36 protein-coding genes, 5 pseudogenes and 1 CRISPR repeat array (2 of these 42 only partly in view) are annotated in these 57,671 nt (G+C 34.5%); of the genes and pseudogenes, 7 read left to right on the plus strand and 34 right to left on the minus strand.

Annotated features, from left to right (window positions below; all coding sequences use genetic code 11):
• Nucleotides 1-171: the final stretch of an AraC family transcriptional regulator gene (locus G6O70_RS12295; RefSeq protein WP_233419188.1), read on the plus strand. 795 nt of this gene lie to the left of the window's left edge; only the last 171 of its 966 coding nucleotides appear in the window; its start codon lies off the left edge, out of view; the stop codon is at nucleotides 169-171.
• A 128-nt stretch (nucleotides 172-299) separates the two neighbouring features.
• On the opposite strand, the pseudogene G6O70_RS11620 reads toward G6O70_RS12295, so the two are convergent.
• From G6O70_RS11620 to adhE, 4 genes and pseudogenes are all read right to left on the minus strand, one after another.
• Nucleotides 300-1,319 (minus strand): annotated as a pseudogene (locus tag G6O70_RS11620) (glycosyltransferase family 2 protein).
• Nucleotides 1,320-1,334: 15 nt separating this feature from the next.
• Nucleotides 1,335-2,711: a mannosyltransferase YkcB-related protein gene (locus G6O70_RS12480; RefSeq protein WP_309137217.1), complete on the minus strand. Its 1,377-nt coding sequence runs from the start codon at nucleotides 2,709-2,711 to the stop codon at nucleotides 1,335-1,337.
• A gap of 105 nt (nucleotides 2,712-2,816) precedes the next feature.
• Nucleotides 2,817-3,506 carry a glycosyltransferase family 39 protein gene (locus G6O70_RS12485; RefSeq protein WP_309137218.1) on the minus strand — a complete coding sequence of 230 codons (690 nt, stop codon included), beginning with the start codon at nucleotides 3,504-3,506 and terminating at the stop codon, nucleotides 2,817-2,819.
• A 299-nt stretch (nucleotides 3,507-3,805) separates the two neighbouring features.
• Complete coding sequence (gene adhE, locus G6O70_RS11630) at nucleotides 3,806-6,496, minus strand: bifunctional acetaldehyde-CoA/alcohol dehydrogenase (RefSeq protein ID WP_057870217.1); 2,691 nt, start codon at nucleotides 6,494-6,496, stop codon at nucleotides 3,806-3,808.
• Between the two features lie 255 nt (nucleotides 6,497-6,751).
• On the opposite strand from adhE, the gene G6O70_RS11635 reads away from it, so the two are divergent.
• Complete coding sequence (locus G6O70_RS11635; protein ID WP_057870216.1) at nucleotides 6,752-7,972, plus strand: acetate/propionate family kinase; 1,221 nt, start codon at nucleotides 6,752-6,754, stop codon at nucleotides 7,970-7,972.
• Between the two features lie 507 nt (nucleotides 7,973-8,479).
• On the opposite strand, the gene G6O70_RS11640 is transcribed toward G6O70_RS11635, so the two are convergent.
• The 4 genes from G6O70_RS11640 to G6O70_RS11655 all read right to left on the minus strand — a co-directional run bounded on the left by G6O70_RS11640 (nucleotide 8,480) and on the right by G6O70_RS11655 (nucleotide 10,554).
• On the minus strand, nucleotides 8,480-9,106 hold the full coding sequence (locus tag G6O70_RS11640; RefSeq protein ID WP_057870219.1) for a DapH/DapD/GlmU-related protein: 627 nt from the start codon (nucleotides 9,104-9,106) through the stop codon (nucleotides 8,480-8,482).
• A 160-nt stretch (nucleotides 9,107-9,266) separates the two neighbouring features.
• Nucleotides 9,267-9,506: a hypothetical protein gene (locus G6O70_RS11645; RefSeq protein WP_057870215.1), complete on the minus strand. Its 240-nt coding sequence runs from the start codon at nucleotides 9,504-9,506 to the stop codon at nucleotides 9,267-9,269.
• Between the two features lie 51 nt (nucleotides 9,507-9,557).
• Entirely contained in the window at nucleotides 9,558-10,178 is a 621-nt protein-coding gene (locus tag G6O70_RS11650; RefSeq protein WP_057870214.1) for a response regulator transcription factor, read from the minus strand.
• Entirely contained in the window at nucleotides 10,171-10,554 is a 384-nt protein-coding gene (locus G6O70_RS11655; protein WP_057870213.1) for a sensor histidine kinase, read from the minus strand. The genes G6O70_RS11650 and G6O70_RS11655 overlap by 8 nt, the downstream gene beginning before the upstream one ends.
• 171 nt (nucleotides 10,555-10,725) lie before the next feature.
• On the opposite strand from G6O70_RS11655, the gene G6O70_RS11660 reads away from it, so the two are divergent.
• Nucleotides 10,726-12,030 (plus strand): IS1380 family transposase, encoded by a 1,305-nt coding sequence (locus G6O70_RS11660; protein WP_057870478.1) that lies wholly within the window; start codon nucleotides 10,726-10,728, stop codon nucleotides 12,028-12,030.
• 172 nt (nucleotides 12,031-12,202) lie between these two features.
• Here G6O70_RS11660 and G6O70_RS11665 read toward each other — a convergent pair whose 3' ends face one another.
• The 5 genes and pseudogenes from G6O70_RS11665 to G6O70_RS12465 all read right to left on the minus strand — a co-directional run bounded on the left by G6O70_RS11665 (nucleotide 12,203) and on the right by G6O70_RS12465 (nucleotide 17,500).
• A complete protein-coding gene (locus tag G6O70_RS11665) occupies nucleotides 12,203-13,051 on the minus strand; it encodes a histidine kinase (protein WP_258236141.1) in 849 nt (282 codons plus the stop codon).
• 57 nt (nucleotides 13,052-13,108) lie between these two features.
• Entirely contained in the window at nucleotides 13,109-15,223 is a 2,115-nt protein-coding gene (locus tag G6O70_RS11670; protein WP_057870427.1) for an MMPL family transporter, read from the minus strand.
• Nucleotides 15,224-15,562: 339 nt separating this feature from the next.
• Complete coding sequence (locus G6O70_RS12300; RefSeq protein ID WP_258236142.1) at nucleotides 15,563-15,697, minus strand: hypothetical protein; 135 nt, start codon at nucleotides 15,695-15,697, stop codon at nucleotides 15,563-15,565.
• 282 nt (nucleotides 15,698-15,979) lie between these two features.
• Complete coding sequence (locus tag G6O70_RS11675) at nucleotides 15,980-16,783, minus strand: YitT family protein (RefSeq protein WP_083481962.1); 804 nt, start codon at nucleotides 16,781-16,783, stop codon at nucleotides 15,980-15,982.
• Between the two features lie 70 nt (nucleotides 16,784-16,853).
• Nucleotides 16,854-17,500, minus strand: a pseudogene (locus G6O70_RS12465) (M24 family metallopeptidase).
• 124 nt (nucleotides 17,501-17,624) lie between these two features.
• Here G6O70_RS12465 and G6O70_RS11685 point away from each other — a divergent pair.
• Nucleotides 17,625-18,007: pseudogene (locus G6O70_RS11685) on the plus strand (transposase); the annotation flags it as partial.
• Between the two features lie 94 nt (nucleotides 18,008-18,101).
• On the opposite strand, the pseudogene G6O70_RS11690 reads toward G6O70_RS11685, so the two are convergent.
• Nucleotides 18,102-19,652, minus strand: a pseudogene (locus tag G6O70_RS11690) (IS1182 family transposase); the annotation flags it as partial.
• A 152-nt stretch (nucleotides 19,653-19,804) separates the two neighbouring features.
• On the opposite strand from G6O70_RS11690, the pseudogene G6O70_RS11695 reads away from it, so the two are divergent.
• A pseudogene (locus tag G6O70_RS11695) lies at nucleotides 19,805-20,512 on the plus strand (IS3-like element IS1163 family transposase); the annotation flags it as partial.
• Between the two features lie 32 nt (nucleotides 20,513-20,544).
• A CRISPR array of direct repeats spans nucleotides 20,545-22,300; the repeat unit is 36 nt; unit sequence GTTTTACTGATAGGAAAATGTTGAGAGTACAAAAAC.
• A gap of 70 nt (nucleotides 22,301-22,370) precedes the next feature.
• On the opposite strand, the gene csn2-St reads toward G6O70_RS11695, so the two are convergent.
• The 4 genes from csn2-St to cas9 form a co-directional block, all read right to left on the minus strand.
• Nucleotides 22,371-23,402 (minus strand): CRISPR-associated protein Csn2-St, encoded by a 1,032-nt coding sequence (gene csn2-St, locus G6O70_RS11700; protein ID WP_057869833.1) that lies wholly within the window; start codon nucleotides 23,400-23,402, stop codon nucleotides 22,371-22,373.
• Nucleotides 23,399-23,719: a CRISPR-associated endonuclease Cas2 gene (cas2, locus tag G6O70_RS11705; protein ID WP_223389409.1), complete on the minus strand. Its 321-nt coding sequence runs from the start codon at nucleotides 23,717-23,719 to the stop codon at nucleotides 23,399-23,401. The genes csn2-St and cas2 overlap by 4 nt, the downstream gene beginning before the upstream one ends.
• Complete coding sequence (gene cas1, locus G6O70_RS11710) at nucleotides 23,709-24,596, minus strand: type II CRISPR-associated endonuclease Cas1 (protein WP_233419159.1); 888 nt, start codon at nucleotides 24,594-24,596, stop codon at nucleotides 23,709-23,711. Before cas1 ends, cas2 begins: the two co-directional genes overlap by 11 nt.
• A gap of 231 nt (nucleotides 24,597-24,827) precedes the next feature.
• Complete coding sequence (cas9, locus tag G6O70_RS11715) at nucleotides 24,828-28,340, minus strand: type II CRISPR RNA-guided endonuclease Cas9 (protein WP_057869835.1); 3,513 nt, start codon at nucleotides 28,338-28,340, stop codon at nucleotides 24,828-24,830.
• 299 nt (nucleotides 28,341-28,639) lie between these two features.
• On the opposite strand from cas9, the gene G6O70_RS11720 reads away from it, so the two are divergent.
• Nucleotides 28,640-31,420: a cation-translocating P-type ATPase gene (locus tag G6O70_RS11720; protein WP_057869836.1), complete on the plus strand. Its 2,781-nt coding sequence runs from the start codon at nucleotides 28,640-28,642 to the stop codon at nucleotides 31,418-31,420.
• A gap of 123 nt (nucleotides 31,421-31,543) precedes the next feature.
• Here the strand turns inward: G6O70_RS11720 and G6O70_RS11725 are convergent, their stop codons facing one another.
• From G6O70_RS11725 to G6O70_RS11800, 16 genes are all read right to left on the minus strand, one after another.
• Nucleotides 31,544-33,436, minus strand: coding sequence for a methyl-accepting chemotaxis protein (locus G6O70_RS11725; RefSeq protein WP_309137227.1), 1,893 nt, complete (start codon nucleotides 33,434-33,436; stop codon nucleotides 31,544-31,546).
• Nucleotides 33,400-33,624: a hypothetical protein gene (locus tag G6O70_RS11730; protein WP_057869838.1), complete on the minus strand. Its 225-nt coding sequence runs from the start codon at nucleotides 33,622-33,624 to the stop codon at nucleotides 33,400-33,402. The genes G6O70_RS11725 and G6O70_RS11730 overlap by 37 nt, the downstream gene beginning before the upstream one ends.
• Before the next feature lie 379 nt (nucleotides 33,625-34,003).
• Nucleotides 34,004-35,461, minus strand: a complete 1,458-nt coding sequence (locus G6O70_RS11735) for a glycoside hydrolase family 1 protein (RefSeq protein WP_057869839.1) — start codon at nucleotides 35,459-35,461, stop codon at nucleotides 34,004-34,006.
• Between the two features lie 27 nt (nucleotides 35,462-35,488).
• Nucleotides 35,489-37,303 (minus strand): beta-glucoside-specific PTS transporter subunit IIABC, encoded by a 1,815-nt coding sequence (locus G6O70_RS11740; RefSeq protein ID WP_057869840.1) that lies wholly within the window; start codon nucleotides 37,301-37,303, stop codon nucleotides 35,489-35,491.
• 102 nt (nucleotides 37,304-37,405) lie between these two features.
• Nucleotides 37,406-38,278: a BglG family transcription antiterminator LicT gene (gene licT, locus G6O70_RS11745; RefSeq protein WP_057869841.1), complete on the minus strand. Its 873-nt coding sequence runs from the start codon at nucleotides 38,276-38,278 to the stop codon at nucleotides 37,406-37,408.
• A 179-nt stretch (nucleotides 38,279-38,457) separates the two neighbouring features.
• Nucleotides 38,458-39,090 (minus strand): superoxide dismutase, encoded by a 633-nt coding sequence (locus tag G6O70_RS11750; RefSeq protein WP_057869842.1) that lies wholly within the window; start codon nucleotides 39,088-39,090, stop codon nucleotides 38,458-38,460.
• A 295-nt stretch (nucleotides 39,091-39,385) separates the two neighbouring features.
• A complete protein-coding gene (locus G6O70_RS11755) occupies nucleotides 39,386-40,756 on the minus strand; it encodes an NAD-dependent succinate-semialdehyde dehydrogenase (protein WP_057869843.1) in 1,371 nt (456 codons plus the stop codon).
• Nucleotides 40,757-41,354: 598 nt separating this feature from the next.
• Nucleotides 41,355-43,193: an asparagine synthase (glutamine-hydrolyzing) gene (asnB, locus tag G6O70_RS11760; protein WP_057869848.1), complete on the minus strand. Its 1,839-nt coding sequence runs from the start codon at nucleotides 43,191-43,193 to the stop codon at nucleotides 41,355-41,357.
• Between the two features lie 338 nt (nucleotides 43,194-43,531).
• A complete protein-coding gene (locus tag G6O70_RS11765) occupies nucleotides 43,532-44,371 on the minus strand; it encodes a MerR family transcriptional regulator (protein WP_057869844.1) in 840 nt (279 codons plus the stop codon).
• A 434-nt stretch (nucleotides 44,372-44,805) separates the two neighbouring features.
• Nucleotides 44,806-47,841, minus strand: coding sequence for a GH32 C-terminal domain-containing protein (locus tag G6O70_RS11770; RefSeq protein WP_083481929.1), 3,036 nt, complete (start codon nucleotides 47,839-47,841; stop codon nucleotides 44,806-44,808).
• A 630-nt stretch (nucleotides 47,842-48,471) separates the two neighbouring features.
• The gene (locus G6O70_RS11775) at nucleotides 48,472-48,666 is read right to left on the minus strand and encodes a hypothetical protein (RefSeq protein ID WP_219934284.1); all 195 of its coding nucleotides are present in this window, start codon (nucleotides 48,664-48,666) and stop codon (nucleotides 48,472-48,474) included.
• Between the two features lie 837 nt (nucleotides 48,667-49,503).
• A protein-coding gene (locus G6O70_RS11780) for an IS3-like element IS1163 family transposase (RefSeq protein WP_219934285.1) occupies nucleotides 49,504-50,573 on the minus strand; the annotation gives its coding sequence in 2 pieces (ribosomal slippage) (nucleotides 49,504-50,345 and nucleotides 50,345-50,573; 1,071 coding nt in all).
• A gap of 793 nt (nucleotides 50,574-51,366) precedes the next feature.
• Nucleotides 51,367-53,589: a glycoside hydrolase domain-containing protein gene (locus G6O70_RS11785; RefSeq protein WP_057870367.1), complete on the minus strand. Its 2,223-nt coding sequence runs from the start codon at nucleotides 53,587-53,589 to the stop codon at nucleotides 51,367-51,369.
• Between the two features lie 177 nt (nucleotides 53,590-53,766).
• Entirely contained in the window at nucleotides 53,767-54,390 is a 624-nt protein-coding gene (locus G6O70_RS11790) for a site-specific integrase (protein WP_057870368.1), read from the minus strand.
• A 262-nt stretch (nucleotides 54,391-54,652) separates the two neighbouring features.
• Nucleotides 54,653-56,251, minus strand: coding sequence for an ABC transporter transmembrane domain-containing protein (locus G6O70_RS11795; protein WP_057870369.1), 1,599 nt, complete (start codon nucleotides 56,249-56,251; stop codon nucleotides 54,653-54,655).
• Nucleotides 56,252-56,379: 128 nt separating this feature from the next.
• Nucleotides 56,380-56,544 carry a hypothetical protein gene (locus G6O70_RS11800; RefSeq protein ID WP_157047987.1) on the minus strand — a complete coding sequence of 55 codons (165 nt, stop codon included), beginning with the start codon at nucleotides 56,542-56,544 and terminating at the stop codon, nucleotides 56,380-56,382.
• 109 nt (nucleotides 56,545-56,653) lie between these two features.
• Between G6O70_RS11800 and G6O70_RS11805 the strand changes: the two genes are divergently transcribed.
• Nucleotides 56,654-57,671 carry the 5' portion of a class III lanthionine synthetase LanKC N-terminal domain-containing protein gene (locus G6O70_RS11805; RefSeq protein WP_057870370.1) on the plus strand. 617 nt of this gene lie beyond the right edge of the window, so 1,018 of the gene's 1,635 nt are visible here — the first part of the coding sequence; its start codon is at nucleotides 56,654-56,656; its stop codon lies off the right edge, out of view.

The following is a 57,671-nucleotide window of genomic DNA, read 5'->3' on the forward strand; positions in this document are numbered from 1 at the left end:
GCGAATGAACAAAAAATACGCGAAGTTCAAAGCCACCTAGTGTTTTCTAATAAAACAATTACCGAGATTTCTGGACTATTAGGTTTCTCAGATCAAAGTTACCTAACTAAACTTTTCAAAAAGTATTTAAATACTACTCCTACTGAGTTTCGAAAAAGGTACCATATCTGAAATTTATGTTATTCTTTTTACGAAATAAAAAGTCACGCCAACTTATTCTAAATTAGTAAATAAGCTTGCGTGACTCAAAAATTTAAATCTCACATTAGTTTAGTTGTAGTGACTCTTATAACATGTAATTATATTTTTCTTGCCTTCTGTGATTCTTTGTATCTCATAGTAGCATGACTAGACCTACCAGTAACCTCAGTTGCAGAGAATGTTTTTTCTTCAATAACGTATTGCGGACGGTGCTTTGTTTCAATATATGTTTTCCCAACATATATTCCCACCATACATACAGTTACTATTTGAAAGCCCGAAAAGAAGAATATTGATACCATTATTGAAGTCCAGCCAGATACGGTATGCAGATAGAAGTATGTTCCAACTAAAATACAAAGTCCAATTCCACTTAAAAACATTATCAAAAACCTTAGGTACATAATTATTCTAATCGGTGAAATCGTGAAAGAGGTTATTCCATCGACTGCAAAGTTAATCATTTTCCGTAATGGATAGTGACTAGTACCCGCCAATCGTTTCTTTCTCTTGTAATAAACCTTGTTCGATTTATAACCCAGTGTTGGGACAATTGCCCGCAGAAATAAGTTTTCTTCATGATATTGAAGTAACGTGGAAACCGCTCGCTTAGATAGCAATCTATAATCCGAATGATTGGGTACTAGATCAACACCCATTTTTTTCATCATCCAATAAAAGAATTGTGCAGTTTTTCTCTTAAAAATTGTATCTGATTTTCGATCATTTCGAACAGCATAAACAATGTCATTTCCTTCCTTATACTTCTCAACCATCTCCGAAATGCAGGCTACATCATCTTGTAAGTCCGCATCAATCGTTATTATGATATCAGAATACTCATTTGCCACTGTCATTCCAGCAAGCAACGCATTTTGATGTCCAAAATTTCGACTGAAACTTATTCCTTCAAATTCAGACTTCTTTTGAAGTTCTTTTATAATCTTCCATGTATCATCAACACTGCCATCATTCACGAATAACAACTTACTTTTTGAACTGATTTGCTGTTTCTAGATTAAATCAATCAATATTTGATCTAACTGCTTTGAACTTTCTATCAATACTTCCTCTTCGTTATAACATGGAACTACAATTGTTAATAATGGTTCAGACATGACATCACCTTCTTTTTAGTCAAGTTCATAAAGAACACTTGATTGCTGTTGACCCATACCACCACTCATTTTCCCAGCAGTATTACTTTTCTTATTCTTCTTATTTTTAACCATTTTACCCATTTTGCCCATCTTCTTTGGCTTCTTTCCTTGGAATTTCGCCATATTCTTCTTGCCACCTGGTCCACCTTTTGCGGATTGTTGTGGCCCACGACTACCCTTCTTACTCATACCAGATGGTGTTGTACTTGAAGAATTTCCTCCATAGGTGCTTGCACTAATCTTCTTACCATGTTTTTTGACCCAGCGCACAATCGCATTGTTATTAGTATGACTGGAAATATAGAAATACTTGATTTCACCTTTCTTAACCAGTTTTTTAAACTGTTTAAGTGTTATCGCATTATCAGTTCCATTGTATCCACCGATTGTCATCACTGCTTTTTTGGTTTTAATAATGTATGGTGCAGCTGTATTTGAATCTGTTGTTGCAAAAAGATATTTAACTTTTGATCCATTATGTTTCTTAAGATAACTGATTAACTTAGTATTTGCGGAGCTATCTCCTATTGACCCAGCACTTTGCCCATTTCCACTAAGCAGACTTGGACCAGAAGTTGGAATTGCTGCTGATTCTGCAGAAATCGTTGGAGTAAGTGACCAAAAAGCTGGCAACCAAAGTAATCCAAGTAATCCAACTGCTGTGAACAATTTAACCTTTGAATAATTAAAGATGATGAAAATACTCATTATCACTGAAATTACAGCAACAACAATACCAGCAATAACAGAATATTCCCAAACGAAGAATGCTTGAAGTATACCATTGGTGATAATACCTACTCCCATAATTCCTCTAAGCCAATAATTTTTCTTACTTGGAACTGTATTCAAAGATTCAATAAAGGATGATATTCCAACGGCTGCAAGTACGGCAATTGGAGGTGCCAACATTATTGTGTAATATGGATGGAAAAAACTGGCAACACTAAAGAATCCTGCTACAGGTACTAACCATCCGGCCCAATATATTAATTGCTCCTGCCTACGATTAAGCTGCCACCATTTTTTCTTAGTGTCATATGCTGCGAGATAAGCAATTATCAACCCAACCAATGCAAGGGGAAGATACCAACTAATTTGTTGTCCAAGTGCCGTTTGGAATAAACGTGTGACCCCAGCAGTTCCTACATTGAAAATACTGTTTCCACCACCAGCATTATTTCCAGTTTTTCCAGTCCCCTTAGTCATACCAGGAGTTTTACCACCTGCTTTATTCTGTTTATTAGAATTAGTTAATTTCTTAGTATTTGGGGCTTTGGTTTTTGTTCCTTTCTTACTATTACCCATACCGGTAAAAGTACCACCAGTCCCAGTAGTCTGACCTAGCAAACATTGAGTCCCGTTATACCCAAAAGCCAAGTTCAACACTGAATTAGTACTAGATGAACCTATATAAGGACGATTTTGCTTACTTACTGAATCAACGGCTAACGGTCATGATAATGTAAAGACTATCAGCGCAATTGTCCCAACAACACTTCCCCATAAAATTCTCTTCCAATTCTCCTTGCTGGCAATCCAATAAAAAACATACATTGCCGGAAGAATCATAAATGCTTGTAACATTTTAACGTTGAAAGAAACTCCAACGAGCGCAAAAGCTAAACCTACTAGCCAAATATTATGTTTGCTGACTGCCTTTTGTAAAACATAACATGCAAGTAATAAGAAGAATACTAATGTTGCATCCATATTATTTGTTCTTGCATCAGCTACTACAATTGGAGTCAATGTCATCAAAAGTGCAGCTATTCGTGCAGCTAAAGTTCCAAAATATGGTTTAACCATCTTGTAAATTAAAAATACTGAACCTAAACTAAATAATACGGATGAGATGACTATGCTCCAACCATGTAATCCGAAAATTTTTACAAAAATGACCATAAACCATAGTGCAACTGGCGGTTTATCGACTGTTATAAATCCTGCTGGATCAAAACTTGCATACCAAAAGTTTTTCCAACTCTCTGACATACTAATAATTGCAGATGTATAAAAGGAATTTGCACTACCTGCCTTCCAGATGTTCCAACCATATAAAAAAGCGGCTAATACCAGTATTGCAACTAACCATAAATCGATTTTTACGTGTTTCTTGGGGAAAACATTTTTTCTCTGTTCCATCACCACTTCACCTCTCTCAATAAATTTAATTTATCAAAGAAATTTGAAATTTTCGTGACAATCTTTGTAATTATTTTTTCCAAATCCTAACTTTTATTTAAAAACTTAAAAATTCAATTTCCTTACACAATATTCCGCATATCTTTAACCAGATTTCTTGCAATGTTATTATGCTTTATATTTAAATTTTCGATAAAAAAAAGCCCTCCGAAGAGAGCTTTCTAATTCTATCAGCAAGATTGCAGGTATTCTATAATTTATATTAACTGACTTTGCCCACCTCAATCAGTTAGTAAAATTTAGAATTGATCAATCAGTATCTGGCGAATTTCTTCTAAACTAGGTTGACGTGGATTTGCTGGTGTACATTGATCGTTGTAAACCAAGTCCACTAACTTATCCAATGAAGCTTCAAAATGCTCTTTAGTAACACCATTTGCTGATAATGTTGGTGTTACTTCAACTGATGTCATCAACTCTTGGATTTTATCACAAAGCTTTTCAACTAATTCAGCATCATCCTTGCCTTGAATTCCAATAAAGCGTGCGATATCTGCATAATCTTTTTGACCACTATAAACTTCATAACGAGGGAATGGTGTACGTTTTACCTTGCCTGCAACACCATTGAAGTGAACAACATGCTGCATTGCAATGGAGATTGCTAATCCATGAGGTAGTCCAAATTCACCACCTGTTTTATGTGCTAATGAATGGTTAATTCCCAAAAATGCGTTAGCAAATGACATTCCGGCTAAACAAGCAGCATAATGCATGTTCTCGCGAGCCTTTTCACCTTCGCGTGTTGGATGTTTTGCATCAAACTTATATGACTCACTCAAGTTTTCAAATACTAACTTAATTGCCTGTAATGCCCATGGGCGAGTAAAGTCTGAAGCCATCACAGAAACGTATGATTCAAGCGCATGAGACAATGTATCAAGTCCTGACCAAGCAACCGTACGTTTTGGTACTGTCATAACAAATTCTGGATCAACGATTGCAACTTGTGGTGTTAACTCATAATCTGTCAATGGATACTTAACATGCGTTTTATCATCGGTAATAACAGCATATGGTGTTACCTCAGAGCCCGTACCAGAAGTAGTTGGAACAGCTACTAATTTAGTATTCAACTGATGATGGAACTTAACAATTCGTTTTCTGATATCAATAAACTTCTGTTGTAAGCGAGTAAATAGTTCACTTACTTGCTCGTAACTATCTAGGAATCCTTCTGGTTGATCAATTGAGTATTCATAGATGAAGCGTGCAATCTTAGCTGCATCTAGAGCAGATCCACCACCAATAGCAAGAATCGTATCTGGTTTAAATTGTTCCATTTGTTTGGCAATTTCAATTGTTTGGCCTAACGTTGGATCAGGCCTTACTGTCCCATAAATTGAAGTCTTTACAGGTTCATCACGTAAAGCTAATTGATCATAAAGTTTATCAACGAATCCGAATTGAACCATTCCAGGATCAGCAACGATAAATGCACGATTAATATGTTCAACTTCATCTTGCAAATATGAAACTGCATTTTTCTCATAGTAGATCTTTTCAGGTAATCGAACCCATTGTGGGCGATTACGACGCTTTGCGACTGTCTTTACATTTAATAAATCGTTGGTTGATAAATTATGTGACAATGAATTTTTCCCCCATGATCCGGTTCCGAGTGTCATACTTGGACGCAATGCATCAGAATAAATATCACCTATTCCACCAAGTGAATCAGGTTGATTAACCAAAATTCGTGCAGCCTTAGTCTGATCTGCATAATCATTGATAAACGGATCTGACTGCGAACCAATTTGAATAGCTGCGTTATGACCGGCACCTTGATAGTTGAGTAATGCACTAACAATTTTAATACCATCTTGCCTATCCTTTGCTTTATATACCGACAGTAATGGGGAAAGTTTTTCAGAAGAAAGTTTTTCACCAATATCTTTGGCATCAAGCTCAAACAACATAACATCTTTATCCTTTGGCAAGTTAACACCTGCTTGAGTCGCAATCCAACTAGCTGGTTTACCGGCTACGGGACCATTAACACCGTGTCGATCATTAAAAACAAAATCTGCAATCTTTTGATAGTCCTTCTTAGGAACAATATAAGCTCCTTTGTCTTGCATCTTTTTTAACCAGTCATCATAAACAGGTGCTTCAACAATAACTGAATTTTCAGTTGCACAAATCATCCCATTGTCAAATCTTTTAGATAGCAGCAAGTCTTCAACTGCTCGATCTAAATCTGCAGTATGGTCAACAAAAATTGCACCATTTCCTGCACCAACACCCATTGAAGGATTTCCTGATTTCAATGCTGCGTTAACCATTCCAGGACCACCGGTTGCCAAGATTGAAGCAATTTTCGAATTGCGAATCAAAGCTGTTGTATTATCTAAGCTTGGTACTTCAACCCACTGAACAATATCCTTTGGCGCACCTGCAGCGATTGCAGCATCATACAATATTTTTGCTGCATGAGCAGAGCATTTCTGTGCTTGTGGATGAAAGGCAAAAATAATCGCATTTCGTGTCTTAAGTGCCATCAAAGTCTTAAACATTGCCGTTGATGTTGGATTAGTAGTAGGAACAATCCCAGCTAAAACGCCTAATGGAGCAGCAATTTTAACTTGTCCCGCAACTTTATCTTCACCAATAATACCTACTGTTTTTTCATCTTTAATCAAATTATATATATTTTCAGTTGCAAAACGATTCTTTGTATCCTTATCTTCAACAACACCACGTTGGGTTTCATCTACAGCTTCATGTGCAAGTAACAATGCTGCTTCAGAACCTGCTAATGCTGCGGCTGCAACAATCTTGTCAACTTCTGCTTGGGTATAAGAAGCATAAGCTTTCTCAGCAACCAAGGCCTTCTCAACCAAATTATTAGTATACGCTTCAGCTTGTTCATATTTTTTCGCCTTTTCTTCAGGGGAAAGAGCTTTTTTAACTTTTTTAGTAACCGTCATGTGGTAATCCTCCCTAAGCATAACTTACTTTGAATTATTTGTGAAATAAATCACTATTTTTGGTACACCCTTATATTAACGCTTTCAATTGTGAATTACAACACTTTTATTAAATAAAATAAAAATAATTTTTTAGTACTGTAATGCCTAAAAATCAACCGTTTAATATAGTGAAAAACAAATAATTGACAAAAAATTTAATAGTGTTACCATTTTATGTGAATATAATCACATTTTAAAAAGGGGAATTTGTTGATGAAAAAAGTATTATCAATCAATTCTGGTAGTTCATCATTGAAAATCAGTCTATTCGCAATGCCAACTGAGCAACGTCTAGCAAAAATTATGGTCGATTACTCAGATGAAACTAACCAGTTAGTAGCTATTACATTGCCTAATCATGAATTAATTGTTCAGCACTATCATAATAAACTATCACCCGTAGAACTAGCCTTGAAGTTATTAACAAAACACAAAGTAATTAATAATCCACAAGAAATTGCTGCAATTGGCCACAGAATAGTTGCAGGTGGTGAGCTCTTCCAACGTTCAATAGAAATTACAACTGAAATAATGCAAAAGCTGGAAAGTATTAATGAACTAGCTCCATTACATAATCCAGCAAATATAGCTGGAATTTTGGACGCACAACAATTATTGCCTAACTGTCCTCAAATTGCTGTTTTTGATACTGCTTTTCATACCGACTTACCTCCTGAAAACTTCTTATATGCATTGCCACTTGAATATTATCGTAAATATAGGATTAGAAAATATGGAGCACATGGTACCAGTCATCGTTTTGTTGCCCAGCAAGCAGCTAAAATGCTCCATCTACCGCTGAATGAACTAAAACTAATTACCTTGCATTTAGGTTCTGGAGCTTCCGTGACGGCAATTAAAAATGGTAAAAGCTATGATACTTCAATGGGTTTTTCTCCATTAACAGGTTTGATGATGAGCACTCGCTGTGGTGATATTGATCCTTCCGCACTAGTTTATTTATTAAAACACCACGTTTTTTCAGACATGAATGAATGTATGGAAATTTTAAATAAACAATCCGGACTATTAGGAGTCTCTGAACTTAGCAAAGATATGCGTGAAATTGAACGAGCATCTACAGAAAATCCACAAGCAGCACTAGCAATCAAAATGTTTGTAAAACGTGTTTGTGATTATATTGGTTCATACTGGCTAGAATTAGGTGGGGCTGATGCTTTAGTTTTTACTGGCGGAATTGGTGAAAATGATTGCCACTTGCGGGAACTGATTAGTGAACGTTTAAGCTGTCTAGGAATTAATTTTCAATCACAGCAAAATCAAAGTCGTGACTTACCTTTCGACTTTGCTTCCACTGATAGCCAAGCACGTTTACTTGTAATTCCAACAGATGAAGAATTAATGATTGCAAGAGATGCATACTCGCTACTTTCAAGCAAACAATTATGTAACCAAACTGCTGTTAATTATTAATAATATACGTATTAATTGATCAATAATCTCCAATACTTTTCTTTACTCACAAAAATAAATGCTTAAATTTCCTACATTACAGAGACGTAAGTGTGACACAAGTTGGGAAAATTTGATCACTAACTCAAATTTACGGTCATAGCGAGTACTTGGCTATGAGTAATTAGAAGTTAGACGGAGAATTTTAACTTATGGAACACTTTTATACGGAATAATTAGCGAGGCTGGGTCAAAATTTAACTTTTGGCGTAGCCCCGCCTTTTTTATAATATTGAATGATTGCATCAAGTCAGAGTAAAAAGGCATCTCCATTCCAGTATTCTTGAACTAATTTACCTTTGACTTTACATGTATATTTGGTCATAAAAAAGTACCCCATAATAATTAGACTTTTGAGGCACATCTCATTTTGTCTAACTATTATGAGGCACTTCACTTTTAACCCCATTCCTACGCCTGATTTAAATTAAAATAATTGATTTAGAGTATCCAAAAAGTCTTTAGAACTCAATCTTTTAAATGCTTCTTTATAAATTCTTCAACCGGTAATCTGAAATCCAAATAATATTCTTCTAGCTTTTGCCTTGACCAATTCCACCATGCAATTTGTTCTAAGTCTGTTTTTATCTCATCTGCGAAACGATCTTTAATTACTTTTGCCGATACCCCACCAACAATCGTATATGGTGCAACATCATGTGTCACTACAGCACCAGAACCTATTACTGCGCCATCCCCGACCGTTAACCCTGATTGAATAATCGCTCCATGCCCAATCCACACATCATTTCCAATTGTTGTCCTTATCTGTTGGCGTTTCTCCAAAAAATCAGTATCTTTTTGTTCAAATCCATATGAGGCACCGTTATATGAAAAAATATGTTGTGAAACACGATCATATGGATGATTAGTAGGTCCAATTCGAACTTGTGCGGCAATGCTAATAAATTTTTTTAAATCACTATTTTGCATGAAACAATATTGACCAGTATAATTATAATCACCAATCACGCAATTATCGATTAGATTGTTTTCTCCCAGTTCTACCCATTCTCCTAATGTAGTCCGTTTTAATTGTGTTCCTTTACCAATAACAGGTTTGTCTCTTGATAAATCTGGGAATTCAATATGCATAATTCTCAGGCCCTCTTCCTCAATAACTTCATACATTCTGTATAACACCAACAATTATAAAACAATGATTATCGATGTACAAAATAAAAGTAATTAATAAATTAAATTTCCTTTATCACACTTGAAACAACCTAGTTTCAGAGAAAAAAAGGCCTTTAAACTAGATAAGCCAATCATTTTGTAAAAGACGGTGATTATTTGTGATAGGTATCCATAACTTTGCCTCGCAAATACTTTGTAATGTTCTCCACAATATTGGATCACATCTTTCTTTTCTTGATAATTTAACTGTCAAAAGTTGTCCTGTCACTGAACGCGCAATAATAAAAGGAAAGATAACTCGCATTATTTGCGTAGTAATAACATCCGATAATTTATTCTTCTGATCATCTATAAGCATAATCATCCCTCCTTTAAAAAATTCCTTGCAAAATATATATTATTTCCCGAATTAAATAATATTTTTCTTTATTGCCACAGCGATTGCTTGTGCTCGGTTAGAAACATTTAACAGTGTATAAATCTCAGTCAGGTGAGCCTTTACAGTTCTCTCTGTAGTAAATAATTCTTTACCAATTTGTTTATTAGTTAATCCATTAGCTACCATGCCTAATACTTCAATCTGTCTATCCGACAGATTCAGCTGATTCTTAGATTTATTTTTATTAATTTCATCAATTATTTCAGTACTTAAAGCTACATAGTCATCACTATTCAAGACTTTTTCAATATTTTTCACTATATCATTTGGTGCCTCGTCTTTTAATAAATATCCACTGATTCCTAATGAAAGTAAGTTCACCACTGCATACCGATCAATTTCTGTAGATAGAATAATTATTTTTGAGACCGTTTTTACGGTTTTAATAAATTCTATTCCGTTCATACGTGGCATTAATACATCGACAAGAATTATATCGGGTACATCATCTTGTAATTTTTCAAGGATAGCTAGAGCCTCTATTCCATCTGAAGCACTAGCTATCACTTCTAAGTTCTCATTAGAATCTATAATACCGGATAGTCCTTTTCGAACAATCGGATGATCATCAATTACCATAACTTTATACATTAGATTTTCCTCCCAATGGGATTTCGATAAGGACAATAGTTCCAACTTCTGGCGTACTCCATATTTTAAGATCTCCACCGTGTGCTTTTGCTCTTTCTCTAATCCCTATCAAACCATAATGATCATGTCGTTGTTGGTACTTTTCAGGAAATGGTATACCATTATTTATAATTTTAACAATTAATTTTTCCTTTTTGATATAAACGTCAACTTGGGCCTTGTCAGTATCTGCATGACGTATTACATTAATTAATGCCTCATTAATCATTCTTAGCACATCAATCAGGAGATTACTAGGTAATTCAAGATCCTCGGTAATATTAATATCGGTAACTAAACCGTATCTTTTCTTCAAAAGTTGTGTTTTTTCAAGCACCTTAGCCTTTACCTGATTTATTCACAAAAATACACAAGATACCCATCAAACACATGCTTCACGCGTTTGATGGGCATTTTGCATTTTCACCTTTTAAGTGCACAAAAAGAGCCTCAGCTCTGGTATAGTTAAATTGCTAAACAAAACCACATGAGAGAAGAGGACTCTACATTGAAAACTTTACAGGAAATGGCATTCAATTTCAACAAGAATATTTTAGTATCGCATACGGGTGGTCAATTATCTTCCGATGGCGGGCTAACATTGTGTGTAGAACTGATGGCAAAGTTTCAGTTCACCAACTTGGCCGATAAACTATTGAGGTTCAATGACCAGCGACGATATTGTCAACACAGTAATTCTAGTATCTTAAGACAGTTAACTCTTCAGATTATTGCCGGTTATAGCACAGATTCTGCGGCAACTTTTTTAGAAAAAGAACCGCTTTTTAAATTATTATTGGATAAACCGTCTTTGGCTTCACAAGCAACAATATCACGTTTTTGGCAACGCTTTGATAAAGATAGTGTTAGCACATTACAGACTTTAAATGAGGCTTTGATCGACCGTGTTCGACTATTAACCAACCAGACAGCCACGATTATTGATATCGATTCGACTCACTCAGACACTTATGGCAAACAGGAAGCCACTAACTACAACGCACATTATGGTACTGAAGGATATCATCCATTACTGGCAACTGATCAAGATGGTAACTTATTGAAAGCTGTCTTGCGTCCTGGAAATGCCTACACCAGCAAAGATGTAAAAGCTTTTTTAACACCACTATTAAAGCATTATCAAACTCAGCTGCCCACGACTGACATTCTGGTTCGTGGTGATAGTGGCTTCGCCACGCCAGAAGTTTACGATGTCTGTGAAGCCGACGATGTGTTTTACATTATTCGACTCAAACGCAATCGGAAACTGCAGAATCTAGCTGAAAAGTTCGTCAAGATCAGTGATCAAACCCAGTGGCAAGAGAAAGAGACTCACTACTACTCTGAAATCTATCAATCAGCATCGTGGCCTAAGCCGCGGCAGATCTATGTTAAATCAACTCGAGCAGCCGGTGAACTGATCTTTTCACATGAATTTATCGTTACTAATCTGACTAATTTAACGGCTGAAACAGCCTTTGAACTGTATCACAAACGCGGCCAAATGGAAAATTACATCAAAGAAGCTAAAGCAGGTTTCTTTTTCGATAAGACTGATAGTTCAACGTTTAATGCCAACGCTGCCCGGATGATGGTTAGTGTACTGGCTTACAATATTGTCAACTTTTTAAAGCAGCTAGCACTGACAAAACATGATTCAGGTTTGTGCGTTAGCACATTGCGGATCCGTTTATTCAAATTTGCGGCACGTGTCGTGCATACTGGCCGACGCATTCAGTTGCGACTGAGCTCGTATCATGTTTACCATCGACTGTTCTACCAGGTTCTACAGCGTATCCAGGCTATTGAATAACCGGCAAAATTAAAAAAATCTGTACAACCAAGGGACAAGTGTATCCAAAAATTCAAAGCAATTCTGAGTTAGTTGAAAAATCTCACTAGCTAGAACTTATAAACATAGTATTTCAGCAAAAGATAAAGACATACCCGTCAGTTTTCGAAAAAATACGAAAACTGACGGGCTTTTAATGAACTATGAATAATTCAGGCTTTACAGTTAATTTAATATCTTTGTCTTTAATTTTACGATATTCTGCAATTGTTTTCCGTGAATCACCTATTGCCTCCTTTGTAAGTCTTTGAGTATCTCTAAGACTTTTGGCAGCACTATCAAAGTTCTTCTTCTGTATATGATTTTCAATTATAGCTAACTGCAAATTGATACCAACTAAATCTTGGACTAATGTATCATGCAAATCTCTGGCAAGTTTCTGCTTTACTTCACGTGTTGTTAGTCGTGCGACTTCTTTATAAGCATCATTTAATTCATTATTTAGCTGTTGTAATTCAATCTTTTTTTTATAATTAGCATTAATCATTGAATAGTAATATCTTGAAACAAAAACCAGTGCAACAATTGATTCAAGTATAAAAAATTCACTTTCTAAATCGCTAATAATAAGACCTAAAATCAATAATAAAATAATATATCCTAAAGAAAATGGATTAATCCATCTTTTACTATTGATGAACGTTATTTCTTCAATAACAACTACGGGTAAAAAACCGACTAAGAATGTAAGAGCAGAGGTTGGATTATAGACCATCAATCCTCCCATAATAAGTGATATCATAATTTGGATACTGAGAATTAAATTAACACTCTTAAATATTTTCAAAAGTTTACGAGCCGTAAAAAGAATTATCACGTGTAGAAAAATTAAAAAGCCTGCTATATAAGTTATTAATCCTAGCTGGGAATAAGAAAGATAGAGAGAAAAAACAAAAATAAAACACATCCATAATAATATCAACCACTTACCCTTAATAAAAAAAATATCTTTGATTTCAGTTTTAGTTGTTGAGACGGACATTTTTAATTTCTCCTTTCTAATGAAAAAAGAGGAAATTATTCTCCCCTTCATAAACCACTATTCGACATCAATATGGGGCAGTATTTTGTCTAACCATTTTGGCAAATACCAATTGCTATTTCTAAAAATAGCAATCATTGCTGGAACAAGAATCATTCGTACGATAAACGCATCAAACAAAATCCCCAAGGTTAGGACAATCCCAATCGATTTAACTGTCGAATCACCTGCAAAAACGAAGCCCATAAAGACTGCTGTCATAATCAAAGCCGCAGCAAAAACTGCCTTACCACTACTTTTCAAGCCTTCCAATACTGCCCTTTTATTATCCTTAGTTTGATTGTAAACTTCTCGAATTCGACTGACAAGAAAGACCTCATAGTCCATTGCGAGTCCAAATAAAATCCCTATAACCAAAACTGGGGCAAAGTTTAGGATGGCACTTTTACCAGTCAGTCCTACCAAATTTTGCATATGACCATCTTGAACAATAAAAACTGGTGTTCCTAATGTGGCCATCAAGGATAACACAAAGCCTCCCACCGCGACAGTTGGTATCAATAATGATCTGAAAACAATCATCAACAAAATAAACGAAAATACGACAATGATTGCAGCAAACTTAGGTAAGGCCTTCATTAAAGCATCTGACATATCAATATTGATAGCCGTTGAACCTGTGACCAGTAACTTAGGTATACCCAATTTTTCAGATTGCGATCTGATCTTATTAACCAATTTTTTGGTTGCAAGACTATTGCCATCAGTTTTGGGTGTTACTGTCAGCATAAAATAATTACCAGATTTACCATTACCTTGCATAGGTGGTGTAGTTGATGAAACATTTTTATCTTCTTTTATCTTCTTATACGCAGAACCCGCTTCAGCTTGATCTTTCGTGTGAACCAAAACAACCAGAGTAGCACTATTGCCAGCACCATAACCTTTTTTCATGAGATCATATGCACGTCGTTCTGTGAATTTGGTACTCTTATTACCGTCAGTTGGAAGGCCTAAATTAATATGGCTAAAAGGAATAGCCGTTATTATTAGCAATCCAATCGAAGTAATTGCTAATAATAATTTGTATTTATTAACAAATTTACCCCAACCATAATTTTTATTTGCTTTGGAAAATATTTTAAGGAATTTATTTTTCTTCTCACCAGTGGCAAATTTTCCTAATAAAACAATCATTGCGGGAACAAATGTCAATGAGGTAAATAGAGCAAATAAAACAGATATTGCTCCTGCAACTCCCATAACCGTTAAGAAACTTATTTCTAGGACACTCATAGCAAGCAAGGCTACGATGACTGTTATTCCTGCAAAAACAACTGACTTACCAGCCGTTGTCATCGCTTTTGCTAGCGCATTCTTCCTAGCTAAGCCTTTTTTTATTTCTTGTTGGTATCTAGAAATAATGAATAACGCATAGTCAATACCGACAGCCAATCCAATCATACCGCTTAATGACAAATCCGCAGAAACAAACGTGATATGATGTGACAAAATCATAATTCCCATAACACTTATAGCCAGACCAATCATAGCGGAAAGAATTGGTAATCCGGCCATTGCAAATGAGGCAAAAGTTATTGCTAAAATAATAACTGCTGCAATCAAACCATAAATTTCTGACTTCTCACCAGTATCCATCTGATTGATCGTTAAATCACCCGTTAATTCTGTTTGAATGCCCACATTTTTTGTCTTTTTAACTGCATTAAGTACACGATTTACAGATGTTTCTTTAAGATTATCTTTCTTTTGTTTGTATACAATTGTGGCATAACCAATTGTATCTTTTTTTACAATATTTCCCTGCTGTGCAGGAGTCATCACAGCCTTAATATTCTTATCTTTCATCGCTTCTTGAACAAATTGATTAATTGCTTGAACTTTGTCTGCATCAGTCAATTTACCACTTTTTGCCCTGAAAACAACCTTCTCTGTAGCATTTTCAGATGATACAGAACCAAAATCTTTTTTTACAATATTCAAAGCAGTTTGTGATTCTGTTCCTTTCATTTCCAAACTTGCATCACTAAAATTTGAACCTTGATAGATTGCTGTGCCCCAAATAATACCGGCCACTGCTAAGACTAACAAAATTGTTAATATAGCATGTTTATAAATAAAATCGCTTAAAGAACTTAAACATTTTCCCAATAGTTACTCCTTCAATCAAAATAGTAACTACATATTCTCATAAAGGAATATTATTCGTAATGTACTAAAGGGACGACTTATAAACAAATCGCTTAAATAAAAATATTATAAAATTTAGTCTTAATTCTAAAAAACTTTTATTTGTACTGTCCTCTCAAAATGAAGTAATAAAAAACTATATCAATTTAATACAAAAAAGCCTCACTTTTCTTTAAAAAAGCTGAGGCTCTTATTTGTCACACATCAAGTTATTACTCAATTCAAAGTAAAAAGTGAACAAATTACTACCTGTATGCACAATAAGTACAAATGAACATTAATTTGCTCGCTTTATTAAAGCTAGATAGAAGTAATATCTTTCTTCAATGCATTTAAAATATTGGAAAAATCCGTTGGAGACAAATATCTTTCTTCTAAAACACTTTTGATGTCATCAATTCTTATACAAATTAACTTTTTCTCCGCAGTTGTCATTTCAATTTCCCCCCTTAAATTATTAATTTTATACAAATCTGTCTTTAGCAACTTAAAATATTATTTTTAGGTTACCCTAATTTATTATTTTAATATATAGAACTAAAATGTGCAATAATTATTTTACTCGCTACCCCATGAAATTAAGCAAAACAAAATAATATTATTTAAACTTTTCTGTACACAAAAACAGCCTCAATTCTTATCAAAAAAATTGAGGCCGCTTTACTTTTTTTACAGTCTGCCTTTATGAGTAATTAAAAAATAATTAAAACAAATACCTTAGAATTTCCGAATATAATTTCCATTCAGTACCTCGGTAGTTTGAACATTGATAAAGGCATCGCTATCAACGTGCAATATTGCACGTTTCAAAAATGAAATATCACTTTTCTGAATGATCATGACTAACATATCGGTTCTCTGATTTGTATAAATTCCCTTTCCAGAAAATAACGTGGCTCCATGAGTATAATCATGTAAACTTTCTATCAGAGAAGCAGATTTTTTTGTCAGCACAACTAGGGTAACGTCATTTTGCTGAATATATATTTTATCCATAATAAAACTCGTAATAACCATGCCAATTAAACTATACGTTGCGCCCGAAACACCAAAGAAAATTGCTGTAAATACGAGTACTACAGTGTTAATCATAGTATTCACAAAGCCTATATTTCGGTGGAATTTTTGCTGGACATAACTCACAATAACATCGGTCCCTCCTGTGGAGAATCCACTTCGAAAACAGAATCCAATCCCAATGATCACACTACCCACTATGGTATTAGTCAATCTTTCAGTGATCACATTAGTCTCTGGGATAATATTCAAAAAAATAACATTTGAAATTACCGCTATTAATGAAAATAATGTATAGCTCCAGCCAAAAATAAACCAAGAAAAAACTACTAATGGAATATTCAACAAAATAATTAGTGTTGCAATGCTCAAATTGATATGATTCATTACCAAAACTCCATTTATCAGCTGAGCAATTCCTGGAATTCCAATGGAATATGAGTGCGCTGAACTTAAAAATAGATTAATACCAATGGCTGATAACAAACCATATAAACTCGCCATCACAAATTTAAACAACCAATTTAAATATGAATTATCAATAAGTGTCCATTTTTCTCATAATAAACCAACTTTATTTTAGAATCAGCTCTGATAAATCTGTAGGTGCCTGTGTCATCATTTGATAACCATTTTTTGTAATCACAGCGGTATCTGAATGCCGATACCCACCCTGATTCTGAAAATAGATGGCTGGTTCAACAGAAACAACCATATTTTCCTGCAAGACCGTATCATTACCTAATGAAAGTGTTGGCCATTCATGATTGTTTAATCCAATGCCATGACCTGGTCGATGTAAAATATTCCCCATCAATCCTTGTTCTGAGAAATATTCATCGACGGCTTTTTCAATATCACTTGCTTTATTTCCCGGTTTAAGATTACTGAGAAAGATATTTCTTGCAGTATCATTTGTGTGAAATGCATTTGCTGTTCCTCTGTAGGTTCCTCTGTAAAAAATGTCCGTTCACATTCTGATGCATATCCTTGTAATACAAAAAGTGCGATATCAATATTAGGTCCAGCTCCAATTGTTGCATTAAGATCTGGAATACTGTGTGGCATGAAACTATACTCTGCTGGCCAAACAGCATTGATGGTTCGATTTTCCAAGCTGAATTGTTTCGTCATTTCCTCGGCACCGACTTGCATGGCAATTTTATAAGTATCTACGACTTTAGTCCCTGTCTTCGCTATTTTTAATGTCTGCTTTACCACTTTGCTGCAAATATCGGCTACATATTGCAATTTGTCTAATTCGTACTGCTCCTATCCTAGTATTTGGTACATAAATTTCTGAACAGTTATGCCATAATTAATAAAACAAGATAGGAGCATTCCAATGAAACGATATCAAGATGATTTTAAAGCCAGCATTGTGAAGATGCATCGTGAAGAGAAAAGATCTATTCGCTCGCTTTCCGAGGAATACGGTGTTTCTCCAGCCGCAATTCATAACTGGGTTAAAGGCGCTAAATCAGTTGAGCTAGAAGACGGTACTGAAGTAACGTCCAAAGAATTCAAACAACTTCAAAAGGAAAATCAGCGATTAAAGGAGGAACTTGAAATTTTAAAAGCTGCGGCGGTGTTACTGGGAAAGCATTAGGACGAATTAATTGCCTTGTCTTCATAGAAGATCAGTTATTGCGACACCGCTTATCAATTATTCTTTCGGCACTGAAATTACCGCGTAGCACCTATTACCATTGGAAAAGATATCAACCTAGGGGCTGTGCCATAAGTCCTTCAAAATAGAAGAGATTAGTGAAAATCGTTCCTTGATTTTCACTAATCTCTTCTTTGGGTTTATAAAACAGTTAAAATTGGTGTTCTTCGCTACCAATTTTCTAATATTCATTGCCATCAAGGCAATTCCAGCTTCTCTTTTTACCTTCTCAAGACCTCTAACAGAAAATCTTTTAAAACCCAAACAAGCCTTCAATCCACCAAAAACTGATTCGACATCTATTTTACGTCGTCCGTAAATTGAACCAGTTTGGTGATTTGAAAGTAACTTGCGTTCCTTAGCTTTGAAATATTCCCACGCGCCATTAATACTTATTTTACGAGGTTTTCCGCTTTTAGTGAACGCTCGGTGGTCAATTTGAAAATCATTATCATATTTGTTTGCCTTATACTCTTTAAATTCACGTACAAACCCGTACTTGTCTTTGCGCTTACGGTAAGTATAAAAACTAAATCTAACTCCTTGCGGATCAATAAAATAATCATCTTTAGGGTGATATGTCCAATTCATGACCTTACGGTCATCGCTTTGCCATTTGCGACTATTTTCTTTCAACATTGCCCCATACGGAATCAACGCTGTATGTTCGGGTAATTCATCTTCAAAGTATCGATAATTTGATTCTGAACCGTATCCTGCATCGGCCACAATATACTTACCTAAAGTTCCAGCTGCTTGTTGCTGCTGTAAAAAGGGAATTAATGTTTTGGTATCTCCTGGATTTTGAAAAATGCCAAAGGCAGTTACAAATTGTTTACTCGTGGCGATTTGTAGATTATAAGCCGGTTTTAGCTGTCCGTTGAGCATTGAATCTTCTTTAACACGCATAAAAGTCGCATCATGGTCTGTTTTCGAATAACTATTTCGTTTACCATAAATTCCAGTTTGTATTTTATATTCCAATAACTTAGTTTGGCGTAACTTAAGTTTTCGTTTTAACGATTTCAGTTTTCGACGTCTGGACTTGTCTGGGTTTGGAGAGGTGTGCTCCTTTTCAATCTTTTTATTCAGATCTTTCAAGTTATTCTCTAACCGCAAGATAATTTCATCAAGCATTTCTAAAGTAAGATCTGTCTCTACTGGGAGCTGGCATTTAAACTTAGCTTCATTTAATTCTTTCAGAAGGGATATAATCGCAGAGCGATTAAGCTTGTCAAAACGAACAGTATTCTTACGCCAAACAAAACTATACTTATTGGCATCAGCCAAAATTTTAGTTCCATCAATAAAAGTAACCTCATCAATAAAGTTATTTTGCTTTAGATATTTGGTTAGTTTTTGAATGCATTGATTGATCAAGTTCTCAACTTCATCTGAAATTCTAAAACGACAAATTGTTCGGTAGGCTGGAACTTGTTCTTGCGTCAGCCAGCGGGCTGCCAAGTTCTCTTCTGCCAAGGTATTAATACGACGACTACTGAAGATACCTTTTGTGTACGCAAACAAAATTAATTTTAAAAGTACACGCAGATCATACTTACGCGGACGTCCAAAGATGTAGGGATCTTTAATTTTAAGGTCTTCAACTATTTGATTAATCATCCGTGCAGGATGATTTTCTTTTGGTTCCCAGTCAGTTTTGATACTAAGTACAGTCTGATTTATGTTATAATTATTATACATATTGGATATCCTTTCTATGTAAGGGTATTGTTTTTGAAGGTGCTGGCTGCAACCAGTGCTTTTTTATTTTTAATTATACCAAAAGAGCTACACTAGAAAAATTATTATTTTTTCTAATGTAGCTCTTTTACTTAGGACTTATGGCACAGCCCCATTGGAAAAGATATCAACCTAGTCAACACGAACGTGTTGATAATCAGCTCAAAGAAAAAATTAAATTGATTTGGGAAAATAATTATCGTGCCTATGGTTATCCACGAATAACGATGGTGCTTCGCAAGTCAGGCATCCGTGTTGGGTCAAAACGAATTTTACGATTAATGAGGGAAATGGAGATTCACTCTTTAATGAATCGGCGATTTAAAAAACCTGGCACTCATGTGGATCATTCACAACGCCCCAATTTAATCAAGCACCAGCCCAATGCAAGGATATGGCGTGCTGACATTACTTATTTGGAATTACGTCCAGGAACCTGGGTTTATCTCAGTTCTATTTACGAACCAAAGGTTCATCAAGTTCTTGCTTTCAAGATTGGTCGTCAGATGGAGGCGCCGTTAGTTGTAGAAACGATTAATCAGGCGCTTGAATGTCATCAAAAGCCACAATATTTTCACTCTGACATGGGTTCACAGTACACCAGCAACGAAGTTGAAACTTTACTTGAACGGCATCAGATTAGCCACTCATACTCAAAACAAGGTTATCCTTATGATAATGGGCCAATTGAAGCTTTTCACTCATTGTTGAAGAGAGAGTTTGCCTTTCAAACAACTTTTTCCAATTTTGAGGACTTGGTAATCCGAACCTCAAATTACATCAGTTGGTTTAATTCCGACAGAATTAGAACGAGTGTTTAGAAAAAGATGTGCCATTTATTGACATAGGAGCAGTTTTACTGATAGGAAAATGTTGAGAGTACAAAAACTCATGTGCACTCTATGCACACTAAAATTGTGTTTTACTGATAGGAAAATGTTGAGAGTACAAAAACCTAACCTTTAGTTTCTGATTAGGATATAACAGTTTTACTGATAGGAAAATGTTGAGAGTACAAAAACGCCTGCGCAACTAGTTGACTAGCATCAAAAGTTTTACTGATAGGAAAATGTTGAGAGTACAAAAACTATAGCATACTCAATATAATAAGTATACATGTTTTACTGATAGGAAAATGTTGAGAGTACAAAAACTATTATGTGTATTCTTATGTTAATGAAAAAGTTTTACTGATAGGAAAATGTTGAGAGTACAAAAACATACCGGTGCGAAAAAATCAGTTTCTCTTTGTTTTACTGATAGGAAAATGTTGAGAGTACAAAAACAACCTAACCTGCGTATCCGTTTTGGATACAGTTTTACTGATAGGAAAATGTTGAGAGTACAAAAACAACCACAGGTTTATGGAGATTTAGTGTTGTGTTTTACTGATAGGAAAATGTTGAGAGTACAAAAACATATTCACCGCATAACCATCACTAGTTGCTGTTTTACTGATAGGAAAATGTTGAGAGTACAAAAACATTGAGTTAATAACATTTTGAATACCAGTGAGTTTTACTGATAGGAAAATGTTGAGAGTACAAAAACATGTGACTGTTGCATTATCGGCTGGGTTAGGTTTTACTGATAGGAAAATGTTGAGAGTACAAAAACAGGGTATCGAACTCGTATTTGATGAGAAACGTTTTACTGATAGGAAAATGTTGAGAGTACAAAAACCAAGGAGCTGATTGCTAGTGATACTAACGCGTTTTACTGATAGGAAAATGTTGAGAGTACAAAAACATATTTATCACCTCACTTTCTAGTGAGAATGTTTTACTGATAGGAAAATGTTGAGAGTACAAAAACGATTCTGTATCTGAGTCTGAGTCTGAGTCTGTTTTACTGATAGGAAAATGTTGAGAGTACAAAAACAAAGTACAGGATATATTGAATTAAAAGGTAAGTTTTACTGATAGGAAAATGTTGAGAGTACAAAAACGATTATGATAAGTGGGGATACCAATCTTTTGTTTTACTGATAGGAAAATGTTGAGAGTACAAAAACCAAAGCAGAACGAGCTATATAAAGATTTTGGTTTTACTGATAGGAAAATGTTGAGAGTACAAAAACTGAGCATGGAGATTTAAGCTTTTTAACTATGTTTTACTGATAGGAAAATGTTGAGAGTACAAAAACGACAGTCGGTGGTGTAATAATCATAGCGCCGTTTTACTGATAGGAAAATGTTGAGAGTACAAAAACAACAGATGTGAATGTTAATCAGCTGACTTTGTTTTACTGATAGGAAAATGTTGAGAGTACAAAAACATGGCATTAGTCATGTAAAGGATGAAATTAGTTTTACTGATAGGAAAATGTTGAGAGTACAAAAACCCAGTCAACAGAGCAGGAATGTTTGCCACAAGTTTTACTGATAGGAAAATGTTGAGAGTACAAAAACAATGCTCACACATGGAAATCTTTACCTGAAGTTTTACTGATAGGAAAATGTTGAGAGTACAAAAACGTATGCAGTAGTTCTATATCGGGATAAGTTGTTTTACTGATAGGAAAATGTTGAGAGTACAAAAACGAAAAAACAAACAACAATAGTAAAGAGATTGTTTTACTGATAGGAAAATGTTGAGAGTACAAAAACCTCAAATTAAAAATTATTATTTTTTTGGCCGGTAAAATTACGTCTTCTATTCCTAAAAATTCGTCAATCTTCAAGAATCAAGAAAGGCACGTTCTGTATTTGTAAGCTCTTTGAGGTTGTAAGTAAAATTAGGTACCTTGAATCCTAAAATTTCATCTAACACTTTTAACAATACAATATCTGGATAAGATTTTCCAGTAAGAATATTATTATCACCAATGTCTGCGACTATTTCATAAAAATTTTGACAAAGCTGATCATCAGTTATATTCAAATCTCCTGGATAATGATTTTCAATACTATTTCTAAAGCTATCAAAATCAGGCATCTGGCACAATTCATCTGCCAAAATAATCGTATTTGGAATATCGTTTGGCCGATAATTTATCCCCAATGGTATCTGACTAATTACAAAGATATGAACTAGCCCTGTTTTTTCTGCCAACTGGACTAGTCCATCTATCAACACCTGAATCTTTTCAGCTGTTAAGAAACTTGCTAAATTAACTAATGAAATCCAAGTTTCCTTAGGCCTGTTTTCTAAACTTTTCTCTAATAAACCTAAATACTCATCTACAAACTCATTGGCATCCATCATTTCTAACGGAAAGTCATGACTTCCAGAGGTATAAGATAAAAATATGTTATTCTTCAATAACTCTGTATACGTTAAACTAGATAGATTTGAAGAGATGTTATTCGATACTTTTTTGAGATGTTGATTAAATATGGACTCAATTTTCAATAAATGGTTCTCAATTTTCTGAAGTTCAATATTTATATCAATACTTTCAGCTAGAGTCGCCAAATACTCTGCCATTAAGCTGTTTTTCTCAAAGCTTACTTCTTCAAAAAGTGAAAAACTGTCCTGTAAAAAATGAATATTAATAGAACCTGCCTTCAGAGGTTGATCATTTCGATAAATTTCAATTCCATTTTCACCATAGACCAATTCTTCCAAATTTGTCAGGGATTTCTTATTTGCAAACCGTTTCAGACTTCTAACAAATTCCCGAGATATCTTCTGATTTTGACCATAAAAAAACAATATATTTGACTCATCAAATTCTATAAATTTATTATCTTCAATTTCTATTTTCATATGATTACCATTTTATTATTACCAACAGCTACTTCCTGGGGGGCTTTTTCTCCTGTCAAAAAGCAGCGATCATTAAATTGTTTCTCAGAAACATACATTAATTCGACTAGTCCATTATATGGAGTTACCTTCTTTAATTGATCTTCATATTTTTTAAGTTGACTTCTATTAGGTAAAGTGCGTACATAAACCGATTCTTGAATCATCACAAATCCGAGTTCAATTAACCGCTTACGAAACACTCGATAACGCCTCAACTCTGTCTTTGATACCATTGGCAAATCAAAAAAACAAATTAATCGCAATCTATTGTACACCTCTCATTTCCTCCAATGTTATTACTAATAACTCTTTCTTCTTTCCTTGCATCATCTTAATAAATGAATTAATATATTCCAACATAACTAAATCGATCGTTGTTTTTCGCCCCTTATGAATATACGGTTGATTCAAAAAATTAATTAGCTCACATCGTATTTCCCAACTAAGATATTTGGGATAGCTAGGTAAGATTTTGTCTAAAATATACCAATCCATTAAAGGACGAAATGGCTCCATCAGATCATCTACTAAATTAAAAGAATTAAACTCATTGCGATGAAAAACACCCAAAGTTGGGATCAATCCTAAACTTGTCACTAGTCTTGCCATATAAGCTCTAATTATTGTATAGCCATAATTCATTGCTCCATTTTCCAAGCATTCTCTTTCACGTGTAAAATCTTTACCGTATAAGCTATTAAAATAAACCTTAGCCGCATGCCCCTCACGGTTAGTTATATCTGCAAACTGAATATTCTCAATTAACTCCTGCATCTTATCAACTCTGCCTGTATCAACCTTATATGCATTTAGAACAGCTTTTTGATTAATCAGTTTTTGTTGAATTATTTTTGTCCATACTTCTTTTCGTAGTTCACTACTCCATGCTACTTGTTCTAAATTTCTTTTTGCAGTCCTATGATATTGTCCAAAACCCATGTAGATTCCGCAAGGAACATACTTATTATCACAAACAATTACAGCTATATTATACTGCGCAAGCTTTGACAATAGCCTAGTTGTTAAGGTCAAAATTTTTCCCTCTAATGTAATGGTAGCAATATCAGAGAGTGGCACAATGTATTTCTGTCCAGCTTTTTCAATCTGTAAATTATCTAATTTTAGACGAAGATAATCTCCATCCTTTACCATTATATTTCTCCAAGTCATTTTAACTCCTTTCTTGTTCTTATAATTTAAGTAAAAAAAAACTGCCAAAAAGGCAGTAATTTCGGCATAAAGCCTTATCTTTGTAGATTCTCAATCATTTTCCTATCAACAAAACAATTGAATATGCACTCCGTCGAGTACAGTAGCCCGTCGACTACTAGTTCATTTTAACATAATAAATAAATTTTTACAATCGTTAAAAAATATTTTTTTCTACAAACTTAACTTTGGCTCATCTGATTCTCTTGTAACATAATATGGTTTCCCAAGAATATCTGTATTTACTTTATAAAGTTTATACCCTCCCTTGCTCATTTTCTTAATGAGTCGTCCGTTTGAAACAAGTCCGTAAAAACCAACTTCTTCTTTACTATCAAATTTAGCTTTATAAATTGGTTTCAGTTCAACATAGCCCTCGTTACTTGTTGTTCTAGAAGCAAATAATAATTCGATTGAGTCACCCTTTTCATCAATGACCCTTACTCGATCATTTCGATACAAGCTAAATCTAAATTCACTATTTTTACTAATAGGCTTCCATGCTGTTACACCATCTTCGCTTACACCATGTTTTAATTTCTCATATGCATCTCTAGTTATCCCGTAAACACCATTTGTGAATTTTAAATCCGAATATTTTAACCCAAGTAACTCATATTGTTGAGTTATTGAATTAAAATAGACATCTGTTCTCCATGGCTTCAAGCTCTGTAAAATAACCTTATTTCTCGCATCTTTGGGTGTAATATCAATGTGACTCCCCACCTTTGAATCATAATACTTTATACTTACCACCTTGGGCCCATCATTATGTTTAGAATACTTAGTGATAAAACCATTCTCACGATAGTAAAGTTTAAATGGAGAAACTGCAACTCTTTTAACTTTTCCATCCACTTGAGTAACTTCTTCTGAATCAGGATAAGAATTAAATATATCAATCAATTTTTCCCATGTTTTCGGATCATTTTTCTGCATTAAAAACTTCACATCATCATTTTTACTTATTTTATCGTACAATTTTTTAAAATTCATAAAGCCATCAATATCATAGATATTTTTAATTGTACCTAACGTATATCTTTCTTGTATTTTTTCCTTTTTTCCACGCTTAGTTACTTCTTTTTCTTTAATACGTGTTCCATAAATTGTCTGATTTGCAACTGCACGATTAGCTTTCTTATCAACATGATGACTGAACTTTACAGGATTTTCCAAATTGGTGATATCATTTGCTAATTCCACCTGTTTAAAAAGCGGAAAATTATAAATCTCATTAACCATATTCTCGAACTTTTTATTTTTAATAACAGATATTTTTTCTACTATCTCTGCTTCCTGTGCCAATTTTATTGCTTTTTTATCTTGTAGTATTTCCCCAGTTTCTCCGTCAACATCAATTAACTTTATAGCCTTATCAAATGCCTTTAATAATGGGAAACATGCAATAATGCAAGCATCGATTGCATGATGATGGTATGTATCACGCGTTTTAGATAGTCCACCTACTCCATTCCACTTCTTGCGCATCTGTGATGTCCATTTTCCACGAACCACTTTAACCTTTGTACTCAAGTTATTAGATCGAAAAAAAGAGTAAAATTCATTGAGTACAATACGTGAGGCATAACGCGTATCATTAAGATTACGTTGAATAAAGCCCCGCTGTGTAGCAATGTCATTAAGATCTGTCTCATTCAACAAATTATCAATCTTATTTTTTGCATAATTTTTATTTGACTTCACTCTAGCAATATAGTCAGCTTTACTTTGACCAAACCCACCACCATTATTTAACCAACCAAGTGGTGTTTGTTTTTCTTTTGCTTGATTACACTGACTATGTACCAGGACTTTATTATTTTGAGAGTCATCAAAACTAACTGAGATTGGTACAATATGATCAACTTCAAAACTATCATTATTATTGATTAATTGAACAGCCTCAATTTTCTTACCGCAATAAGGGCAAATCGTATCCTGTTGATACCAATACCGTACTTTTTGCGATAGTCCTCTAATTTTACGATACTGTGCAATTAATGCACTATCTGATATTGTCATATGTTGCTTAACTAATGCATCAGCCGTCTCTTTTTCTACTTCATTTTGTTTCTGTCTTTTGACAATGCCCTTTTTGATGTCTACTTCGTTATCTTCACGTGGTAATTCAATAATAACATCCTTAATATTGTCACGTCCTACTTTCTTGGTAATTGCATTAAAAACATTAACAGCTTCACGAGTAGCTCTAGCAACTACCGGATTGTATATTTCTTCTGTAATTCTCCGTGCAGGAATATTCTTCAGGCCTTCATATTTTTTATTGTTAGGTTTTACAAGACCTAAGCGTGTCAAAATAGTCATTTGTTCTTCAGGTGTATTTAATAATTCCGGTATAAGTAAATTAAGTGTTTTATAGGAGAAACTATGCCATGTTGCTCGACCATCTACTAAAAACTCCTTATTTTTATTAATAACAATCTCTTTCATTTCATTGGAGATATCCATATTACTTTTGTCTAATTGTTTGCGAATTTCAGCTTTTTCTGTATTAAGTGTCAGGATATCAGCAATTTTGTTAACTAAATTAATATTCAAATCATTTGCTTCTATATTAACATCAGCAAGTTCTTTACGAAATTTTCGATAACCAGAAAGAGTATGCATAATTTTCTTTTCAGACTTATCAATTCGAAAACCTTTAATATCATCCTTTTTACAACCTATAATTTTGCAAATTTGAGCTATTCCAAACAAACCATTCGTAGTTTTAGCTGCTTCAAGAATTTCTTTTTTGGTTTGAATTGTTAACCTTCCATCTTCAGTATTCGGTACTGTTAAATTATTCAGGTCGTTTAACATATTATATATCTGCGCTGTCAAACTTGATGCTGACGCCCTTTTCTCTCCATTTATCTTATCTATTCCTATGAGCTCATCAAAAAGATTGTCTAGTGTTCGGCCATCCTTTTTATAAATTCCATAATCTGTACGGGACTTTTCATTTCCAGGTCCAACAAAGTAATCACGCTTACGAGTAATAAACAGCATGAACTTTGCAATAAAGTCATCCGTAATTTCTGGATAAAATTCTCTTTGCTTCGTTAAAATTTGTGTAGCTTCTTTGACATATGCCGCTGAAGGAAAAACATTGAGCAATGTTACATTTTCATTTTCTTCTACCTGTCCTCGGACTTTACCAAACTCATTTAGCCTTTCTAGTTGTATTTGGCCAACTGTTTTTTCATTTAACAATTGTCGATTAATATTAATTGAGGTCTTATAATCGGTCACTCCACTTGTTCCATCATCTTCCAAATCGCCTAAATCATAAGAGATCCCTCGATGTTTGACAATATGGTAAAGTGCAATAACAAGTTCTTGCTTTGTTAATATTTCAGATAACCCTTTAACACGTAATTCATAGGGACTTTCTGTATTATTTACTGAAAATTTATAATGTACATGTCCATTTTTATCTACAACTTTAGTATCTATAAACTTTTTTTCTCCAAAAAAATTTATTACATCTGTTAATCTATTTTTTCGCCTTCTAATCAACCGTCTTGTTCCCCTAAAACCACGTCGCTCTTGATTAGCCGCTGCATTTCCTGATGAAAATATACGACTACCTAAATCAATAATTTTCTTTTTGTCAGCATCAACAATTGACCACCCAACAGATGCAATACCTATATCCAATCCTACATTATACTTTGACATAGCTTACCCCTCCACGACATTTTTAATATATTTTATCATATTTTATTGATATAACGATCATTAATTTAAACAATTAAAAGTGAATTTTCTCAATTATTATTTTTTATTATTCTTAATAAACTTGTGCCAAATATTGACTTAAGAGCAGAGTTATTAAAGAAAACTTAAAATAAATCAGCATATCCAATTTTTACATTTTTAGCATTTTATTTTACATACATATAATCCTAAAAAAGAGCTATACTTAACTTGTTTATAAGTTCAATAAATTACATAAATGACTATGGGGTGAATTAATTATGAAAAATAATGAATCTACTAAATTAAGTGAGATTGCCCAGAAAAGCCTAGCTTCTTTGATGTCCGATTATCAAACAACATCTCAAGGATTAACACAAACAGATGCTGATAATCGTCTTAAAAAATATGGTGAAAATACTATCCAAACAGTCAAGAAGCGTTCAGAATTATTTGTTTTTATTGAGAATTTTACATCAATGATGGCTATTCTTCTTTGGGTATCTGGTATTATTGCAACTTTTTCTGGGATGCTTGAACTGGGAATTGCCATATGGACAGTTAACGTTATTAATGGTTGCTTCTCCTATTGGCAACAACATGCGGCTCAAAAAGCGACTGATTCCTTAAAAAAAATGCTTCCTTCCTATGTTAAAGTCACTCGAAATGGGAAAATCAAACAAATTCGAGAAGAAGAATTAGTTCCGGGAGATTTATTTACACTGCAAGCTGGTGATGCTATTCCTGCAGATGCCAGAATATTTAATTGCTCAAACTTGCAGGTGGATGAATCTTCACTGACAGGGGAGTCATTACCAGTCGATAAAGGAAACCAGTACCAACAGGGTGACGGAAAATTTGCTCAAAATAATATTGTTTTCGCGGGTACAACTGTGACCAGTGGCACTGCCAGTGGGATTGTTTTTGCAACAGGAATGACAACTGAATTTGGAAGAATTGCCCAACTCACTCAAAATCAGAAAAAGGTCATCTACCCACTGCAACGAGAACTAAATCAGTTGACCAGACAATTAACTTTAATTGCGATTTCAATTGGTACCGTTTTCTTTTTATTGGCAATTTTTTTTGTTCATTCTCCAATCGCATCTTCCTTTATTTTTGCACTTGGGATGATTGTAGCCTTTATCCCAGAAGGTCTGCTACCAACCGTTACACTCTCACTTGCTCAAGGAACACAACGAATGGCAAAGCATCATGCGTTGTTAAAAAACTTAAATAGCGTTGAAACACTTGGTGAAACAACTGTTATTTGTTCAGATAAAACTGGTACACTCACTCAAAACCAAATGACGGTTAACCATATTTGGTTGATTTCCAAACAATATGATGTAAGTGGAACTGGCTATTTTACAAACGGCTCCGTGTCATCAGCAAGCGGAAATATTATTCTTGAGGAAGAAGCTGACTTAAGAGAACTTCTTCAAATTGCAACGCTCGATAATGATACAGAAGTCACAGAAGGAAAAGAAAACGAGAAATCTAAGATTTTAGGAACCCCGACTGAAGCTGCCTTAATAATTTTAACTAGAAAGGCTGGAATTGATAGCCAGCATGAAAATCAAAAATTTCCACGTTTGAAAGAATTACCCTTTGATTCAAATCGAAAATTAATGTCAATAATTTCAAAAACACAGACAGGAACTCCAATAATATATACCAAAGGTGCATTAAGCAGTGAGCTTCAGATTTGCGACCAAATTCTTGATGCTGGGCAAATTAGAGCACTTACTGAAGCAGATCGAAAAAAGATACTAGCAATCAACGAAAAATATGCTCGTGAAGGCTTAAGATCACTTGCGTTTTCTTTTCGCAAAGTTGTTGATCAAGATCCGCTTATGGATCAAAAAATTGATAGCTATACTATTGAAAATGCGGAACGTCATATGGTTTTCGTTGGCTTAGTAACAATGTCTGATCCACCTCGTCCAGAAATCTTTGATGCTGTAAAGAAATGCCACCATGCTAGTATTAAAATTATTATGGTAACAGGTGATAGTCCAATTACAGCTAAAAGTATTGCAACAAAAATTGGTATTACATCAGATAAAGCCCGAATTATTACGGGAAGTGAGTTAGATCAATTGTCTGATGACGATCTTCAAAGGGCCGTTAAAGATGAAGTTATTTTTGCCAGAGTTGCACCTGAACATAAATTCAGAATTGTATCGATGTGTCAAAAAAACGGAGAAATTGTTGCTTCAACAGGTGACGGTGTTAACGATGCCCCAGCTTTGAAAAGGGCTGATATTGGAATTGCAATGGGTGTAACAGGGACAGATGTTGCAAAAGATGCAGCTGATATGATTTTAACCGATGACAACTTCGCTTCAATTGTAAGCGCGATTGAAGAAGGTCGAACAGTCTACAAAAACCTGCAAAAATTCTTATTGTATATTCTTAACAGTAATGTACCTGAAGCTGCACCATCTATTGTATTTCTGTTAACTAAGGGTTTGGTACCTCTCCCCCTAACTGTCATGCAAATCTTAACGGTTGACTTAGGAACTGATCTTTTACCTGCACTAGGACTTGGTGTTGAAAAAAGTGAACCAGGAGTCATGGATCTTCCGCCTCGCCCACGAGATAGTCATTTACTTAATAAATCGATTATCATAAAAGCCTTTGTATTATATGGCTTGGTTGCTTCTATTATTTCAATCTGTGCTTATTTCTTTGTCAATTATATTCATGGATGGCCATCCGTTGCCCTCATGGCTTCTGGGGCAGGATACGCTAAAGCAACTACAATGACATTAGGTGCCATTATTTTCTGTCAAATTGCAGCTGCAATGAACTGTCGTACACAAATTTCTTCTGTTTTTTCAATTGGACTTTTCAGTAATCGACGAATCTGGTTGGGAATTATCGCAGAGCTTGCATTATTCGCAGTGTTGATATACACCCCATTTCTACAAGAAATTTTTAATACCCAACCCTTGAATCTTGTTGAATGGTTCTTCTTATTCTGCATTCCAATTCCATTATTTTTACTTGAAGAATTGCGAAAATTTTTTGTTCGAAGAACTAAGAGTCACAACTGATTTTAATCTTCGCTTTTTTATTGACAGCACATGGTGCTTTATTGCAAATAATAAAAAACATGGTCTCTTCAAGAGGAAACCATGTTTTTTATTGTTTACTATCATTCGGATATAAATCCTTAATTACTTTTCAAATTTGAAAGCTATTACAATCTGCTTCAAATTATCTGCCGTTTTTTGTAATTCGGCTACGTGCTCAGTGAAGTTCTCCATTGTTGCAAGAACTTCTTCTGAGTTAGCTGAGACTTCTTCTGTTCCGGCTGAGTTCTCCTCAGTTGAAGCCGAAATATTTTCTAAATTGCCATCAATCTGTTCATGTGCTTTCTGAATTTCATTACTTGCTTTTTCTATTTCTTGAATGTCTTGAATCAACTTTTGATTCACTGCAAAAACATTTTTTGAAGAATCGATTGCTTGGTCAATTAATTTAGTTTGTTGTCTTCCACCAGTAATTGAATCACCCATTTTCTGGACCATCTCTTCAGAATCTGCTTTTATTTTCTCCAGTATTACACTAATTCCTTTCGTTGAATCCTTACTTTGATTTGATAATTTTCGAATTTCAGTAGCGACAACCGCAAACCCTTTTCCTGCTTCACCGGCTCCCGCAGCCTCAATTGAAGCATTTAGAGCTAATAGATTTGTTTGTCGTGAAATTCCATCAATGGTTGAAACAATTTTGTTAATGTTTTGCACTCGTGCATTTAAATTACTAGTGCTTTTTTCTAACTCTTCCATTTTGTTCAATTCCTGAGCCCAATTAGTTGAGACTTGATCCGTAAGTTTTAAATTATGCTTATTTAGTGTAGCTGCATTATTTGAACTTTCATTCATTCGCTTCACGTTCTGGTGCATTACACTAATAATGCCTGATAATCTTTTTAGATGTGCAACACTTTCAGAAGTTTCTTGTGCTTGAGAGGTTGTAACCTGTGCGATTCCAGTAATTGCTTGTGTCACTTCTTCCGTTGCTTTATTTGTTTGCATTGAGAGATCTAACAACGAATTTGATTTATTTGCAACTGTCCTACTTTCTTCTTGCACATTTCCAATTGCTTTACCTATTGAATCAACCATTTCATTAAAATAATATGCAATTTGATTGAGCTCTTGTCCATTTTTATTTGGTTCAGCCATTTTATAACCTAACTTCTCTGGTTTGATTAACAAATTAAACACGTTTTTGTTATTACTAGCTTTAATTCTAGTAAATTTACTTTGCCCAGCATTTTTAAACTCACTAATGAATACCTGTGCCATTGCCTTTAATATCTTACTTACATAGAAACTAAATAGCAGCGTAGCTAAAATTATAATAATAGCAAACACTAGAAAATTTAAAATTAGTCCGTTCAATTCTGTATTTAAGTCACTCTGATCAACTGCCGCAAAAGACCAGACAGTGTGATCACCTGTTTGCCCCTTATTAAAATAAACTTTTATATTGCTTTCTGTATTTAGCTGTATTACTCCTCGATTGCCCACTGCTTGCTTAATTTCTTTGAAAATTTCTTTTTGCTTAATACTTTGTCCACTTTTAAAAGTATATTTCTTAGATTTCCCTTTTGAGGCAATAACAGTTCCTTCATCATCTATTAATGTCACACTACCTGTTCGACCAATTTTTAATGCAGCGATTGCTTCTTCAATATTATGGTACGAGAGATTGATAGCTAAAACTCCCACCTGACCGTTCATATTTTTAACTTGCAATGAAGCAGTTCTAATCATTTGTTTTGACTTTTTATCCTTATAAGGTGCAGTCCACGTCACTGCACCTTTAGAAAGTGTAGCATTCTTATACCAAGAACTCTTCGCTGACCCTGTACTTCCTGAAATTTTACCAGATGCAACCATCTGACCATCACTTGTTCTAAATCCAATTCCTTTAATATTTGAATTGCTTTCTTTGACTATTCTTAATACTTGTTTTATTTGATTAAGTTGATATTTCTTGCCACTAAAAACATCTTCATTAGCTAATTTCTGTAAGATATTAATAGTTGATGTATGAATTTTTTTTCTTCAGCCATCAAATTAACTGCAGCTCCTTGCTGACTTAACAAATTTCGATTGGTCAATAATTTGCGGCTAGTAAAATATGACCCTGTTAGTACCACTATCAAAGCCATTAAAGTTGTAAAAATTAAAATATACCTTACATATCGTCCGATACTGTGCTTTGTACTAATCTTTCTTATCATAAAAGACTCTCCCACCATATAATGTTATAAGGAACACTATCATATATCGGAAATTTCATTAAATTTTTAATCTAGCAAAGACATAGCAAGCACAAAAAGTTTCGGCTAAAAAATTAGGAATTATAATTAGAAGTACTGTAACGTTTATGCCTTTAGTGAGATTAGCCAAAAAACAATCAGCACTAATGAGCTCCACTGCTTTTTAAATTATTAGAAATGATTACTCCACATTACCAAAGTTTAACTTTTCTTGATTGAAATACACCACATATTATTTAGCTCTTTTCAATTTATTACCAACGTGAAACACTTTACCATAGCAAGGGCTATTCCAATAAAAAAGCCATGGTCCCTTCAAGGGTAACCATAGCCTTAATTTTTACGCTAAGTCTTCGCCATTCGAAAGAATAACTTTCTTATACCAATAAAAAGAATCTTTTTTTATCCGCTTCAATGACCCATTGCCTTCATCATCCTGGTCAACGTAGATAAATCCATAACGTTTGGACATTTCTGAAGTTGAAAAACTAATGAGGTCAATTGGCCCCCACATCGTATAGCCCATAAGTTGAACACCGTCTTTGATAGCCTGCTTCATTTGTTCGATGTGTTTTCTCAGATAATTAATTCGATAATCATCATGAATTTTACCGCTTTCGAGTTTGTCTAAAGCACCAAGACCGTTTTCAACAATAAATAATGGTTTTCGATAACGATCCCACATCTCATTCAAAGTAATTCGCAAACCAACAGGATCAATCTGCCAGCCCCAGTCAGATTCTTCAAGATACTTATTACGACCACCCGTTGACATATTACCATTGACTTCTTCTTCGGCTATAGCACTGGTAACAGTTGTCATATAATAACTGAAACTCACAAAATCAACTGGCGATTCCGCCAGAACTTGCTGGTCATGAGCAGCCATTTTTATCTGAATTCCATTTTCAGAAAAATATCTGTTCATGAATTCTGGGTACTCACCGCGTGCCTGTACATCAGTAAAAAATAAATTTTTCTGATCTTCCAACTGTGCTGCACGAACATCTTCTGGCTTACATGTTGCTGAATATGTTTGCATTCTTGCTAGCATACATCCCATCTTTGCCTCTGGATCAATTTCATGCAGTTGTTTAGTGGCAATTGCACTAGCAACCAGTTGATGATGAAGTGCTTGATAGCGGACATTTTCCTGTTCTTGTTTCTTTAAATGACTATCAACGACACCTGTTTCATGAAAACCCCAAGTTCCCGTGTTAATCTCATTAAAACTCAACCAATACCGAACACGCCCACGATAATGTTTAAAAACGACTTCAGTATAATGGGTAAAATCAGCAATCGTTCTACGATCCAGCCAACCATTTTGTTTTTGCGTAAGCGCAAGTGGCATCTCATAATGAGAAAGTGTAATTAGTGGTTCAATATTATATTTTTCCAGTTCATCCAAAACACGGTCATAAAATGCTAATCCCTTTTCATTTGCCTGTTGTTCATCCCCCTGTGGGAAAATGCGTGCCCACGCAATCGAAAAACGAAACACTTTGAAACCCATTTCCGCAAAAAGTTTGATATCTTCTTTATAATGGTGATAGAAATCAACTCCGCGACGCTTTGGATAGTTAACCGTTGTCAGATCATTAGTCGCTTCTTTTATTGATTTAGCATCAACTACATTCATTGACATTTTCTTACGATCGTCTGCTTTTCTTACAACTTCTGCAGTGGTCAAGCCTTTGCCATCAACATTCCAAGCTCCTTCAATTTGATTGGCAGCAGTCGCACCACCCCATAGAAACTCTTTTGGAAATTCTTTTGGAAAACTTGATTTATACATATAACTATCTCCTTTTGTCGAAAAATCCTATTTTATCAGTTGTAATGATAGAAGCATATTTTGATCTGCTTCTGTATCTTTAGTTACCTCCACCTCATACTGTTTAGTATTCGTGACAATCATCATAACTGTGTTATCATATCCATTTGCTTTGATCTGTTCAGCATCAAACGTAATCAGTTCTTCTCCTTGATTAACATGCTGCCCTTGCTTAACTTTTGTTTCAAAATATTTTCCATTTAATTTTACTGTGTCTATTCCAATATGAATCAATATTTCTGCACCTTGATCTGAAATGATTCCAATCGCATGTCCAGTTGGATAAACTGCACTAATTGTTCCACTAACAGGTGAAGCAACTCTATCATTTGTTGGAACAATTGCAATTCCCTTTCCCATGGCCTCTGACGCAAAAACTTCATCTTTAACGCTTGTTAGTGGGATAATCGTTCCTTTCACTGGTGCAGCTAATGTATCTAGATTCTGACTATTTCCCTGTGTATCTTCTTTACTCATTCCAAATAAATATGTTAGTACTGTACCCAAAACAAATGCCACTGCAATTCCAATCAAGGAACCAACAAATCCTTTCCCAACATATGTTGGGATTGCTAGTAAACTAGGAAGTGTGAAAGAACTAGCTCTAACTTGAAAACCACCAATAATTGCTCCACCGATACCACCAGCAATAACTGCACAGATAAATGGTCTTTTTAGCTTCAAAGTCAAACCGTAAATAATTGGCTCAGTGATTCCAAAGATACCTGTAATGACTCCCGAACCTGCTAATGCTTTTTGCTTTTTATTCTTTGTTTTCAAGAAAATTCCTAATGCTGCACCTGCCTGGGAAATAACGGCAGCACATAAAATTGGTAGCAATGGATCGTAACCCATTTTACTAAGATTGTTCATCATTACTGGTACAAAAGTCCAATGTACTCCAAAAATAACAAATACTTGCCAGAAGGCTCCCATAATTGCCCCTGCTAGTGCTGGTGCAAAATTATAAACTGATGAGACCATTGTTGATAATATATTCCCAACAGATGATCCAAGTGGTCCAACGACAATCATTGTTAGTGGAACCATGATTACCAATGAAAATAACGGTGTAAAGATATTCCTGATTGCTTCAGGAAAAAGCTTATTCAGTACAGGTTCGATAAATGACAGAACCCAAACGGCTAAAAGAATCGGAATAACTGATGATGTATATGTGGTTGGAACAACCGGGATGCCAATAAAATGAATAGTTTGTGCTTTAGTTGCAGTAGCAACAAGTGTCGGATACACTAATGCAGATGCAAGAGCAACTGCTACAAATTGATTGACATTTAATCGCTTAGAAGCTGTGAACGCAAGGAAGATTGGCAAAAAGTTAAATAATGCATCACCCGCAGCATATAAGATTTCATAAGTTCCGCTTGTTGTACTCATCCAATTAAGTGCCACAAATAGTGCAAGTAGCCCCTTTAAAATTCCGGCTCCTGCCAAGGCCCCTAGAAATGGGGTGAAAGTTCCTGAAATAAATGCTATGAAACGATTAACAAGATTTTTTTCCTTCTCTTGTGGTTGAGTACTCTGATCTTCATTTTCTAGACCTGTTTGTTTTGCTAAAGCATTAAAAACATTTGCTACAGCATTCCCGACAACAATTTGATATTGTCCCGCAGATTGAACCACTGTGATTACACCATCTAAATCCTCAATCTTTTGAGTATCCGCCTTTGATTCATCTTTCAGCTTAAATCTAAGTCGTGTTGCACAATGCCATGCAGTATTGATATTGTCTTTACCTCCAATATCTTTTACAATATCTGATGCTAGTTTTTCATAGTCCATATTACTTCACTCCTAAAGTTATTTTTAAAACAAAAACCCAAGTCAATATCAAACTCAGACTAAAAGTGTCTGGATCTCATATTGACTTGGGTTTTGCCTAATTTAATAGTTACAATCCCTTTTATTCATTTTTTTATTAATGTCATCTAGAATACGCTGTACATGTATTGTTAGATAAATTTGTTCGTTTATTGAAAGCTTAATCTGCAGTTGACCGCTAATAAAAGCTGTTACTTTTTTTGTACATTCAAACGATGTTGGGTACTTTTTAACTAGATGTTGAAATAAAAAATCATCATCGCTTCCAGAATCATTAATCTTCTTTTGTAAAATACGTTCAGCTAAAAATCTAAGATGAACTAAAAAGCGGCGATAGCTCATTGTGTTGGGATCAAGCTTAATCTGTAATTGATACTGAACAATTTGAACAATATCCCCTATTAGTTTTGTCATTTTTACTGTATCACCACTTTGGGGATGATCAACGCTGCTCTCAAGCAGTTTCATTGCAATGAAACCTACTTCATCTTCTGGGAGCTTTATTCCGATTTGTTGGTTAACAATTTCAAGAGCCGCACTAGCAGCTTGATACTCATTTGGGTAATAGTTCTTTATTTCCCATAAAATCTCGTTATGAATCTGAATGCCTTGCTTATATCTAGTAACTGCAAAATCAAGATGATCAGTCAGCGATATTAATAAATAATCATTGAATTTCGCATGGAGTATTTCACCCGCCTGCTGAATTATTCGCGCAGATATCTCAAGATATTCTGCCGAAATATTTTGAGTCAGATCATGAAACAAAGTAAACCACTTGTCATCGGTTGGTGCAAACACCTGACTAACCTTATCTTTTTCAACAGTCATCCCCGGCCTTTGTTGAAATCCTATTCCACGACCGACCAATACCACCTCCTGATCTCCGTTATTTGCTAAAAGAACATTGTTATTAAAAACCTGTTTGACCTTCATAGATTCTCCCCAGATTTCCTAAATAATGATGTAAAAAAACCTGTACACAAACCTTAGTATAAACTATTACTAGCCTACACGTTCAATCTGTGACAGGTTTTGCCCGCTTATGAGAGCGGTAACAATCCTTCGACAATTAAGATATTACTACTTTTCAAATTTTTTTGCAAGTGCTTTATTTAAGTTTCTGAACCCACGCCTACCAATTCACTATCAAATCGCTTCCCAGCCTCTTCCCAGTTCACAATGTGCCAGAATGCTTCCACATATTTTGGTCTAAGGTTCTGGTACTTTAAATAATATGCATGTTCCCAAACATCGATACCTAAGACTGGTGTCAACCCAACTGAAAGCGGAGAATCTTGATCGGCTGTTGTCATGATTTTCAATTGACCAGCATTGTCTTTCACAAGCCACGCCCAACCTGAACTAAAAACCTTCATAGCAGCTTCCGTAAATTGTTGCTTGAACTTTTCAAAACTACCGAACTCACTATCAATTGCTTCTCGCAAATTTCCTTCTGGATTAGTATCAAAATGTGGTGAAAGAAGCTTCCAAAAAAGTGAATGATTAGCATGTCCACCACCACTGTTACGTACAGCTTTTCTAATATTTTCTGGTATTTTGTCCAATTGGCCCACCAGTTCTTCTACTGGAAGTTCAGATAATCCCGGATGATCTTTCAAAGCTGCATTCAAATTATTAACATACGTTTGATGATGCATATCATGGTGCAAACGCATTGTCTGCTCCTCAATATAAGGTTCTAATGCACTGTAATCGTACGGCAAATCTGGAAGTTTATATACCATATGATTGATCTCCTTTCGTTTGTAAGGGCTTTCTACTAATCTAATTTTAGTTCATAAATACCTAAAAAGCGAAGAAAATGCTTGTGTTTTCAGATGTTGTAACTTACAAATTTAATTCAAATCCTCAAAAAATAATTACGTAAACTTGATTTCCCTAGTTAAATCATACAAAAGATAGCATCCTCTTTTTACCTACATTATACTTTTAAAAAAAGTGCCCCATAATAATTAGACTTTTTGAGGTCTAACTATTATAAAGCACTTCAAAAGTTAAATTTTGATTTTATCAAAGTCATTATCCCAAAACGGTTTTGATATTTGCAAATTCTCTAATTCCTAGGTCACTTAATTCACGACCATAACCAGATTTTTTAATACCGCCAAACGGCAATTCTGGTAATGAAGATAATGGTTGATTAACCGCAATTTGTCCAGTTTCGATTTTTGAAGCTAATTTACGCGCCTTATTTAAATCTTCAGAATAAATTGCACCACCAAGACCATAATTTGAATGATTTGCCAATTCAACAATTTGCTTTTCATCATCAACCCTGTAAAGCTGAGCAACTGGCCCAAATAATTCGTGATCATACATCGGATTATCATACGTCATTCCACTAATAATCAAAGGATTAAAGAATGCACCTGGTCCTTCAACTGGCGTTGGGTCACCCCACAAAACTTTAGCACCGCCATCTAAGACAGCCTTGATTTGCTTTTGTAATTGCTGTTGAGCATTTTTGGAGGATAGTGGAGCTAATGTTGTTTTTTCATCCAAAGGATCACCTTGTTGATACTTAGCAAATTCCTTCTTGATAGCTGCTAAAAACTCATCATAAATCCCACTTTGAACCAAGTAACGTTTAGAAGACGTGCAAGCTTGTCCAGCGTTACGTAAACGACCACTGACAGCACCAGCCACAGCTTTTTTCAAATCAGCATCATTTAAAACAATGCAGACATCTGTGCCGCCAAGTTCCATTGTTGATTTTTTAAGATTATGACCGGCTTCAGCTGCTATCAACTCGCCTGCCTTTTCTGAACCAGTCAACGCTACACCTTGGACACGTGGATCACTAATCATCTGATTGACTTGATCATAAGTAACAAATAAATTTTTAAATGCCCCTGTTGGTAGACCTGCAGCTTGGCAAGCCTCATCAAATGCCTGGGCACATTCTGGAACAATGCTGGCATGCTTAAGAATCACTGGATTTCCAAGAATGAAGTTAGGTGCAAAAACACGCATAACCTGAGTATATGGAAAATTCCAAGGTTCAACAGCGACGACCGCACCAATTGAACTAAATTCAAGATGAGCTTTGCGACCGCCAGCCATGGCAGTATAATCTTGATCTTCCAAAGCTGCTGCGCCCTTATCAACGTAATAGCGAGCAAAGGCAACTGTTTTCTTGACTTCTCCCCGGGCTTCACTAATCAATTTACCCATGTTAGTGGTTAAAAAGTTAGCATAGTAATCAGTTCTTTTCGTAAATTCATCGGCTAAGGCAGATAATTGCTCTGCTCGTTGTTCAATCGACTGTTCCTTAGCTTGTTGATAAAAATTATTTGCATTTGTTAAAGTTTGTTCAACTTCTTCATCTGTTGCTACAGAAAATTCTTTGAGTATTTTCCCATTATATGGGCTAACTACACGATATGACATTAAAAATCTTCCCCTTTCTCCTTTAGAGATAACACACCATCATTATAGTAAACAATTGCTAATAAAATCAATCACCTATATTAATTATTTTAGAGTACATTAACTAATACAATTCCCACAAAAATTACATATTCCTCAATCACTTTCAGCTTGAAGTTGTAGTTATCTATATCTATGTGTAAAAAAAGCACCTCCAAAAACTTGATTCACATGTCCAAGCTTTGTTCGGCACTCCTCTTATATCACACTCTCCAACGTCTAGATTCACTAGTACTTGTTGACAAGGATCTTCTCTATCTCAGTACTTAATATCACGACTTTCTGCTATGGTATCTGTAAAGTCTGATTCAGATTGGTAAAATTGATAGTGTTTTAAATTCAAAAAGTATTCTAGACTTGCCTCATCCTTGAATCAACTTGAAGTCTTTGAGTATTTTGTTCAACTTATGCTACATAAAAAAGTTATAGTTTCTTTGTTATAATTTATGATTTCTACTATTTTTATGCTTTACAATTCATTCCACCTATTAGTTGCAGTGCATAACGTACTGTAATTAGGAATTCCATTCAAAAATCTATTTGAATCACAGATATTTCTTTACTCACCATATACTTGGTACCACACCATAAAAGTCAGAATAGTCCAAAGCTTTCTTGAATTATCTTTTCTTTTTCTGCGATGTTCCTCCAATAAATTCAAAAAGTAATCTTTATCAAAGTACTTATCTGTCTGTGATTTTTTAATAATATCCCGTGCCCATTCATACATTTCAGCTCGCAACCAAACTCTAATTGGAACTGGAAAACCTAATTTGCTTCGTTCCAACACATGATCAGGTACTAATCCTTTAACAGCTTTTCTCAAAATATATTTAGTTGTTCCATGAGAAATCTTATACTCTGATGGAATATGTCTAGCAACTTCAAAAACATCTTTATCTACAAAAGGTGTCCGCAATTCTAAGCTATGCGCCATCGTTGTTCGATCCGCATTATGCAACAAATCGCCACTAAGCCACGAATGCACATCAATAAACTGCATTTTACTAACCGCATCGTTCTTGCATGCATCTTGGTACAATGGTTTAGTGAAAAGTTGAAATGGATGATTACAATTATAGTTTTTAAAGAATTTATTTTTCTGTTTTTCATTAAAAATAAATGCATTTCCGACATAACGTTCCTCTAGCGGAGTCGTTCCTCGTAAAACAAAGTTACGCCCTTTCACACCTTCTGGAATTAGATGTGCTATTTGGTTTAACATTTTATTAATTCTTTTAGTGTGTTCAAAAAATTTCAATGAAAGTGGCTCATGGTACATTTTGTATCCACCAAAGAATTCATCGGCTCCTTCACCCGTTAAAGCAACTTTTACCTTTTTTCTTGCTTCACGTGCAACAAAATACTGCGGAATAGCCGCTGGATCTGCTAAGGGATCATCCATACTCCACACAAAATGCGGAAATTCTTGCATAAATTCCACTGGATCAATGACATAACTCGTGTTTTTTACACCTAATTGTGCTGCCGTCATTTCTGCAACATCTAGTTCACTATAACCTTCTTGCCCAAAGCCAACCGAGAATGTCTCTAACTGAGAATTGAATTGTTTTGCTAAAGAAACAATAATTGCAGAGTCAATTCCACCTGATAAGAACGCCCCAACAGGAACATCCGCACTCATATGCTTTTCAACAGACTCAACTAAACAATCACGTATTTGTTTTTCATACTCTTTCTCAGATAATTTAATTGGTTCAAATTCTGCATAGAAATATCGTTCAACTTTAACCTCTTTACCTGGTTCAACGCTAAGTGAGCATCCTGGTTGCAAGGATTCAACATTTTCATACATCGTTTCATTCTCAGGAACATACTGATATGTCATATAATCCTGTAATGCATCCTCATTCAAGTCTTTTTTCTGTAATATCTTATAAATTGCCTTATTTTCAGAAGCATAATAGAAATCTCCCTCATTAATTGAATAATAAAAAGGTTTAATTCCAAAATGATCCCGTGCTGCAAATAATTTCTTGGCAACACTATCCCAAATAACAAAAGCAAACATACCTCGGAAAAAAGAAACACATTTTTCAGAATATTTAGCATACATGGCTAAAATAATTTCTGAGTCTGTATTAGTTTTGAAAGTATAGCCTTCTTGCTCTAGTTGCTTGCGCAATTCAATGTAATTATATATTTCTCCATTAAAAGTCAACCAATATCGTTCATTATCATACTCCATTGGCTGATGTCCGTTTTTTAGGTCGATTATACTTAAACGCCTAAAACCCATAGTGATATTCTTGTCTTGAAAATATCCTTCGTCATCTGGTCCCCTATGAATAATCATATTATTCATATCATTAATCTTTTTATACTTTATCTCGTTTTTCCCTATACTATTTGTCAATAGTCCAACAAAACCACACATAGTACACCCCTTTTTTTGATCAATTCCCCAATCTACTAAATTATAATTTTTTCCCCAAAAAAATTCCATTTAATTTAATTTCTGAACAAAAACTTATTACTTTATTAATTTTTGTAAATATCCACTGTTTCCTGATAAAAATACGTCCTCTGATTCTTTTAATATTAAGAACTCAAGTGCTCTAACGTAACAAAAAATTACAATATTGAATGAAGTATCCGAGACACAAAAAAAGACATGGTTTTTGAGGAAAACCACGTCCTTTATTATTTATTATCACTTTTTATTAAAACTTTTCTCTGCTTACTAGGTCATATTTTGTTCTAAATTGCTGGTCCTTATTGGTTACCTTTCAGAGGTAATTGCAACTCTATCGTACTCAGATCACCTGTATTTTTTTGATCAATATGGTAGATCTCTCGGATTGGTCTTGAAACCTCATAACCATTTTCTTTCACCCAAGCAATTAATTTATTACCAGTAACACCAATATCGTTGAATCCTCCTGTGTGAATAATAGATGCAACCTCTTCAGATGGAATTTCTCTAATCACTACATTCGATTTTTCATCGACTACCAGTCCATGCGTTAAAGGTTCAACAATTTCTTGATCCACTATTTTGTTATCTTGATTCAAATATAATCCAGAATAGTACAATGTGAGACATGGTGTCGACAATAAGCCCCCATTTTTTTTAATTTCATTTTCTAGCTTATCCCATAAATTCGTTGAAAATTCATCATATTTCTTTGTACCTTTGTCGTATTGATCTCTCAGTGTAGCAGCCAAAAAAGCACGTGTTGTTTTTACTGTAATCCCGTTCACCATATCGAATCCTCCATTATTATACAGGAAGAGACTAGCTTGAATATGTTTGATTTGATCTTCAGTATGTTTAATTTTTGTTTGCAACTCTGGAATCTGACGATCGGCAATAACTCTAATCATCTTAGCATCATTTGATGGAACAGAAAAAAAGTCACTCATATCTTTCAATGGAACTCCTAATTCTTTTAGAGAGTTTATTTCAGCTACTCGCGATAATTGCTTTGGCTCATAGTCTCGATACTTATTATTTTGATTAACACTGTTTGGTTTAAGAATATTCAATTTATCATAGAATCGCAGTGTGTACACTGATACCCCACTAATTTTGGAAAACTCATCAATCCTCAAGTTTCGTCCTCCCCGTTTTAGTATATTGAAATATTGTACTTTCGAAAGTTACTCTAAGCTATCAATTGATAGTTTTATTTTAAACTATAGAGTAACTATAAGGTCAATAAGAACGTTTTAAAACTTTTTATTAACAAAATCGTTCTCTTGCTCATATGATTGGTAGAGTTATCTTATTATAACTAAAAATTACTAAAGCATTAACTTTATAAAAATATTTTTGCTGACATACTAAATAAAAAAGACAGCCGAGGTGTTTTGATTGACCACTTGCTATTGCTATTAAAAAGGATGTTAGTGACTGTCTAGGACAGTTAGACTAACATCCATGAAAAACATTGAATTCTCAAACTTCTTTTGAAGCCTTTTTTGATGACATATTGCAGGTGATTTAATAATTTATTGTAAAGACCAAATCAAAGTAATTCTTCTAATTAATTCCTACTCTTTTTTATACCAACCATCGCTCCAATACTACCTAGAATAGTCAACAGCAGACCCCAAATCGTCACTATACTTTCATTTTTTTCGCCCGTCTGTGGGAGCTCATTTTGAGATTTGTTTCTTGTAGTATCCGAACGCAGTCCCTTTATCTTAGAACTTTGAATTGCCTTAAACTTATTGTTGACTATTTTTGTGCCCTCAACTTTTTTATTATCAAAACTCAAATTATCAAATTTATTTGCAGCATTGTTTACACCACTATTGTTATCTAAATTACTATTATTGGAACCCGAATTGCCCTCATTACCATCAGGCTTTTGAGAATTTTCTGCAATTACAGTTACAGTTATCGTTTTTGAAATTGTGTTGCCCTGACTGTCTGTATAACTGTATGTTACCTTGTAACTCCCGGCTTTTGTTGTATCTACACTACCACTAACTGTTATATCTTTTAGATTTATCTGATTACCTTTAGCATCTGTCGCACTGACAAAGTTATCTGCCGCACTCCAACCTGTTTTTGATCCCGCTGTTATCGTACTGTCTTTTACGTCTAATGCAGTTTGGACTTTTGCATATACATAAACAATACTTTGATCTTGTGCAGTATATACATTGTTATCATTTTTATTTTCTGTTTCAGTTTTTGCTAAGTAATAACCATCTATTGCAGGTGGAGTAATATCATAGTTATCTCCTATTTTCCCTGTGTATTGTTTTGAGTCCAACAGATTATTCCCATTAGCATCAACATACTTAACATCGACTCTTGCGCCATTATTCCAAATACTTTCAATAGGATTCAAAGACAGATTCTCTACATTGACGCTTCCACCTTCTGAAAATAGTGCGATGCCAGTTGTACTTTGATTACCAATATTTTCTGGACGCATAAAGAAGTTTTGCGTAATTGATTTTTCTCCATCATTTGCAAATGCCTCAATACTTGTTTCATCAACATAAACTGTTAATGTGATGGTGCCATTGCTTGTGTCAACGTAAGCATTCATCTTGTCTCGTGAATCTCCCATATTCACCTCGCCTGTATTTAACCGTTGAACAAAGAAAAGATGGGTTGTTAAATCATAACCGACTGTCATATAATATTTTCCGTCATCAGATATTCTTAATTTAAAACCAACCGTTTTAGGTAGATTTTCTGTATTCCAAGAAAATGTCGCACTTACTTTATAAGTTGTATTCTCACTTGACAATTTCTTTTCTTCATTATTAAGAGTAGCCGAAGCATCATCACTACTGATAACATTAGCATTTTCATTATTTTTTATTTCAGATACAACATTATTTTTTAACAAATATCCGTCAGTTGAGTTTGAATCCTTTACCAAAGTTAATTCTCTTGGAAGTGTCATATTTCCATACCAAGGTGTAGTTTTAGCTTCCCCTGTATAAGTCCAATTTGATTCCCAACCAAGCATAACAGTGCGATTATTACTCATATTTGCGAAGGTTATTCCAGCATAAAAATCTTCACCAGAATCAAATGTCATTGGGTTTGCCATAGTAGTTGAACTTTCTGGAGTCCAATTACCATTAGCATCAACAGTTCCAACATAATACTGCATTCCTGAGCCAGTTGCATGCGCTCCTTGCTGAACACTGACGCTAAAAATCCATTTGATCTCATTTGTACCCGCAACAGTCATTGGGATTAATGCAGGACACTCCCAAACGCCATCTCCAACATCGTTTTGTCTTTGAATAGTAGATGCATATTCCCAATTTAATAAGTTTTTAGACTTATAGACCAATGCCTCTTGACCTGATACTACTGTAATTAAATATTGTTTATTTTGAGCATCATATACAACATTAGGATCTCTAAAATTGGCCGAGTCTCCACCTTTAGATGCTGTAATTGGGATTATCGCTTGAGGATTAGCTGAATTCCCATCTGAAGAATATTGAATAAATGTCTTGCCGCCATCTAAGCTATACGCAAGATGCTGTTCTTGGATTTCTGTTAAACCAATCCAAGTTCCCCAGCCACCATCTTGGCCATCATTTACCCTCGTAGCAATCTGATAATCTGCAGTGTAAAAAGCTAATATCGCTCCTTTTCCTAAACCGCTTACATTTTCTGTATCAACAACAATACTTCCACTAAAAATATCTTTTTCTCCATTAGCATCTCCCCAATTAGTTGTCGGAGTACCAACATAACGAACTTCTCCATATTGGGCCAAGTTTCCTGTGGTATTAGTATACGTAAAGTCCTCCCATGATTGGTTAGTTAGAACTGGTATTGCAACATCTTCTTGTGTCCAATTAATCATGTCTTTACTTACTGCGTGACCCCAAGACATATTTCCCCACTCATTGCCATCAGGATTATATTGATAATACAAGTTGTATAGACCCGTGGTACTATCATAAAATAACCCATTTGGATCATTCATCCAATTCTCAGATGGTGAATAATGAAATTGATTTCTGTATTCCTCATCATACTGTTCATTTGCAACAACATCATTAGTCACTGAACTACTACTTGTTGTTGCTATACTATTACTTACTGTCGTTGCATCACTGGTATCACTTGTTGCCGTTGTGCTACTGCTTGTTGAAACTGCATTGCTTGTATCACTTGTCGCTGTTGTGCTACTACTTGTTGAGGCTGCATCGCTTGTATCACTTGTTGCTGTTGCGCTACTGCTTGTTGAAACTGCATTGCTTGTATCACTTGTTGCTGCTTTGCTACTACTTGTTGAGGCTGCATCGCTTGTATCACTTGTTGCCGTTGTGCTACTGCTTGTTGAGGCTGCATTGCTTGTATCACTTGTCGCCGTTGTGCTACTACTTGTTGAGGCTATATTGCTCGTATCATCAGAACTTGCTTGGCTACTTTTACTTAATGCAGTTGCAGATACCGTATCTCCTTTAACGACACTAACCTGATAATTAGAGAGAAGTAGTCCACCACTAATAAAAACAATTGAGAAGACCCAATTTTTACCCTGCTTATACATTTTATAATGCTCTTTTTCATTCGACTTTCTATTCATTAGAAATCGTTAGTCCCCCTTCTTAATAACGATTTCACTATATCATCATTGTATTTTTGTGTAAACGCTTTCTATAAGTAAAACTATCCTTTTTTGTGCTTAAAAAAAAGAACTTGTGCTTAAAAGGTAAGTTTGAAATGACACAACAATTCATGATTTCTTTAAGAGATAAAATATAACAGTCATAGTTTATTCTTGTTATTTGCTTGGAGTTACGAAATCTACGAGAGCGAAACAAAATTGTGCTCATTATCTCCCATGACGAAATGATTATGAAGTTAGGTGAAATAATAAATATAGCAAATTGATTCTATTCGACAACAATTCATGCAGATGGATCTTTATACAATTGTTACTCGGATTATCATGATAAAATACTCTAGATTAAACCTATTATTTCGTATTTAATTTTAAATGTTATCTTTCAAACTTTAAGTTAACCGATATAAGAAATTATTAAAGAAAGTGCTATAAATAAAAATCCTAATGCAATAATAAAATTGCCATAATTTAACTGCTGCACAGTCGGATTTATCGGAACAAATTCAGATTTTTTTTAACCCAAATTATACCTGAACAAGCCTATACATTTGCTAATTGTTAGTAAAAAGAACAGAACTGCCGCTGATATCACACTTGATTCACTAGCAAACATAAAAAGTTACTTTCTTTACACATTCTAAATTCTATCTTCTGATATTCTTTCTTCGTTTTTTCGCGTCCAAATTTATTCAGATATTCTATTTTTTCATTTTGTAACCCCATATGAGCCATTAACCTTCCTGTAAAAATTGAAAGTGCTCCTAGACCCAATAAAATGTACATTATCATTCATGTATTCCTTTCTGCATTACTAATTATTATTTATATTACTGTTAACCCTATATCTATGCAAAAATGATCTTATCTACTACTTGCAGCAACAGTTATATCTCCTTCTTGGGCACAAAACATCGCAATTACTATCAATAAGAAAAAAAGACTTTTAACATTATAGTCCTTCGAATTCCTAAATATAGCTATGATTTGTTGTACACTTTTGAAAATAATTTTAAAGTTCTAAATATCAGTCTCATTATTTTTTAGACTAATTATAAAATTATTTTTGTTATCTTTTCCAAGATTAACAGTATAGATTCGCCCATTTTCCATGTCCAACTTTTTTAAGGCAGTACACTTGTGTCACACTCCCCTGATGCCCCGCTGAAGATCCTCTTTTTATTGAACTGCAGCCATTATTACATAGTTTAAAAAAATACTTACTTTAATGTTGAACAACATTAAAGTAAGTATCATGGAGAAGAATAAATATCAAATGAACAAAATTATAACAGCATTCACTATTATGGGAATCATACAACCAATTACTATTACAATTGTACCAATATACCAAGTATGACGAATATTAACTAGTTTTTTTGTATAGTTATCATTATTTAATCTTACTATTTTATTTTTCAATACGTCATCTAAGAATAAACTCTCCATTATTACCATCAATGCTATCCACAAAAAAGCTATAATTTTTTTTGAGCTATAAAAAAAGAGTAGACAAAATATCAGTGATAATATAAGTTTAAAGATTGTTTTTTTATTGTTTTTAATATCGGTAATCTTATCTCTAAACGATTGCTCCTATGTCAATAAATGGCACATCTTTTTCTAAACACTCGTTCTAATTCTGTCGGAATTAAACCAACTGATGTAATTTGAGGTTCGGATTACCAAGTCCTCAAAATTGGAAAAAGTTGTTTGAAAGGCAAACTCTCTCTTCAACAATGAGTGAAAAGCTTCAATTGGCCCATTATCATAAGGATAACCTTGTTTTGAGTATGAGTGGCTAATCTGATGCCGTTCAAGTAAAGTTTCAACTTCGTTGCTGGTGTACTGTGAACCCATGTCAGAGTGAAAATATTGTGGCTTTTGATGACATTCAAGCGCCTGATTAATCGTTTCTACAACTAACGGCGCCTCCATCTGACGACCAATCTTGAAAGCAAGAACTTGATGAACCTTTGGTTCGTAAATAGAACTGAGATAAACCCAGGTTCCTGGACGTAATTCCAAATAAGTAATGTCAGCACGCCATATCCTTGCATTGGGCTGGTGCTTGATTAAATTGGGGCGTTGTGAATGATCCACATGAGTGCCAGGTTTTTTAAATCGCCGATTCATTAAAGAGTGAATCTCCATTTCCCTCATTAATCGTAAAATTCGTTTTGACCCAACACAGATGCCTGACTTGCGAAGCACCATCGTTATTCGTGGATAACCATAGGCACGATAATTATTTTCCCAAATCAATTTAATTTTTTCTTTGAGCTGATTATCAACACGTTCGTGTTGACTAGGTTGATATCTTTTCCAATGGTAATAGGTGCTGCGCGGTAATTTCAGTGCCGAAAGAATAATTGATAAGCGGTGTCGCAATAACTGATCTTCTATGAAGACAAGGCAATTAATTCGTCCTAATGCTTTCCCAGTAACACCGCCGCAGCTTTTAAAATTTCAAGTTCCTCCTTTAATCGCTGATTTTCCTTTTGAAGTTGTTTGAATTCTTTGGACGTTACTTCAGTACCGTCTTCTAGCTCAACTGATTTAGCGCCTTTAACCCAGTTATGAATTGCGGCTGGAGAAACACCGTATTCCTCGGAAAGCGAGCGAATAGATCTTTTCTCTTCACGATGCATCTTCACAATGCTGGCTTTAAAATCATCTTGATATCGTTTCATTGGAATGCTCCTATCTTGTTTTATTAATTATGGTACAACTGTTCAGAAATTTATGTACCAAATACTAGGATAGGAGCATTCAAACTTCATGAATCACTAGAAGAAAGCAGGAAAGTAATAATTTTTCTTTGTATAATCACTTTGTATTCGTTTACGAAATTATTACACAATAGATACAGTATATTATTTTTGGTATAATTGACAAAAATAATATTGGAGGGATTTCTTTGCATTCCTACATTGAAATTAATTTTTCCTTATTGCTTTTTGCTGCGTTGTGTCTTCTTGTGACACTGATATTTTCAAGAAGGGCATCTAAAACTTTAAAAAAAATCAATAAGCCTAAAATTCAATATGCATCTTTAATTAAAAATTATAAAAAAGATAACTTAATTTCTATTGATGAAATCAAAGCTCTCTCTGCCATTAATAGCTACCCGTTTCTTTTATTTTTTTTCAGGACATTTTCTTTCAACCTTCTACTCTTTTTTTCTCCGTTATTATAGCCCTTTTTTATTCTGTATTTTACACCCAAATTAGGCCGCTACTCTTTGTACTATTTCTGTTGTGGGGAATATTTTGGTTATTGTCCTACATTGTTTTAAAAAGAAAAAATATTAATTTACATTCACAGATAAAAAATAAAAATCCAGTGCTTCTTAGAAATCCTAATATTGTTAATCTGACTATCCAATACGACCAAAAAATTTTACCACTAATAAAAAAATTACATTTTCTGTCTTGCTTGTTTCAATTTTTATGAATCTCGCATTATCATTGTTGGTTTCTTTTTTTAATTTTTCTCATTTTTGATCACCGCTATTAGAGCTGCAAGTCCGCCTGCAGCTTCTGCTGCTCCAGCAGCTGTTCCCGTTCCTACACCAGCTACAATCAGAGCTTGAAGCCCTACTATAGCAAGTGCTGTAACTGCTGTAGCTACTGCTACACCAGCAACAATTTCAACACCAGTTGTAATTATTCCATTGTAATCAGTTATTGTAGTGTCGTCCATTCCTGTCGGCACAACTTCAATCTTATGGAATATCTCATCAATAATTATTTCATACTCTAGTTCAATAGTTTCACCACTGTCGAGTGTATGGTCAAAAGTTGATTTAATATGCAAAGCTATTCCTGCATCGCTGCCCTTAGTAACCGGCTCTACCCAAATTTGACCGTTATTGATTAAAGAGGACAATTCAGTCAGTGCTGAATTGATATCCTCTTTATTTATCTCATCACTTAATGCCACAACTCCGGCTATGGTATCCGTAAAATCCGACTCAAACTTACCATTTGACACATTATAAACTACACCAACATTATCACCTGGCTCTGAAACTGATGCTTCAAATTTAACCTGTACGTAAAAGTCAACAGCAAAACCCGGAATTTCGTATTCTTTACTTGTTTTCTCAATCTTTAAACCACTTAAATATGAAAAATCTTTCTGCTGACTTAAAGCGTCAATAATTGTATTAATCTTTGCTAAATCTTCTGCATTTCCATAACCGCTTTCTCCTCCGACACCAAAACTACCTGTTGCAGTTTCTCTCGCACTTGTTGTCGCGTCCTTATCAATCGCAAAGTCTCCGATGGAGATCTCTGAGAATTGATCAAATGCCCATTCATCTGGTATTGAATATCCAAGATTTCCGGAATATCCTGTCGACATATCCGAAATAAAGGCCTTGGTTGCCAATCCTGCTGAAATAATAGTTGCGGAAACATTTCTAGTTCCATAAATCCCAACCTCATAGCCATACGAAGTTACAATATCATACAGAGCTTCAAAATAAACCTTTGCTGATCCTGCAATATCTCCAGCTTGAATATCCGCATCAACTGCAAAGTAGATGACTACTCCTTCTTTAAATCCTAAATCTTGTGCAGCATATACTGCTTTTGTCCCATCAGTTTTACCTTGTGCTGCCGTAAAGTACGCTTCTTTGTCTGAAGCCCCATCTTGATAGATTGGAAAAATCTTTAATCCCCCGGTTGTAATGGCAGTAATTTCATCTGTTGTTAAATTTTTTGCTCGCTCACTCGTACCGGAACCTACAGTTCCTGTTAAATAACGACCAACAATGCTGTAACCTGCATTTTTTAAAGTCGCAATTCTCGTTGCATTTAATTGATATGAGGTATCACAAGCGATTGCGGAACGATCTGGATTACCCGCTGAAGTCAATAAACTCATAAAGATATCTACACCTGCACTGGTTCCATCTGTAGAATCTAATGCCATTGTTTCTTCAAATTCCTTGACCGCTGCAACAACTGCAGCATCATAGACTCCATCAAATGCACCCGTATATGCTTTATTATTTACATACAATCCCCATTGCAAGATTCTAACAAAATTATTTGTTGTTCCTTCTTTGACAGTTGGTGTATCTTTTTTAGTGGTTGCACCATAAGCACCTGTCGCAACACTTGTACTTATCTTTTCTTCTGCCTGCAACGCATAAATCAAAGCTGAATTAGTATCTCGCTGGTAAATTCCATCACATGGCAAGATTCCTGTATACGCTAAATAATCATGATTCAATTGTTGTTGCATTTCGCGAACTTTGGCATCGCCGCCCGTTAGTAAATCAAAAGAACTCATATTTAACAAAGCTGCCATAAAATTACCATCTACTGAGCTACTTGTATCTGCAAGTCCTGCCTTTGTTTTCATTGTAGTCACTGCAGAAGCCGTATCAGCTGAGAACTTACCATCAAATTCTCCTGGTGTGATTCCCTTACACCAAAATCCTCCTTGAATAATATACGCAATATTGCCTGTATAACCAACTACAATTGTTTTAGTGATATTATTGAATTTTTGTTTACTTGTTGGTCCAAAATTATTGACCAAACCTGTGATTCCAAGTTCATGTTGTAACGCCCTTGTTAACCCATAAACTGTTCCCCAGCCAGTAAGTCCATCTTCTGTTACACTACCAAAACCACTGACTCCTCCATACGTTTTGTTTAACCATTGTTGTGTTTCTAATACCATTTGATCCATCTTTAAAACTTCCTTTCTTGTAAGATTGACATTATCTTAAACCCGGATTTTCACGCAATCAAACATACGTTCGTGCTTTTTGCAAAAATTTTATTAAAAAAGGGCCAAATCCATGAATGAGTGCTCCATGATTAGGTCCTTTTTTTGATAATAATATACTTCTTAATCTTCTGCTAATTACTCTAGTAAGTTCATTAATCGTTTACGTTTCTTAAAATCCCTGTCTGGCACCAATCCTAAGTAATAGGTGGCTGTTACTTTAGGACTTGAATGTCCTAATAACCTAGAAACTTGCACAATATCCGCCTGCTTCTCAATCAATAACGACGCGATTGTATGCCGAATCATATGAATTGAAAAATTTCCTTCAATATCTAACCGCTTCTGAAGCGTTTTAAAAGCTGAGTTAATTGTGGATGGACTAGGTACATTTGAAAATGCGTCCTCAAAAATAAGTCTATCTTTATCTGGGCTAATCGAACTAGCAGCTTTGGTACTTCCACAGAATTTTTTTATTCGTTCCAATACATCTGGTGGCACAGGAATTGTTCTATGTGCATTAACAGTCTTTGTTTCGCCTACTTTTTTTTCGAGACATTTCCATGCCTGCTTTATTGTGACTGTATTCTCTTTGAAGTCAAAGGAATCTATGGTTAATGCTAATGCTTCTCCTACTTGCATTCCAGTAAACACAATTATTAACATCACCATATAATTTCTGCTAATATTTTCTTTAGTGTACTTCAATAAAAAATTCTTCACTTTACTGAAATTATCTGCTGACATAACTTTAGAATCCATGGATCTAGCTACTTTATTTCCTTTAGGGACTACGATGTCCTCCATCGAGATTTTTTGATATATCACCCATCCTGAGTGAACCAAGAAAATAAAATTTATTTTAAAAAAAAGCATTTGCTCTGTACGAGAGTTCAAATGCCTACAATGTAGTAATTTAAGCCTTATAATATGTGTGCAAAATTAGAATTATTATGTTATTAGCTTTCCACATAACATCAAAGAAATAATCAACTATGCTGACTTATGGCTAGTATTTTAAGATTCAACTAAGTTGTATGATTTGGTCGAATTGCTGCTCTCTTTCTAGATTTATTTTATGTTCTACAACAATCATAGTAAGATCCTTAATAGACATTAGCTTAAACATTATTTTATTTGCCAGTTTCTCATCCAAACTCGATGTACTTTCATCAAGTAATAAAACACGCGGTTGAGTAATTAACGCCCTAGCTAATGCCAAACGTTGCCGTTCTCCGCCCGAAAAATCTGCTCCATCAGCTGTAATCATAGTATCCATTTGCTGTGGTAATGCAGCTATTTTATCCAATAAATTAACTTCTCTTAATGCTCCTTCTATGATCTCTTGTGGATACATTGCTCCTAGCGTTAAATTGAACTTGATAGTGTCGCTAAATATGTACGGCTTTTGTGGTAAATACAATGGCATGTAGCTATTACTATCAGAATTCCAGTCAATTGTTCCCTCATAGTCGGTTGTAACACCCGCTATTATTCTTAACAATGTACTCTTTCCCACTCCACTTGGCCCTGCTAGTAACACCTTTGTCCCTGAAACAACTTTGAAGCTGACTGGTTTTAACCAATACCCACTTCCAGTAGAATCGGGCAGTGCCACATCCTTCACGTACAGGCTGGGCACCTTTAACTGAGAATTATTAAGATATTGTTTATTTTCAACATTTTTATTAGCTGACAATAACACAAACTTATCAAAAACAGGTTTAGTAGATTTTATAACAACAATATTACTTGTAATATTTTGCATTGCCATAAAAATGACTGCTGCGAGTGAACCTGTCGACATCACTGACCCAACAGACAAATTTTTATTAACAGCTAATAATCCTGTTAAACCGATAATACTAATTTGACTGAGGACACTAATGGCTCCAACTATATTATTGACCCACATATTATGATAGCTATATTTGCTTTGTGCTAAATAAATATTTTGTGATTCCTCATTTATTTTGGACTTCATTACACTTCTCTTTCCAAAAAAAATAAGTGTATCGAACCCGCCAAGTATGCTTGTAACAGCCGTTGTGAATACGCTGTTGCTCGATGTAACATCTTTAGCTACACTATCCAACATATTTCCTACCATTTTTGGCAAAAAGAGCAAAACCAATGATAGTAATAGTGCAGTTACTGCCAAAGACCAATTGTAAAAGCATAGGGTAAATGTTGGTATCACCAACTCCAAAACATAAAAACAAACATCACAAAAAGCAAAAAAACCATTTTTCTTAATTTGCTGAATATCATTAGTTAACCAAGAAGTATAGTCACCAACTGACCATTTATTATGGAAATCTCCATAACTTAATTGCACTATTTTCTGAACAATATCCCCACGTAGATCAATACTCAGCTTTTCTACTAAAGTTTCTTGCACATAATTTGTCAAATTACCAAAAATTACACGACCAATTGACACTAATACAATTATCATAAACCATATAACAAATAAACGCTTAGACTCATGGGCAATACTATCTGTTAAATTGGTCAGAAAAACGCTCCCCAGTGTGTCTAAGGTAGTTGCCACAATCATAATTATTAGCAACATGATAGTTCGCATTTTATTTTGCTTGAAATAATGAACTATTTTATCCATGGGCTTCATTCCCTTATCACTCTTATTTTGCTACAAATTAAAAGGCCGTCCTTCGTTGACCAGCCTCTTAATAACCGTCAAATCTTATTTGTTGTATATGATACTCTGCAGTTAAATTTATAAGTAGCTTATTTATGAATGACGGTAATAAGACAAACATCACCATCAATAATACGAAATTGCTTATTCAGACCTTCTGGTTCAGCTAAAGATGAGAGAAGACTCATTGACACTTTTGGTTTAGATATTTGCTCAATTTGTTTAACTTGTAATACTCCAACATTTTTTGGCATGAACTTCACCTCCTTATTTAGATTAACGGTTGCGTTAATCTTAGTTCTATTCTAATATAAAGTCAATCAAATTTTAATTTAAATAAACTTGAATTTTAAGGAGGAAATCATGAAATTTTTATCTTCTCATATAATTGCAATGAACAGTTTAGAACTTAAACATTACAAAATTACTCACAACTCATCATGGCTATATTTCAAACATCGGAACAAACACCTTGATAATCAGGGATGGAAGATACATATATCATCAACTCTTAAGAATTTGTCCAATATAATTCAGATAGTCGTACCAATCTTACTTGAACACAAATTGTCTTTCAAAATACCTGTTACTGAATATGCTGCTAAGGTTATACTTTTTGGAGGCGCAGGTTATCTAGAAAACGGAAAAGTTATTACTATTTATGTAGGAGATAAAAAAGCCAGTGACCTAGAAAGTATTATTTATGTCTTAGCTAGTGCCTGTGATGAATTCTCTCATGATGGTTTTCCAAATATTATAACCGACTTACAATTTGAAAAAACATGTATTTTTCTTCGCTATGGCGGAATAACTCCTGTAATAAAATATGACAAAACTAGTAACCCACACCAGTATCTAATTGACTATGAAGATCACTTAGTTGAAGATATTCGTAGAATTGGATATTTTAAACCTAATTGGGTTCAGTTACCTTTCTTTTTATCCAACTCCATTGATAAACTTAAGCTACAAAAAGAAAAGGAAAATCTACTTTCTGATTATGATCTTCACGAACCTACTGTTATTACAAGGCGCACCAAAAGTTCTGTTTACCAACTTAAATACAACAATAAGTTGGTAATTTTAAAACAAGCAAGTAGATTTTCTGTACAAGATGAATTGAAAAGAGATAGCATATATAGATTGAAAAATGAACTACATATTCTTAAATTATTAAAAGACTGCAATGTTCCTAAAATTATTGCATTTAATCAAAATGAAAGAGAGGCATTTCTTATTGAAGAAAAAATTGATGGAATGCCCTTGGTTGCTTTTTTTAAGCAAAAAAATTATGTTGCTAATAATTATACTAATATTACAAAGATAATTATTAATTTACAGAATGAAATAAAAAAAATTCACAACCATGGTATTATTATCA

Source organism: Liquorilactobacillus hordei DSM 19519 (assembly GCF_019443985.1).
In the GTDB taxonomy this organism is placed as follows: Bacteria; Bacillota; Bacilli; order Lactobacillales; family Lactobacillaceae; genus Liquorilactobacillus; species Liquorilactobacillus hordei.

Bases quoted from the DNA above. Each gene is read 5' to 3' on its own strand.
- G6O70_RS12485 (WP_309137218.1), bottom strand. From the start codon at position 3,506: ATGGAACAGAGAAAAAATGTTTTCCCCAAGAAACACGTAAAAATCGAT.
- adhE (WP_057870217.1), bottom strand. From the start codon at position 6,496: ATGACGGTTACTAAAAAAGTTAAAAAAGCTCTTTCCCCTGAAGAAAAG.
- G6O70_RS11635 (WP_057870216.1), top strand. From the start codon at position 6,752: ATGAAAAAAGTATTATCAATCAATTCTGGTAGTTCATCATTGAAAATC.
- G6O70_RS11640 (WP_057870219.1), bottom strand. From the start codon at position 9,106: ATGCATATTGAATTCCCAGATTTATCAAGAGACAAACCTGTTATTGGT.
- G6O70_RS11645 (WP_057870215.1), bottom strand. From the start codon at position 9,506: ATGCTTATAGATGATCAGAAGAATAAATTATCGGATGTTATTACTACG.
- G6O70_RS11650 (WP_057870214.1), bottom strand. From the start codon at position 10,178: ATGTATAAAGTTATGGTAATTGATGATCATCCGATTGTTCGAAAAGGA.
- G6O70_RS11665 (WP_258236141.1), bottom strand. From the start codon at position 13,051: ATGTCCGTCTCAACAACTAAAACTGAAATCAAAGATATTTTTTTTATT.
- G6O70_RS12300 (WP_258236142.1), bottom strand. From the start codon at position 15,697: ATGACAACTGCGGAGAAAAAGTTAATTTGTATAAGAATTGATGACATC.
- G6O70_RS11675 (WP_083481962.1), bottom strand. From the start codon at position 16,783: ATGGCGAGTTTATATGGTTTGTTATCAGCCATTGGTATTAATCTATTT.
- csn2-St (WP_057869833.1), bottom strand. From the start codon at position 23,402: ATGAAAATAGAAATTGAAGATAATAAATTTATAGAATTTGATGAGTCA.
- cas1 (WP_233419159.1), bottom strand. From the start codon at position 24,596: ATGGTAAAGGATGGAGATTATCTTCGTCTAAAATTAGATAATTTACAG.
- cas9 (WP_057869835.1), bottom strand. From the start codon at position 28,340: ATGTCAAAGTATAATGTAGGATTGGATATAGGTATTGCATCTGTTGGG.
- G6O70_RS11720 (WP_057869836.1), top strand. From the start codon at position 28,640: ATGAAAAATAATGAATCTACTAAATTAAGTGAGATTGCCCAGAAAAGC.
- G6O70_RS11730 (WP_057869838.1), bottom strand. From the start codon at position 33,624: ATGATAAGAAAGATTAGTACAAAGCACAGTATCGGACGATATGTAAGG.
- G6O70_RS11735 (WP_057869839.1), bottom strand. From the start codon at position 35,461: ATGTATAAATCAAGTTTTCCAAAAGAATTTCCAAAAGAGTTTCTATGG.
- G6O70_RS11740 (WP_057869840.1), bottom strand. From the start codon at position 37,303: ATGGACTATGAAAAACTAGCATCAGATATTGTAAAAGATATTGGAGGT.
- licT (WP_057869841.1), bottom strand. From the start codon at position 38,278: ATGAAGGTCAAACAGGTTTTTAATAACAATGTTCTTTTAGCAAATAAC.
- G6O70_RS11750 (WP_057869842.1), bottom strand. From the start codon at position 39,090: ATGGTATATAAACTTCCAGATTTGCCGTACGATTACAGTGCATTAGAA.
- G6O70_RS11755 (WP_057869843.1), bottom strand. From the start codon at position 40,756: ATGTCATATCGTGTAGTTAGCCCATATAATGGGAAAATACTCAAAGAA.
- asnB (WP_057869848.1), bottom strand. From the start codon at position 43,193: ATGTGTGGTTTTGTTGGACTATTGACAAATAGTATAGGGAAAAACGAG.
- G6O70_RS11770 (WP_083481929.1), bottom strand. From the start codon at position 47,841: ATGAATAGAAAGTCGAATGAAAAAGAGCATTATAAAATGTATAAGCAG.
- G6O70_RS11775 (WP_219934284.1), bottom strand. From the start codon at position 48,666: ATGTACATTTTATTGGGTCTAGGAGCACTTTCAATTTTTACAGGAAGG.
- G6O70_RS11785 (WP_057870367.1), bottom strand. From the start codon at position 53,589: ATGGATCAAATGGTATTAGAAACACAACAATGGTTAAACAAAACGTAT.
- G6O70_RS11790 (WP_057870368.1), bottom strand. From the start codon at position 54,390: ATGGATTCTAAAGTTATGTCAGCAGATAATTTCAGTAAAGTGAAGAAT.
- G6O70_RS11795 (WP_057870369.1), bottom strand. From the start codon at position 56,251: ATGGATAAAATAGTTCATTATTTCAAGCAAAATAAAATGCGAACTATC.
- G6O70_RS11800 (WP_157047987.1), bottom strand. From the start codon at position 56,544: ATGCCAAAAAATGTTGGAGTATTACAAGTTAAACAAATTGAGCAAATA.